Here is a 54689-nt window from a genome sequence, read left to right on the forward strand (position 1 = left end):
GGAGCGCGTGAGAAGGGCGGGTGGGTGGGGGCAATCCGCGCGGAGCGCGGGCCCCTGCGGGGCCTGTTCGCGCTTCGCGCGGGTGGCCCCGCTTGCCCTGTCGCGCGCGGAGCGCGGGCCCCTGCGGGGCCTGTTCGCGCTTCGCGCGGGTGGCCCCGCTTGCCCTGTCGCGCGCGGAGCGCGCGCTGGCGGCCCCCTGCGTAAGCGCCGCGCCGCGGAGGCGTACCGTGGCGTGGGGGTGTGAGAGCGAGAGGGTGTCGTGAGCGGATTTCCGACGGTGCGGGCGCGACGGTTGCGTGGGACGGCGGCGATGCGGCGGATGGTGGCCGAGGTCAGGCCGCATCCGGCGGACCTGATCCTGCCGGCGTTCGTCAGGGAGGGCGTCGCCGAGCCGGTGCCCGTCGGTTCCATGCCGGGGGTCGTCCAGCACAGCCGGGACTCGCTCCGCAAGGCCGCCGTGGCGGCGGCCGAGGCGGGGGTGAGCGGGATCATGCTGTTCGGGGTGCCCGAGGAGGGCAAGAAGGACGCGGTCGGCACGCCGGGGACGGACCCCGACGGGATCCTGCAGGTCGCGCTGCGCGACGTGCGGGCCGAGGTCGGGGACGCGTTGGTGGTGATGTCGGACCTGTGCCTGGACGAGGTCACCGACCACGGCCACTGCGGCGTGCTGGACGCCGCGGGCAACGTGGACAACGACGCCACCCTGGAGCGGTACGCGGAGATGGCCGTCGTCCAGGCGTCCGCCGGCGCACACATGCTCGGGCCGAGCGGGATGATGGACGGCCAGGTGGGCCACGTCAGGGCGGCGCTCGACGCCGCCGGGTTCCAGGACGTGGGTCTGATGGCGTACACCGCGAAGTACGCGTCGGCGTTCTACGGCCCGTTCCGCGAGGCGGTGAACTCGTCGCTCGTCGGCGACCGCAGGACCTACCAGCAGGACGCGCCCAACGCCCGTGAGGCGCTGCGCGAGCTGGAGCTCGACCTGGCCGAGGGCGCGGACATCGTGATGGTGAAGCCGGGCCTGCCGTACCTGGACGTGCTGCGGGCGATCGCGGACGCGTCGCCGGTGCCGGTGGCGGCGTACCAGATCTCCGGCGAGTACGCGATGGTCGAGGCGGCCGCCGAGCGCGGCTGGATCGACCGGGAGCGGGCCATCGAGGAGACGCTGACCGCGTTCAGGCGGGCCGGGGCCGACCTGGTCCTGACCTACTGGGCGACGGAGTTCGCGGAGCGGCTGCGCTCCGGCACCTGACTCCGGCGTCGAAGACGGCGCCGGTCATCATGGAGGTGCCGCGTAGCGGCCAGAACGTGAGTGCACGAAACGCAGGAGGCGACGCACGTGTCCACCCCCAAGCCCACCGCCGTAGTCACCGGGGCGAGCAGCGGCATCGGGGCCGCCACCGCCCGGCAGCTGGCCGAGGCCGGCTACCGGGTGATCCTGGTGGCCCGCCGGCTCGACCGGATAGCGGCGCTGGCCGAGGAGCTCTCCAAGGCCGGCCACGAGGGCGTCGAGGCGCACCAGGTCGACGTCACGGACCGGGAGGCCGTCGATGCCTTCGCCGGCCTGCTCGACCGGTGTGACGTGCTGATCAACAACGCGGGCGGCGCGCTGGGCATGGACACGGTCGCGGAGGGCGACCCGGCCGACTGGCGGACGATGTACGAGGTCAACGTGCTGGGCGTGCTCAACATGACCCAGGCGCTGCTGCCCGCGCTCACCGCCTCCGGCGCCGGCACGGTGCTCGTGGTGTCCTCGACCGCCGGGCACGGCACCTACGAGCGCGGCGCAGGCTACGTGGCTGCCAAGCACGGCGCGCACGTGCTGGCCGAGACGCTGCGCCTGGAGATCGTCGGCACGCCGGTGCGGGTGATCGAGATCGCCCCCGGCATGGTGCGGACCGACGAGTTCTCGCTGACCCGCTTCCGGGGCGACGCGGCCGCCGCCGACAAGGTGTACGCGGGCGTCGCCGAGCCGCTGACCGCCGAGGACGTGGCCGACACCATCACCTGGGCGGTGACCAGGCCGCAGCACGTGAACATCGACCTGCTGGTGGTGCGGCCGCGCGCTCAGGCGTCCAACACCAAGGTCCACCGGGAGCTGTAGGGGTGGGTCGGCTGCGGTTCGGGAGCCCGGCGGAGGCCGACCTCGACGCGGCGCTCGCGGCGCGGATCGTGCCGGCGGCCGAGGCGTTCCTCGACGGCCCCGACACGGCCTACCCCGGCTTCGTGCTGCTCGCGGCCCGGCACGGGGTGGTCGTGGCGCACGAGGCGCGCGGCTTCGCGGTGCGGCACGGCGGGGAGTCGGTGCCGATGCGGCGGGACACGGTGTTCGACCTGGCGTCGCTGTCCAAGCTGTACACGGCCGTGGTGGTGGTGCGGCTCGCCGAGCGTGGGCTGCTCGACCTCGACGATCCGGTGGGGCGCTGGCTGCCGGTGTTCCGGGGCGCCGAGCCGACGGTGCGGCGGTTGCTCACCCACACGAGCGGGCTGCCGGCGTGGCTCGACCTGGAGCCGTACCAGGACGACGCGGCGCGGCTCGCGGTGATCGCGGCGCTCGATCCGGTGGGCCGGGGCGGGTACCGGTACTCGGACCTCGGCCTCATCGTGCTCGGCGCGCTCGCGGAGCGGGTGGCCGGGCGTGGACTCGACGCGCTGGTCGCGGAGTTGGTGACGGACCCGCTGGGGCTCGCCGACACCCGCTACAACCCGCCGGCGGCGTGGCGGGACCGGATCGCGGCCACCGAGTACCAGCCGTGGACCGGGCGGGGCATGGTGCGGGGCTCGGTGCACGACGAGAACGCCTACCGGATGGGCGGGGTGGCCGGGCACGCGGGCGTCTTCGCGACGGCGTGGGACGTGGCCGTACTGGCCCAGGCGGTGCTGGACGGCGGCGGGTACGGCGGGGCGCGGCTGCTGGGCGAGCGGTGGGTGCGGGAGATGCTGACCGACCACAACCGGGGGTTGGGCGACGGCGCCGCGCGGGGGCTCGGGTGGCAGCTGAACCAGCCGGGCTACATGGGGCGGTTGGCGTCGCCGACGGCGTTCGGCCACACGGGCTTCACGGGCACCAGCGTGGTCGCCGACGCGGCGACGGGGGTGCTGCTCGTGCTGCTCACCAACCGGGTGCACCCCGCGCGTGACCGGGGGCGGGACGGGGCGTACCGGCTGGCGCCGGCCGCCGCGTTGGCCGCGGCGGCCGGCCTGTAGCCGCGCGGCGGCCCGTGTTTCCGGCGCGTGGGCTGCTGCCCGAGCACTGGCGGGAGCGCGAGCGCCCTCCCCGCCCGAGGGGCGGGGAGGGCGATTGGGTGGGGGAGCCGTCAGCCGACCTGGAGGAGGGTCGTCGTCGTGCTCGTGCCCGCGTTGGTCACGGTGTTCGGCTCACCGGCCGCCACCAGCGCGTTCCGCACCTGCGCCGGCGTGGCCGACGGGTTCTCGGCCAGGTAGAGCGCCGCCGCGCCCGCGACGTGCGGCGTGGCCATCGAGGTGCCGGAGATGGTGTTGGTGGCGGTGTCGCTGGTGCGCCACGCCGAGGTGATGCTGGTGCCCGGGGCGTAGATGTCCACGACCGCGCCGATGTTGCTGAAGCTGGACCGGGCGTCGTTGCTGGCGCTGGACGCCACGGTGATGGCCTCGCTCACCCGCGCCGGCGAGTAGTTGCTGGCGTTGGCGCCGGAGTTGTTGCCGGCCGCGATGGCGTACGTGACGCCGGAGGCGATGGAGGCGCGGACCGCCGCGTCCAGGGTGGTGTCGACGCCGCCGCCGAGGCTCATGTTGGCGACGGACGGGCCGCTGTGGTTGGCGGTGACCCACTCGATGCCGCCGACGACCGAGGCGGTGGTGCCGCCGCCGGAGTTGTTCAGGACGCGGACGTTGACGATGCGCGCGTTCTTGGCGACGCCGTGGAGCGCGCCGGCCACCGTGCCGGCCACGTGGGTGCCGTGGCCGTGGCCGTCCGCGCCACCCTGGTTGAAGTAGTCGTAGCCGAAGGAGGCGCGGCCGCCGAAGGCGGTGTGCGTGGTGCGCACGCCGGTGTCGAGGATGTACGCGGTGACGCCCTGCCCGCCGTGGTCGGGGTAGGTGTACGAGTTGTTGAGCGGCAGGTCGGGCTGGTCGATCCGGTCGATACCCCAGGACGGCGGGTTCGGCTGGGTGGCGTTGATGCTGAACTTCTGGTTCTGCGTGATGGCCGCCACCGCCGGGTCGGCGGCGAGTTCGAGGGCCTCCTCCAGGGTGGCCTCGATGGCGTAGCCGTTGAGCGTCTCGGGGAACTCGTCGACGATCTCGGCGCCGTACGTGTCGACGAGGCGCTCGCCGCCGGCCGACTCCGCCTGCACGACGTTGTCCCGGAGCTGGACGATGTAGCTGTCGGCGACCGTGTTCGCGGCCTCCGCGTTGGGTATCAGCTCACGGATCTCGGCCAGGCTGGGTGCGCTGGGCGCCGCCTGGGCGGCGGTGGGCAGCAGCGTGCCGAGGCCGAGCGCCAGGCCCGCGGTGGCGGCCAGGACGACGGTGCGCCGGGAGCGGGTGGTGGGGGTCTTACGCGCCATCGAGGGGTCTCCTCCTCATTGGTGGTGCGCCGGTGTGGGGTGCGAAGGACGTCACGTGGCGTGCCCATGACATCTCGCACGCCGCGTCACACCCGTCAGTCCGAAAGATTCACCGATGCAGAGGAATCCGGCAAGGGCGCGTCCCCGCCGGACACCTGTTTGTCATGAGAATGTCACGCCGCCCGGGGGCGGCGTGACATCAGGACACGCGGCGACAAGTTGCCAGTTACAGGCGCTCGGGCGTGTGGATGCCCAGCAGCCCCATGCCCTCCCGCAGCGTGCGCGCCGTCAGCTCGCACAGGAAGAGCCGGTTGGCCACGATCGCCTGCTCGGGCGCGGCGAGCACCGGACACTGGTCGTAGAAGGTGGTGAACTGCGAGGCCAGACCGTAGAGATAGGCCGCCAGCTTGTGCGGCTCATAGCTCTCGGCCGCCGCGTCCACCGTCTCCCCGAACGCGTCCAGCTGGAGCCCGAGCGCCCGCTCGGCCGGCGCCAGCGACAGCTCCGGGTGGGCCGCCGCCGCCGGGGCGCCGCGCTCGGCCCCCCGGCGCAGGATGGACTGGATACGGGCGAAGGCGTACTGCAGGTAGACGCTGGTGTCGCCGTTGAGCGAGACCATCCGGTCCAGGTCGAAGACGTAGTCCCGGCTCCTGGAGGTCGACAGGTCCGCGTACTTGACGGCCCCGATGCCCACCTCCGTGGCCCGCTCGGCGACCTCGGCCGGCGACAGGTCGGGCGCCTTGGACGCCACCACCTCGGCCGCCCGCTCGACCGCCTCGTCCAGCAGGTCCATCAGCCGCACCGTCTCGCCGGACCGGGTCTTGAACGGCTTGCCGTCCTTGCCGAGCACCGTGCCGAACGGCAGGTGGTGCGCCACCCCGTCCGGCAGCCAGCCCGCCCGCCGCGCCGTCTCGAAGACCATCCTGAAGTGCAGCGCCTGCCGCGCGTCCACCACGTAGAGCAGGGTGTCCGCGTGCAGCGAGCCCACCCGGTTCCGGATCGCCGCCAGGTCGGTGGCCGCGTAGCCGAAGCCGCCGTCCGCCTTGCGCACGATCAGCGGCACCGGCCGGTCGTCCGGGCCCTTGATGTCGTCGAAGAACACGCACAGCGCGCCGTCCGACCTGACCGCGACCCCGGACTCCTCCAACTCCCGCGACAGCGCCTCGAGGTCGTCGTTGTAGGCGGACTCGCCCACCAGGTCGTCATCGGTCAGCAGCACGTCGAGCCGCGCGTAGATCGCGTTGAAGTAGATCTTGGACTCGTCCACGATCCGCTGCCACAGCGCCAGCGTCTCGGGGCCGCCGGCCTGCAGCTCGACCACCCGGCGCCGCGCCCGCTCCTTGAACTCCGGGTCGGAGTCGAAGACCGCCCGCGAGTCCCGGTAGAGCCGGTTGAGCCGCGACATGGCGGCGCCGCCGCTCTCCTCGCCGTCCTGGTGGTCCAACTCGTGCGGGTGCTCGATCAGGTACTGGGTCAGCATCCCGAACTGGGTGCCCCAGTCGCCCACGTGGTTGCGCCGGATCACCTTCTCGCCGCGGAACTCCAGGATCCGCGTCAGCGCGTCCCCGATCACCGTGGACCGCAGGTGGCCGACGTGCATCTCCTTGGCCACGTTCGGCTGCGAGTAGTCGATGACGACGGTGCCCGGCCGCTCGGCGACCGGCACCCCGAGCCGCTCGTCGGCGGCGCGCGCCGCCAGCGTCCGCACGATGGCCTCGTCGGAGACCGTGATGTTGAGGAAGCCGGGACCCGACACCTCGACGTCGGCGATCAGCCCCTCCGTCGCGACCTCGCCCACCACCCGGCCGGCGAGCTCCCGCGGGTTGCCCTTGAGCCGCTTCGCCAGCGCCAGCATCCCGTTGGCCTGGAGGTCGGCCCGATCACTGCGTCGCAGCAGCGGGTCCGCGCCGGCGGCCTCGGGGAGGGCGGCGGCGAGGGCGTCGGAGATGCGCTGCCTGACGGCTTCGGTGATGGAGGGAACCGGGCTCATGCTGGCCAGTATTTCACGGGGGCGCCACCCGTTTTCCGGGTGGAACAATGGGGCGAGACACCGATCCACACCCCACATCAGAGGAAGTGCGCAGCCGTGGCCCAGACCACCCAGGAGACCGCCGACTGGGTCTCCCGACTCGCGGACGACGTCATCGCCGAGGCGGAGCGCCGTGCCCCGGGGAAACCGGTCGTCTGCGCCTCCGGGATCAGCCCCTCGGGCCCCATCCACCTGGGCAACCTGCGCGAGATCATGGTGCCGCACCTGGTCGCCGACGAGATCAAGCGGCGCGGCGTCGAATGCGTCCACCTGCTGTCGTTCGACGACTACGACCGCTTCCGCCGGGTGCCGGGCGGCATCGGCGTCCCCGAGTCGTGGAGCGAACACATCGGCAAGCCGCTGACCTCCGTGCCGCCGCCGCCCGGCAGCCCGTACGCCAGCTGGGCCGAGCACTTCAAGGCGCCGCTGCTGGCCGCCATGGCCGAGCTCGGCGTCGAGGTGCGCGCCATCTCCCAGACCGAGCAGTACACGGCGGGCGTCTACCGCGACCAGATCCTCTTCGCGATGCGGGAGCGCCGCCGGATCGACGCCGTCCTCGGCAGGTACCGCACCAAGCAGGCCGAGTCCGAGGTCGTGGATGGGGCCGTCGACGAGGGCGTCGAGCAGAGCTCGGGCGCCGCCACCGAGGACGACGGCAGCGAGGGCAGCGGCGACTACTACCCGTACAAGCCGTACTGCGTGGTGTGCGAGCGCGACACCACCACGGTGACGGCGTACGACGACGAGACCACCGAGCTCGCCTACACCTGCGCGTGCGGCCACGCCGAGACCGTGAAGCTGACCGAGCACCGGCGCGGCAAGCTGGTGTGGAAGGTCGACTGGCCGATGCGGTGGGCCTACGAGGGCGTGATCTTCGAGCCGTCCGGCGTGGACCACCACTCGCCGGGATCCTCGTGGGTGGTCGGCGGGCAGCTGGTGAAGGAGATCTTCGGCGGCGTCCAGCCGATCGGCCCGATGTACGCCTTCGTCGGCATCACCGGCATGTCGAAGATGTCCAGCTCGCGCGGCGGCGTGCCGATCGCGGCCGACGCGCTGGAGATCATGGAGGCGCCGCTGCTGCGCTGGCTGTACGCGCGGCGCAAGCCCAACCAGTCGTTCAAGATCGCCTTCGACGCGGAGATCCTGCGCACCTACGACGAGTGGGACGCGTTGGCCCGCAAGGTCGCCTCCGGCGCCGCCCAGCCGGCGGACGCCGCGGCCTACCTGCGCGCCACCACCACCGCCACCGGTGAACTGCCGGCCACGCCGCGCCCGCTCCCGTACCGCACGCTGACCTCGGTCCTCGACATCACCACCGGGGACGAGGAGCAGACGCTCCGCATCCTGACCGACCTCGACCCGGAGCAGCCGGTCCGCTCGCTCGACGAGACCCGGCCCCGCCTCGACAAGGCGGCCAGCTGGGTGGCCACCCAGATGCCGGCCGAGAGCCGCACCCGGGTCCGCACCGAGCCGGACGCCGAGCTGCTGGCCTCGCTCGACGAGCGGCAGCGCGAGTCGCTCGCCCTGCTGCGGGACGGCCTGGCCGACCACTGGTCGCTGGAAGGGCTGACGACGCTGGTGTACGGCGTCCCGAAGCTCCAGGCGGGGCTGCCGGCCGACGCCAAGCCCACGCCAGAACTGAAGCTGGCCCAGCGGGAGTTCTTCGTCCTCGTCTACCGCCTGCTGGTGAGCGGCGACACCGGGCCGCGGCTCCCCACGCTGCTCCTCGCGGTCGGCGCTGACCGGGTGCGGGCGCTGCTGGGCGGCTGACGGCGGCCGGCCGCCGGCCGGGCACGCCGTCCCGACGTGCCCGGCCGGCGGGCGGTGGGCCGGCGGTGTCGGGACGGGGGCCGGAGGCGGCCGTGGAGCCGCGACCGCCCGCGGAGTGACTACCCGGCGGCGAGCCGGGTGGTGAGGCGGGCCCGGGCCTCCGGCCACTCCTCGGCGACGATCGAGAAGTACACGGTGTCCCGCCAACTCCCGTCCGGCCGCTGGACGTGCCGGCGCAGCACGCCCTCCCTTCGCGCGCCGAGCCGCGCTATCGCCGCCTGCGAGCGGTGGTTGAGGTGGTCGGTCTTCAACTGCACCCGGCCCATGCCGAGTTCGTCGAAGGCGTGGCTGAGCAGCAGCAGCTTGGTCTCGGTGTTGACGGCGGTGCGCCAGTAGCCCGGGCCGTACCAGGTGTAGCCGATCTCCAGCCGCTCGTTGTCGGCGTCGATGTCCATGAACGCGGTCCAGCCGACCGCCCGGCCGTCGGTCCTGTGGACGACGGCGAACGGCACCCGCCGGCCGCGCTCGCCCTCCGCCAGCAGGTCGGCGAGCGCCCGACCGAGCTCCTCACGGGTGCGGGGGGCCGGCCTCGGCACCCAGCGCCAGACCTCCTCGGCGCAGCCGCCGGCCGCGAAGAGGTCGTCCAGGTGGTCGGGGGCAAGCGGCTCTAGGCGGACGTGCTTGCCGGTGAGGACGGTGGGGCGCGGCATCAGGGCGGACATGGCGGTGACGCTAACCCGGTACTGCACTAGAAGCAACCCCTCTTTGCGCTAGTGCGAACCTGGACGGGGGGTTGCCAGATGCGGGATACTGGGCGGTGCGGGGCGAAGAAGAAGGAGTCGTAGTGGAGTTCGTGCTCTTCATGACGCTGCCCGGGCTGGTGATCGGGCTGATCGCCCTGGCCTTCGTCGACCGCTTCGTGATGGTCAGGCTCGGCAGGTCACGCGGCCGCGTCTCGGCGACCGGCTTCGAGATGCTGCACGCCAGCCTGCTGCCGGGCAAGGAGCACGAGCTCGCGCAGCGCGAGGTGATGACCCTGCTGCGGGACGAGGAGGGCGACGCCGCGCCGCCCCGCTCCCGGGTCGACCTGACCGGCGGCACGGCGGTGATCCGGCTGCCGGACGACGGCGCCTGACGCTCAGACCCCGGTGCCCATCTCGGCGCCGTAGCGCTCCCGGAAGCCGCGGGTGAACTCGCGGAGGTAGGGCTCGCTGAGCAGCGCGCCGTCCGCGTCCGTGATGCCCTGGCGCTCGTGCAGGAACCTGGAGAGCTGGCGGGCGTTGGGGAACACGCCCTGCTCCTGGACGTACAGGCGGTAGGCGGCGTAGAAGGTCTCGCTGCGCGCCGCGCCCTCGGGATCGTCGGCGGGCGAGGGGGCCGGCTCCTCGGGGACCGTCGAGCCGCCGAGCGGGCGGCGACGGTCGCCGGCCCCGACCGGCACCGACACCCCGGACGAAGGCTCGATGTCGATCTCAACCTCGGGCTCGACGTCGGGGGTCGGCTGGTTGGCCACCCACCAGGCCTCCTCCTCCGCGAACCGGTCCCGCGGGCCGGCGTTCGCCGCCGCGGCGGCGGGGGTGGCCGGGGCGCCGGCTGGCTGTCCGATCCGTGCGTCGTTCGGGCTGGCGGGTCGTCCGTCGCCGAGGGGGGCGGCGTCGGCACCGACGTTGGGCGGCTGCCCGCCCCACGCGCCATTGGCACCCTCGGGTTGTCCGTTGCCGGCCGGACCGGCACTGGCCGGCTGTCCGGCCCACGGGCCGTTGGCGGCGTCCGGCTGGCCGTTGCCGGCTGGGCCGGCGTTCACGGTGGCCCGCCCGGCTGTGCCGGTGGGTGGCTGTCCGGCCCACGCGCCGTTCATGCCCTCGGGCCGTCCGTCGCCGGTGGGGCCGGCGTTCGCGACCGCCGGCCCGGCCGCACCGACCTCGGCTGGCCGTCCGGCCCAGGGGCCGTTCGCGCCGTTCGCGCCGTTCACACCGGGCCGTTGTCCGTTGCCGGCCGGGCCGGCGTTCCCACCGGCCGAGGTCGCCGGTCCGCCGGGCCAACCACCGTTGACCACCGCCACGCCGCCGCCGGCGACCGGCAGGGCGGTCGCCGGCTCGGCCCCCTGCAAAGGGACCCCGTACCGCGCCAGCTTCAGCGGCATCAGCGCCTCGACCGGCGCCCTGCGCCGCCAGGCGCGCCCGTAGTCGGCGCGCAGTCGCGTCTGGTAGACGAGGCGATCCCGCTCCATGGCGATGACCTCCTCGTACGACCGCAGCTCCCACAGCTTCATCCGCCGCCACAGCCGGAAGGTGGGGATGGGGGACAGCACCCACCGCCACATCCGCACCCCTTCCATGTGCTTGTCGGCGGTGATGTCGGCCACCCGGCCGATCGCGTGGCGCGCGGCCTCGATCGTGATGATGAACAGCACCGGGATGATGCCGTGCATGCCGACCGCGAGCGGGTCACCCCAGGCCGAGGCGGCGTTGAAGGCGATCGTGGCGGCCGTCAGCAGCCAGGCGGTCTGCCGCAGCAGCGGGAAGGGGATGCGCAGCCAGGTCAGCAGCAGGTCGAGGGCGAGCAGCACCACGATGCCGGCGTCCACGCCGATCGGGAAGAAGGGGGAGAAGGCGCCGAAGCCCTTCTCCTCGGCCAGCTCCTTCACCGCCGTGTACGAGCCGACGAAGCCGATGGCCGCGATGAGCACGGCCCCGGTCAGGATGATGCCGACCAGTATGCGGTGCGGGCGTGTCAGCTTGATCGCGGCCACGCGAGAACCCTCCCCCGGTCATGACAAGGTCAGGGGACAGACTCGCACACGCGTCAAGTCACGTGTTCGATCAGGGGTTGGCGTCCGAACGTCACTCGTCGGCCGGGGCGTCCTCGGCCGGCGCGTCCTCCTCGGCCTCGCCGCCGGCGGCCTCCGCCGAGGCGTCGACGGCGGCCGCGGCCTCGCGGGCCGCGGTCTCGGCGGCCTCCCGGACCGAGTCGGCGGACGGCATGTCGTCGCCCTCGAAGCCGGCGCCCGAGTAGTCGAGGGTGAGGACCACGTTGCCGACGCGGGAGACGACCCGCTGCTGGCGGTAGTCCTGCTCGTCGTCCTCGCCGTCGCCGGTCTTGGTGACGGAGTAGGCGACGGAGGTGGCGGCGTCGCCCGTCTCGGCCAGTTCGGCGGACTCGACGTCGCGGTTGGCGTCGTCGCCGGTGATCTCGTCGACCATCTGCTGGAGGTACTCGGTGGCGCGCTCGTCGCCGCTGCCGAGGGAGAGGTCGGAGTCGAAGCGGCGCAGCGCGACCGTCAGGGAGCGGAACTGGAAGTCGTCGAGGCCGCTCCACAGGCAGGCGGCCGAGGTGGAGGTGTCGGAGGAGCTGAGGGTCTCGCCGGTCTCGGGGTCGGCCTGCGGGACCACCTCGCCGACGGTGTCCTGGCTGATCGTCTCGCACGGCTCGGGCAGGCCCTCGAAGCGGACCGGCTCGGGGGTGGGGGCGACGCTCTGCGGCTCGTTGTCCTGCGTGGCGTCGTCGGAGGAGTCGGACGACGAGGAACAACCGGTGACCAGCAGCACGGGCAGTGCGGCCAGCGCCAGCGCGCGAACGGCGAGTCGCGAGGCGGGTCGTCGCGAGGCGGTACGGTCCATGGTTACTTCGCTCCAGTTGTCTCGGCCGAGCCGTTGCGAGCACACGGTACGCCGAGGCGTCCGCGGCGCGCCCGAAACGCGCTCAGCCGTCGAAACCACCCGCGAGCCGCTGGGCCACGCCCTGCGCCTGCTGCTGGAGCAGCGCGTTGTCCGGCGCGCCGCCCGCGCCGGTGGTCGACACGGTGTAGTTCACGGTGACGATAACGTTCGCGGTCCGAAACGCCACCTCCACATCCCGACGGTTCTCCGCGTTGTCGCTGGTCAGCGTGGAATCGATGAACGCGACGTGACCAATGCCATCGAGCAGCCGGGCCGCGAGGGGGTCGGCGGGGGACTGTGGGCTGGTCACGGAGACGCCGGCGTCGGCAGCGTGGGCCTCGAAGTCGATCTCGGCCTGGTCGTCGTCGCTGATGTCCGGGGTGTAGGAGACGATGCGCCGGAAGTCGATGTCGAGTCGTTGCGAATCGTTCGCGGTCGCGTGGTGCCAGACGCAGCCGACCCGGCGCCCGGTGTCGAAGGTGGGCTGGGGCTGGCCGGCGTAGACCTCGTCGTCGGCCTCGGGCAGCAGCTCGCGCAGGGTCTCGACGGGCACCGAGCCGCAGGGCTCGGGCAGCACGGAGAACCGGCCGGGCTGCGGCTGCCGCGCGCCGACGGTGCCGGCGGTGTCGCCGGGGCCCGAGGCGTCGTCCGTGCCGAGGCCGGCCTCGCACGCGCCGGCGATGCCGAGGACGGCCACGGCCGCCAGCGTGGCGGCGACGGCTCGCCTGATCTTCGCGGTGCGGATTGTCGCGGCGCGCTGCACCGGGTCGCCCTCCCTCTGTCGAACCGGCCACCATCCGGCCGGTCAACCTCATGTGGACCGGCGGGGGGAACATGTCTACCCCATGGGTGGCGTGAAAGGCCAGGTGAGCCAGTCGCTGGCCGCGGGGCCGCCGCCTTCCGAACGGTCTCGTCTACCTGACGCGCGCGGGGGCGCCAGGGTTCCGGACGGCCGCACGCCGGAAGGTGGCACACCCGCCGCCCTGGGTGAGCGGTGAGCCCGGTGGCCGCCGTGGCGGGACGCCGGCCGGCCGTGCCGCACCCACGGACGTGGATGAGGCACGGCCGTCCGGCGCGGTTCCGCCGCCGGGCCCCGGCTCACCCGGTGGTGAGCTCGGGCGACGGCTCGGGTGCCCGCGTGGCGGCGGCGGCCGAAGCGCCAGCGCTACGGCGGGGAAGGAAGCCGGCGAGGACGAAGGCCAGCAGGGCCGCGCCCGCGCCGATGCCCATGACGACCCGGAAGCCGTTCTCGGACGGCAGCGGGAAGCCGCCGAAGCTGGTGGTCAGCTGAGCCAGGACGACGCCGGCGACCGCGCTGGCGACCGAGGTGCCGATGGACCGCATCAGCGTGTTGAGGCTGTTGGCGGCGGCCGTCTCGGAGGCCGGCACGGCGCCCATGATCAGCGCGGGCATCGCGCCGTAGGCGAAGCCGACGCCGGCGCCGATGACGCAGGAGGCCAGGACGAGGTGCCAGATCTCGGACATCAGCAGGATGTTCAGGCCGTAGCCGGCGGCGACGATCACCGCGCCGACCATCAGGGTCACCTTCGGCCCCCTGGCCTTGGAGATGGCGGCGGACAGCGGCGCCATGGCCATCATCACCAGGCCCTGCGGGGCCATGACCAGGCCGACGGTCAGCATCGAGCGGCCGAGGCCGTAGCCGGTCTCCTCGGGCAGCTGGATGAGCCGGGGCAGCACCAGGGACATGGCGAACATCGAGAAGCCGAAGGCGACCGAGGCGAGGTTGGTGAACAGCACCTGGCGGCGCGCGGTGGCGCGCAGGTCGACCAGCGGCTGCTCGGTCCGCAGCTCCCACCAGCCCCAGGCCAGCACGAAGACGACGGCCGCGGCGCCGAGGCCGAGGGTGGTGGCGCTGGTCCAGCCCCAGTCGGCGCCCTTGGAGACGGCCAGCAGCAGCGAGACGAGCGCGGCCGACAGGCCCAGGGAGCCGACCAGGTCGAACCGGCCGCCGGTGCGGGCCGGTGAGGCGGGCACGATCAGCGGGACGAGCACGAGGGCGACGGCGCCGAGCGCGGCGGAGGTCCAGAAGAGGACGTGCCAGTCGAAGTTGTCGGCGATGAAGGCGGCGGCGGGCAGGCCGAGGGCGCCGCCGACGCCGAGCGAGGCGCTCATCAGCGCGGTGGCGCCGGCGAGCCGGTCGCCGGGGAGCTCGTCCCGCATGACGCTGATGCCGAGCGGGACGACGGCGGCCGCGAGGCCCTGGAGGACGCGGCCGGCGATCATCGGCACCAGGGAGTCGCTGAGGGCGCAGACGACCGAGCCGGCCACCAGCAGGACGAGGCTGGTCAGCAGCATCCTGCGCTTGCCGTACATGTCGCCGAGCCGGCCGACCACCGGGGTGGCGACGGCGGCGGCGAGGAGGGTGGCGGTGACCGCCCAGGCGGCGTCGGAGGCCGAGGCGTCGAGGAGCCGGGGGAGCTCGGGGACGATCGGGATGACCAGGGTCTGCATCGTGGACACCACGATCCCGGCGAGGGCCAGGACCGCCACGACGGCGTTCGAGGACCTCGGCCGTGCGGAGGCTCCTGCTCCGGTGGCCGGGGCGGGGGAGTGGGACATGGGAGGGGGCCTCCGTCGGGGGCGAGGGGTGGGACTACCCACAGGATCACCGCAGGGTTACTTAACTTACGCAACCATAATCCTGTTGTTTGACTCAGGCAAGTTCCTCTGGTGGGGTGGTCAGCTGTGAGTCCCGTCACACGACGCCCAGGAGGCCAGAGCCCATGACCACCACCGTGCGCGGCACGTCCGTCGACGTGCCCACCCCCGACGGTGCCGCCGACGCCTATCTCGCCCACCCCGACGACGACGCCCCGCACCCCGCGGTGCTTCTCTACATGGACGCCTTCGGGCTGCGCCCGCACCTGCGGGCGATGGCCGACCGGCTCGCCGCCGCCGGGCACACCGTGCTGGTGCCCAACGTCTTCCACCGCGCCGGGCGGGCACCGGTCGTCGACCTGCCCGAGTTCATCGACCCGGCCGCCCGTCCCGGGATCCTGGAGGCCATCGGGCCGGCCGCGCGGACCCTGACCCCCGAGGCGGCCGTGCGGGACGCCGGCGCCTACCTGGACTGGCTGGCCGGCTCACCGCTGACCACCGGCGGGCCCGCGGGTGTTGTCGGCTACTGCATGGGCGCGGGGCTCGCCCTGCGCACCGCGGGCAGTCACCCCGAGCGGGTCGCCGCCGCGGCCGGCTTCCACGGCGCGCATCTGGCGACCGAGGCCCCCGACAGCCCTCACCTGCTGGCGGGCCGGATCACCGCCGAGCTCTACTTCGGCCACGCCGACCAGGACGCGACCAACCCCCCGGAGATGATCGACCGCCTCGACCAGGCGCTCACCGCCGCCGGCGTGCGCCACCGCGCCGAGGTCTACGCCGGCGCGCACCACGGATTCACCCAGGCCGACACCGCCGCGTACGACGCGGCAGCGGCCGAGCGCCACTGGGCGGCGCTGCTCGACCTGTTCGCCCGCACCCTCCGCTGAGGGGCCGGGTCCGGGCCCGGCCTACGGCCAGACCAGGCAGTACGGCTGGTGGCCCGCCTCGTGGAGCCGGCGGGAGAAGTCCTGCCACTCGCTGAGCAGCCGGTAGACGCCGAAGGCGTCGCTCGGGCCGCTGCGGTCGGGCACGGTGGACCAGATGAACGCGGCGGCGCCCACCGTCTCGTCGCCGACGCCGCGCAGCGGGTCGACCACGGTCGTGGGCAGCTTGACCACCGCGTAGTCGGGGTGGAGGACCACCAGTTCGAGCGGCGGCACCCGGTGCAGGGGTATGCCCTCGATGCCGGTGAGGACCATGGCGGCCATCGTCTCCGGCTTGATCCTGGTGAACATGCCCTGGCCGAGCTCGTCCCCGCCGAGTTCCTCGGGCCGCATCGACAGCGGCACCCGGGCCGCCGTGGCGCCGTCGGGGGCGCCGAAGTACTTGTAGGTTACGGCCATCCGGTTGCCCCGGTCGCCGAGCTCGAAGTCGGCGCCGGCCCCGCCCTCCAGATCGCGGCGGTGACGCCCGCGCCGGGCGCGGGCACGCGGACCCGCGGCCTCCGGCCCCAGATCCCCGGTTCCCTCGCCCACTCCGCCACCGCGCTGCATGTCACCACCTGCACTTATCGCGACCCCCGCCGCGCAACCCGATCATCGTTTCAGAGACCTCCCCCGTCAGGCGTCGGCGAAACGCCCCGACACCGAGCTGAAAGGGCTCTGTCACCATGTACACCATGGATCGCGTGACCTCATCCTATTCAGCGGAATCCGCGCAATCGGTGGCGCCAGTCTCCCAGACGCTGTTCACTCGTGCCGCCGCGGTGACCCCAGGCGGCGTGAACTCGCCCGTGCGCGCCTTCGGCGCGGTCGGCGGCACCCCCCGCTTCATGGTGTCGGGCGCCGGTCCGTACCTCACCGACGCCGACGGCCGGGAGTACGTGGACCTCGTCTGCTCCTGGGGCCCGGTGATCCTCGGCCACTCCCACCCGGGGGTGCTCGAGGCCGTGCGGGCCGCCGTCGAGCGTGGCACCTCCTTCGGCACGCCCACGCCGGGCGAGGTCGAGCTGGCCGAGGAGATCGTCTCCCGGGTGGCGCCCGTGGAGCGGGTGCGTCTCGTCTCCTCCGGCACCGAGGCGACGATGTCCGCGATCCGGCTGGCCCGCGGCTTCACCGGGCGCGCCAAGGTGATCAAGTTCGCCGGCTGCTACCACGGGCACGTGGACGCCCTGTTGGCCGCGGCCGGCTCCGGCGTCGCCACCTTCGGGCTGCCCGACACCCCGGGCGTCACCGGCGCCCAGGCCGGCGAGACCGTGGTCCTGCCCTACAACGACCTGGCCGCCGTGCGCGCCGCGTTCGAGGCGAACCCCGGCGAGATCGCCTGCGTCATCACCGAGGCCGTGCCCGGCAACATGGGCGTCGTGCCGCCCCGCCCCGGCTTCAACCAGGGCCTGAAGGACCTGTGCGCCGAGCACGGGGCGCTGCTGATCTCCGACGAGGTCATGACCGGGTTCCGGATCAGCGGCGCCGGCTGGTTCGGCGTCGAGGGCGTGGTGCCCGACCTGATCACCTTCGGCAAGGTGATGGGCGGCGGCTTCCCGGCCGCGGCCTTCGGCGGCCGGGCCGACGTGATGGACCGGCTCGCCCCCGCCGGGCCCGTCTACCAGGCCGGCACGCTCTCGGGCAACCCGGTGGCCACCGCCGCCGGCCTCGCCCAGCTGCGGCTGCTCGACGCCGCCGCCTACGCCAGGCTCGACGCCACCTCGGCCGAGCTGCGCGGCCTGGCCAGCGAGGCGCTGGCCAAGGAGGGCGTGGCACACACCGTCTCGGCCGCCGGCAACATGTTCTCGATCTTCTTCACGGCCGACGAGGTCACCGACTTCGCCGGCGCCAAGCGGCAGGACACCTTCCGCTACACCGCCTTCTTCCACGCCATGCTGGAGCGCGGCGTCTACCTGCCGCCCTCCGCGTTCGAGGCGTGGTTCGTGTCCACCGCGCACGACGAGCGCGCCCTGGAGCGGATCGCCGCCGCGCTGCCGGAGGCGGCCCGCGCCGCCGCGGCGGCGGAGGCGACGACGGCCTAGCGGCCCGCCGGCGGCACCGGGCGCGGACCCCGACAAGACCACCGAGTAGGCCAGAAGCGAAGAGAGAGCGATGAGTGACAGCAGCGAGCGGACCGTCGTCCACGTGATGCGGCACGGCGAGGTGGACAACCCCACCGGCGTGCTCTACGGGCGGCTGCCGGACTTCCATCTCTCGCCGCTCGGCCGTGAGATGGCCGAGCGGGTCGCCGCGCACCTCGGCGGCAACGACGTCGTCCACGTCGTCGCCTCGCCGCTGGAGCGCGCCCAGGAGACCGCCGCCCCCATCGCCAAGGCGCACGGACTCGACGTGGCCACCGACGGCCGGCTGATCGAGGCGGCCAACGTCTTCCAGGGCCGCGCCTTCGGCGTCGGCGACGGCGCGCTGCGCCGGCCGGGCAACTGGCGGCACCTGCGCAACCCCTTCCGGCCCTCCTGGGGCGAGCCGTACGTGGACCAGGTCGTGCGGATGAAGGGCGCGATCGACGCGGCGCGCGACGCGGCCCGCGGCCACGAGGCGGTCGTCGTCAGCCACCAGCTGCCGATCTGGATCCTGCGCAGCTACGTCGAGCGCCGCAGGCTGTGGCACGACCCGCGCAGCCGGCAGTGCACGCTGGCCTCGTTGACCAGCTTCACCTACCGGGGTGACGAGATCGTCGCCGTCACCTACACCGAGCCGGCCCGCGACCTGCTCCCCGAGCATCTCCGTGCCGGAGCCAGGCCGGTCAAGGGCAAGTCCCCCGGATTCGGCGCGTAGTCGCTCCTGGGCCGAGAGCCGGCGGCGCGCGCCTGAACTGGCGTTTCGCCGCAGCTGGGGGGCGCCGAAGATCCTCAAAAGGCGCATGGGAAACTTTTCACATGATCCAGAACCGGGCTTTCGGCAGGGTCGCCAGAGGGGCCGCGGCCGCGCTCGCCGGGGTGCTGTTCCTCGGCGCCTGCGGCGGCGAGGAGAACGGCGGCTCCACCTCTGGGGACGGTACCAACTACGTCGAGGGCACCGGGGAGATCACCCAGGTCGCGGTCGCGGAGCGGGACCAGGCGCCCGACCTGGTCGGCGAGAACCTGGAGGGCGAGGAGCTGCGCCTGGCCGACTACCGCGGCCAGGTCGTGGTGCTCAACGTGTGGGGCTCCTGGTGCGCGCCGTGCCGGGCCGAGGCCCCGCACCTGGTCGCCGCCGCCGAGGAGACCGCCGACCAGGGGGTGGCGTTCCTCGGCCTCAACACCCGGGACCTGACCACGGACAACGCGCTGGCCTTCGAGCGCAGGTACGAGGTCGACTACCCCAGCTTCTACGACCCCAACGGCCGGCTGATCGGCGAGTTCCCCAACGGCACGCTGAACCCGCAGTTCATCCCGAGCACGTTGATCATCGACCGGGAGGGCCGGATCGCCGCCCGGGCGCTCACCGCCCTCAGCAAGGACCAGCTGCTCGCGGCGCTCGAACCCGTGATCGCCGAAGAGTGAGCCGAGTGATCAGCACATGAACGCAAACGAGACGGTACTGAACGGCGCGCTGCTGCTGGCCCTGCCGGTGGCGGTGTTCGGCGGTCTTGTGTCGTTCTTCTCGCCCTGCGTGCTGCCCCTGGTGCCCGGCTACCTCTCCTACGTCACCGGGGTCGGCGGCGCCGACCTCAAGGACGCCCGGCGCGGCCGGATGTTCCTCGGCGCGCTGTTCTTCGTCCTCGGTTTCGCCGCCGTCTTCGTCTCCGGCGGCGCGCTCTTCGGCAGCGTCGGGGCCAACCTGATCACCCACCGCGAGGTCCTGAACAAGGTCTTCGGGGCGCTGATCGTGCTGTTCGGCCTCGTCTTCCTCGGCTTCATGCCCAGGCTCACCCAGCGGGAGTTCCGGCTGCACACCAGGCCGGGCGTCGGCCTCGCCGGCGCGCCGCTGCTCGGCGTGGTCTTCGGTATCGGCTGGACGCCCTGCCTCGGCCCCACGCTGGCCGCCGTGCAGACCCTCGCGATGGGCCAGGCCACCGCGGCCCGTGGCGCGCTGCTGACCTTCGCCTACTGTCTCGGCCTCGGCCTGCCGTTCATCGTCGCGGCGCTCGCCTTCCGGCGGGCGCTCGGCGCCTTCGGCTGGGTCAAGCGCCACTACGCCTGGGTGATGCGGCTCGGCGGGGCCATGCTCATCGTCACCGGCGTGCTGCTGTTCACCGGCGTCTGGGACCGCATGATCTACGAGATGCAGGTCTGGTCCGCCGACTTCGAGGTTTGGATCTGACACCCCATGGCCAAAGAGACAGCCAACGAGGCGGCCGACGAGACGGCCGACGAGGCCGCCGCCACCGGCGGGCTCTCCACCGCGCCCGTCGAGGAACGGGAGGCCACCGCCGTCACCGGCTCGTTCGGCGGCGTCCGCGAGCCGGGCGCGCGCGGCCACCTCGCCTGGCTCGGGCGGGAACTGCTCGGCTGGGCGCGGTGGTTCTGGCGCCAGCTGACGTCCATGCGGGTCGCGCTCATCCTGCTGTTCCTGCTGGCGCTCGCCGCGATCCCCGGCTCGATGATCCCGCAGAACAACGCCAGCCCGACGACCGTGCAGGACTTCCAGGAGCGCAACCCGGGGCTCTCGTCGTTCTACGACCGGCTCCAGCTCTTCGACGTCTACTCCTCGGTCTGGTTCTCGGCGATCTACCTGCTGCTGTTCGTCTCGCTGGTCGGCTGCATCATCCCGCGCTCCTGGCAGTTCGTCGGCCAGCTGCGCGGCCGCCCGCCGCGCGCCCCGCGCCGGCTCGACCGGATGCCGGCGTACACCACCTGGCGCACCGAGACCGAGCCGGCCGAGGTGCTGGACGCGGCGCACCGGCAGCTGCGGCGCCGCCGCTTCCGCGTCGACCGGCGCGAGGACGTCCAGCCTGGCCGGGCCCACGTGGCGGCCGAGAAGGGCTATCTGCGGGAGGTCGGCAACCTGGTCTTCCACCTCTCGCTCGTCGTACTGCTGATCGCCTTCGCCGCCGGCCGCCTCTACTACGCCGAGGGCGGCAAGCTGGTCGTCGAGGGCTACGACTTCACCAACAACCTCACCCAGTACGACGACTTCTCCTCAGGACCGTTCTACGACACCGACAACCTGGGGAACTTCAGCTTCACGCTGGACGAGTTCCACGCCGAGTTCACCCGTTCGGGACCCGACCTCGGCACCCCGTCCCGCTTCGACGCCGACGTCACCTACCGCACCGAGGACGGCACCGAGCGCTCCACCACGATCCAGGTCAACGAGCCGCTCGGCATCGGCGACGAGCGGGTGCGGCTGCTCGGCCACGGCTTCGCGCCGGTCGTGCGGATCACCGACGGCGAGGGCAACACGGCGTTCAGCGGCCCGGTGCCGTTCATCCCGCAGGACCAGGCGCTCACCTCGGTCGGCGTCATCAAGGTCACCGACTACGTGGGTCCTGACGGCCAGCCGACCCAGCTGGGCTTCCAGGGCTTCTTCAGCCCCACGTACAACATCGACGAGGTCCGCGGCCCGCACTCGACCTTCCCCGACCCGGACGACCCGGTGCTCACCCTCACCGGCTACCGCGGCGACCTGGGCATCGACTCGGGGCTGCCGCAGAACGTCTACCAGCTCGACACCACCGACATGGAGCAGATGGTCGACGCGGAGACCGGCGACGTCTTCCGGTTCGACCTGCGGCCCGGCGAGTCCGTCGAACTCCCCGACGACGGCGGCACCCTGGAGTTCCAGGGCTTCGAGCGGTGGGCCACCTTCCAGATCTCCACCCGCGCCGGGAACGGCTGGGCGCTCGGCGGCTCGCTCGCCGCCATCGCGGGGCTCGCCGCCTCGCTGATGCTCCAGCGCCGCCGGGTCTGGGTGCGCGCCTACCGTCACGAGGGCGGTCACACCGTCGTCGAGATGGCCTCCCTCGGCCGCACCGAGTCGGGCCGGATCCCCGAGGAGCTGGCCTCCCTCGCCGCGGCCCTGGAGCCGGCGGCGCCGATGCTGCCCGCCGAGCCCGAAGAGGGCCCCGGGTCTGATAGCCCTGACCCATCCGCTGAAGAGTCCGCTGCCGAAGGAGCACGCTCATGACGCTCGCCGCAGACGAGGGCCTGGCCGATTTCAGCAACCTGCTGATCTACACGGCGATGGCCGTCTACGCGCTGACGTTCGTCGCCTACACCGCCGAGTGGATCTTCGGCAGCCGCAGCAGGGTGGCCCGGACGGCCGCCGCGCTCGCCGGCGACGAGGCCGCCGAGCGGGCCCCGGTGCCGGCCCAGCGGCCCGCCGTCACGGTCCGCAAGGGCGGCACCACCTCCGTCCTGGAGCGGCCCACGGTCGTCACCCGCTCGTCCTCGCCCGAGCGTGACGCCGTCCCGGACGGCCCGGGCGCCGCCGGCGACGACGAGCGCGGTGACACGTTCGGGCGGATCGCGGTCTCGCTCACCACGCTCGCGTTCCTGCTGCACCTCGGCGGCGTCGTGGCCCGCACCATCGCCGTCGGGCGTGGGCCGTGGGGCAACATGTACGAGTTCTCCACCGCCTTCTCGATGGTCGCGGTCGCCAGCTACCTCGGCTTCCTGGTCTTCGGCAAGAACATCCGCTGGCTCGGCCTGCCGCTGGTCACCACCGTGCTGCTCGACCTCGGCCTCGCGGTGACCGTGCTCTACAACGACTCGACGCAGCTGGTGCCGGCGCTCGACTCGATCTGGATGTGGATCCACGTGCCGCTGGCGATCATCTGCGGCGCGCTGATGTACGTCGGCGCGGTGGCGTCCGTGCTCTTCCTGTTCCGCGACCGCTACGAGGCCAAGCTCCTCGCCGGCGGGCAGCCGGGCCGCTTCGCCACCTCGGTGCTGGAGCGGCTGCCGTCCTCCACCACGCTGGACCGCTTCTCCTACCGGATCAACGCGGCGGTCTTCCCGTTCTGGACCTTCACCATCGTGGCCGGCGCCATCTGGGCCGAGAACGCGTGGGGCCGCTACTGGGGGTGGGACCCGAAGGAGACCTGGGCGTTCATCACCTGGCTCGTGTACGCCATCTACCTGCACGCCCGCTCCACGGCCGGCTGGAAGGGCCGCAGGACCGCCTACCTGTGCATCGCGGGCCTGGTCTGCTTCCTGATCAACTACTACGGCGTCAACATCTTCTTCGACAGCCTGCACGGCTACGGCGGCGTCTGAGCCGTCCACCTCGGACACGGAAACGGCCCCCGCCGGCAGCGGCGGGGGCCGTTCGTCATGTCGGGTGGACTCAGCGGTCCTTGGGGCCGCCGGACGGCGGGTTGTCGTCGTCGCCGTCCTTCTGCCGCAGCTCCTGCTCGCGGCGGCGCAGGTCCTCTTCCCAGCTCTCCAGGAGCTCGCGGTCCTTCTCGTTGTCCTCGCGGCGCCGCTCGTCACCCAGCGAACGCAGGAACTCCGGGTTGTCGTCGGGGGCGACCCAGGGGGTCCCGCCGCCACGCCGGCCGCCGGCCGCCGCCCCGCGCTTGCGGCCGATCAGGATCCACGTGATCGGCCCGATGATCCAGGCGATCACGATCAGCAGGATCCAGACGAGCTTCGGCAGATGCCTGACGTCCTCGTCCTTGGAGCTGATGCAGTCCACCAGGGCGTAGATGGTCAACGCCAGCGGCACCAGAAACAGCAGCACCCTCAGCATGGTAGTCCCCCTGGACGGAACGGGCCGGGCCCGGATCACGGGCCCCTGACTAAGGCCAGGGTAATGCGTCGGCAATACTGAGCGGCATGGCATTCGACGACCTCCGCGGCCTGCTGAAGGCCCTCGAAAAGGACGGGGACCTCAAGCGGGTCAAGGCCGAGGTCGACCCGCACCTCGAAGTGGGGGAGATCACCGACCGGGTGAACAAGGCCGGCGGCCCCGCCCTGCTCTTCGAGAACGTCAAGGGCTCGAAGCTCCCGCTCGCGATGAACGTGTACGGCACCGACCGGCGGCTGCTCAAGGCGCTCGGCCTCGACTCCTACGCGGAGATCGGCGAGCGGATCGGCGCCCTCCTCAAGCCGGAGCTGCCGCACGGCTTCGTCGGGGTGCGCGAGGCGTTCGGCAAGCTCGCCTCGGTCGCGCACGTGCCGCCGAAGAAGGTGAAGAGCGCGCCGGTGCAGGAGGTCGTCCTCAGGGGCGACGACGTCGACCTCGGCCAGCTGCCGGCGCTCTTCACCTGGCCTAGGGACGGCGGCTCGTTCTTCAACCTGGGCCTCACCCACACCAGGCACCCCGAGACCGGGATCCGGAACCTGGGCCTCTACCGGCTCCAGCGCCACGACCGGCGCACCATCGGCATGCACTGGCAGATCCACAAGGACAGCCGCAACCACTACCAGGTCGCCGCCCGGCGCGGCGAGCGGCTGCCCGTCGCCATCGCCTTCGGCTGCCCGCCGGCCGTCACCTACGCCTCCACGGCGCCGCTGCCCGCCGACATCGACGAGTACCTGTTCGCCGGCTACCTCCAGGGCAGGCGGGTCGAGCTGACCGACTGCGTCACCGTGCCGCTCCAGGTGCCGGCCCGCGCCGAGGTGGTCGTGGAGGGCTGGCTGGAGCCGGGCCGGATGCTGCCGGAGGGCCCCTTCGGCGACCACACCGGCTTCTACACGCCGCAGGAGCCGTTCCCGGCGCTCGACGTCGAGTGCGTGACGATGCGCCGCGACCCGGTCTTCCAGTCGATCGTGGTCGGCCGGCCGCCCACCGAGGACGGCCCGCTGGGCCGCGCGACCGAGCGGTTCTTCCTCCCGCTGCTCAAGATCATCATCCCGGACATCGTCGACTACCACCTGCCGGAGGCCGGCGGCTTCCACAACTGCGCGATCATCTCGATCGACAAGAAGTACCCGAAGCACGCGCAGAAGGTGATGTCGGCCGTGTGGGGAGCGCACATGATGTCGCTCACCAAGCTGATCATCGTGGTGGACTCCGACTGTGACGTGCACGACCTGCACGAGGTGGCGTGGCGGGCGCTCGGCAACGTGGACTACGCCCGCGACCTGCTGCTGACCGAGGGCCCGGTCGACCACCTGGACCACGCCTCCTACCAGCAGTTCTGGGGCGGCAAGGCCGGCATCGACGCCACCGCCAAGTGGCCCGAGGAGGGCTACACCAGGGACGGCGGCTGGCCCGAGATGGTCCGCTCCGACCCGGCCGTCGCCGAACGCGTCACCGGCCGCTGGAAGGAGTACGGCCTGTGACCGCCGCCGTCGCCCCCCAGCCGGCGGCCGGCCGCGCGCGGGCGTTCCTGCGCGTGGTGATGATCGAACACTCGGTCTTCGCCCTGCCGTTCGCGTACATCGCGACGCTGACCGCGATGCTGCTCGACGGCCCGGACGAGACCGTGGAGTGGGACACCCTGCTGTGGGTCACCGTCTGCATGGTCGGCCTGCGGACCTTCGCGATGGCGGCCAACCGGATCATCGACCGCGAGATCGACGCCCGCAACCCGCGCACCGCGCGCCGCGAACTGGTCACCGGCGCCGTCTCGGTGCGCACCGCGTGGACCGGCGCGCTGATCGCGCTCGCCGTCTTCCTCGGCTCGGCGGCCCTGCTCAACCCGCTCTGCCTGGCCCTGGCGCCGGTCGCCGTGGTGCCGATGATCGTCTACCCCTACGGCAAACGGTTCACCGACTTCCCGCACGCCATCCTGGGCCTCGCCCAGGCCGCGGGACCGGTCGGCGGCTGGCTCGCCGTCACCGGCTCCTGGTCCTGGGACGCGGTGGTGCTCGGCCTGGCCGTCGGCCTGTGGATCGGCGGCTTCGACCTGATCTACGCCTGCCAGGACGTGGCGGCCGACCGGGAGAACGGCGTCCGCTCCGTGCCGGCGCGCTTCGGCGTCGCCGGCTCGCTGTACGGCGCCCGCGTCAGCCACGTGCTCACCCTGGGGCTCCTCGCCCTCTACGCCGTCCGCACCGACGCCGGCCCGCTCTTCTGGACCGGCCTCGCCGTGGTCGCCGGCGCCTTCGCCTACGAACACTCGCTGGTGAAGCCGACCGACCTCTCCCGCCTCAACCGCGCCTTCTTCACCGTCAACGGCTTCGTCGGCATCTCGCTGTTCGCCTTCACGCTGGCGGACCTGGCGGTACGGGGGTTGGGCCTGTAGGGCAGGCGGCCTCAGAGATCCGACGGATACCGGCGGAACCGGTCGGTGGCGACGACGATCCCGTCCAGCGGGGCAGGCAGTTCCACGGGATCCCCGAAGTCACCCTTGCGGAGCGTGCGGTACTCGCCCTTCTCCGGTGACGGCTCGGTGTGCAGCAGCCAGGTGCCGTCGTTGGGGTCGACCAACAGGTAGACCGGGATGCCGCCCTGGGCGTAGATCGGGGGCTTCTCCTGGTAGTCGCGGATCTTGGCTCCTCTTGTGGTGGAGACGACCTCCAGCACGAAGAGCACCAGCTCGGAAGGGACGGCCTTGAAGTAGTCGTCGGCGTGGTCGGCGTGGGTGACGGTGAGGTCCGGATCGGGACGGTCGTTCGAGCCGGTGATGGCGACGGCCTGGTCATTCCACGGCTGGAATTCCGATCGTGGTAGGGACTCTCGGATCAGGTCCACGATCCGGTTGTGGATGGTGTTGGGTGTGGCCATCATGACCAGCGCTCCACCTAGGTATTCCATGGTGAAGCCATCGATCGGTTCCATGCGCTCGTACAGCTCCAGGCCGGGGTCGCGTTCTTCGGTGACGCCGCTCACTGGAACCTCCAACACGGTTGCTGGCATCGGCATGCTCCTATGGTCGATTCCGACAGGGCGCTGCCGTGTCAACGACACATGGATCTGATAGTCACTCCGCCGGCTACGCGCCCGGCGGTGGCACGTCCTCGACGAAGTGGTCGAACTCGTTGTTCTGGACGCCGAGGACGAAGGCGTGCCACTTGGCGCGCGTCGTGGTGACGATCTTGGCCGGATCGTCCGTCTGACGGATGTGGATCAGGTCACCTTCGCCGGCCGCCACCTCGAAGCAGTGCTCGTCGCTGCCGTCCTCCACCGGGGCCTGGATCCACTCCAGCTTCTCGGCCTCTTCCAGGGTGATTCGCGACACGCGTCCGCTCCTTCCGGGGTCGTCCCGGCTCAGGTTATGTCGATCCGCAGCACACTCGCGCCGCTCGCTCCGCCCGCCCCGTCCAGCACGCCGAGCCCTGGCCCGCCCACGGCGGGGACGACGGCCCGGGGGCCGCTCAGCTCGCCGTCGGCGAGCAGCGGAGCCGGCTCCGCCGTCAGCTCCGTGCCGTTGAGCGGGATCCGCCACAGGCGCGGCCGCGCCGTGTCCGGCGCCCAGAGCGAGCCGTCGCTGAACGCGAGGCCGCGCGGCGCCGCCTCGCCCGCCGGCCAGGTGAAGACGGGCTCCAGCCCGCCCTGCTCCTCGTATCCCCCGCCCGGCGCTGTCGAGTTCAGCTCGACGCCGGCGTCCGCCGTAGCGTCCAGCGACCACAGCCGGCCGGCCGTGTCCCACGCCAGGCCGGCGACGTCGGCGTGCCCGGACGCGTAGACCGGGGAGCCCTGGAGCGGGTTGTCGACCGGCACGCCGCCGTCCGGCTCGAGGCGGAGGATCTTGCCGCCCAGCGACTCGGGATCGGTGGCCAGCCCCGGCTGACCGGCGTCCGAGGTGCCGACATACAGCATCCCGTCGGGGCCGAAGGCCAGCACCCCGCCGCCCGGGATGTCCTCCAGCAACCGGTGCGAGGCGCTGCCAAGGCGGTCGCCGTCGTAGGGATAGCGCGCCACGCGGGTGGTGCCGGATTCGGTGGCGTACGAGAGGTAGACCCAGCCGTCCTCGCCGGTGAAGCCCGGCTCGACGGCGATGCCGAGCAGGCCGCTCACCCCGGGCGCCGCACCGGCCTCCGTGATCGCGCCGTCCGGCGCGACCCGGTGGATGGTGCCGCTCTCCGCCTCGCCGACCAGCAGCCCGCCGTCCGGCAGGGTGACGGCGCAACAGGCGTCCGGCAGGCCCTCGGCCACGGTGCCGGCGATCTCCGCCGTGCCGGTGGCCGGCGCCGGCTCCACCACGACGGGCGGCTCGGTGCTCGGCTCCTCACCGGGGCTCGGCAGCTCGCCGTCCGGGGCCTGTGACTCCTCCGGGACGTCCCGCGAACTCAAGACCTGCTCGGCCCGGTTGGCGGCAGGCCCGAACGCGCACCCCCCGCACAGCGCCGCGACGGCCAGCGCCGCCGCCACCCCCCGAGCCCGCGTGCGACCGCGCATCCGCTAGATGGCCATCCCGTAGATGATGGTGAACAGCGTGCCGAGGGAACCGATGATGAAGATCCCGGTGAGCCCGGCGACGATCAGCCCCTTGCCCTGCTCGGCGCTGAAGCTGTCCCGCAGCGCCGTCGACCCGATCCGCTGCTTGGCCGCGCCCCAGATGGCGATCGCCATGCAGATCAGGATGGCCAGCGCCATGATCACCTGAATCATCGTCCGCGCCTGGTCACCGACCTGCGCGAACGGGCCCCAGTTCGGGGCGATGCCGCCGATGATCTCGTTGATGTCATCTTGTTCCGCTGCCAGGAGCATCCGACCTCACCGCCCAACTGCCGTTCAAACCACTCCTTCTCGGATTGTGCCACGCGTGGGTGACAGAAGGGCAGCCGAGACGGGGCGGATTCAGGCCAGGCGAGGATCGACGCGCCGTCAGTGCGGGTTGTCCTGCCGGACGAGGCCGAGCAGCGCGCGCAGCCGCGCGGGGTTGGTACGGAGGACGGTGCCTGGCTCGTCGGACTCGCGGAGGAGCAGCGTGTCGCCGGGCGGCGCGAAGGCCAACTCCAGGCAGGCGCTGCCTTCGCTGCTGAACGATGATTTCTGCCATGAGACGGGCCGCATCGGGCCTCCTCAGGGGGTGTCGATGATCGCGAGGATGAGATCGCGGGATGCGTTCGGTTCCAGGGCGATGGCTTCGAACCGCTCCATGAACCTTCGATAGCTGGCGAGTTGGGCGTCAGAGCAAGGAAATACGGATCCATGTTCGGTGTCGACGGACACGGAGTCCAGCTGTGCAACCGGTCCCTCGGCGAGCTCGACCGTGTGGCCCGCTCCCGGAAAGGTGCCGGCGATGAACGGGATCACACGCACGGTGATGTGCGGGAGTTCGCTCATCGCGACGATGTGCCGCAACTGGTCGTGCGTCACCTCCGGTCCGCCGAACCGCATCCGGAGCGCCGCCTCGTGAATGGTGGCGTGGAACGGCGTAGGCGAGTCGCCGTAGAGGATCTTCTGCCGCTTGATCCGGTGGCTGACGCGGAACTCGACCTCGGGTGGCGAAAGTTCGTAGCTGCTCTGCTGGAAGACCTGACGGGAGTAGTCGACCGTCTGGAGCAGGCCAGGCAGATGTACGACCTGCGCCACCCGGATCATCCTGGCGTGATGTTCCATCTCCGCGAGGTCCAGCAGCCCGGCAGGTAGCAGGTCTCGGTATTCGTCCCACCAGTTGCGCCCGCGTCCACCGCACATGTCGGCCAGCGCGGAGATCAACGCCTCGTCGTCGCAGCCGTAGTTGACGGCGAACGCGCGGACCTTGTCGCGGCTGATTCCGAAGCGCCCGGACTCGATGTTGTTGATGCGCGTCGGGGCCGTGCTGAGCAGGTCGCCTGCCTCTCTGGCAGTCAGCCCGGCGCGCTCTCGGAGTTTGCGCAGCTCGGCGCCAAGCCGTTGCTGACGCACGGTGGGTGTACTCCTCGGCGGCATGAGCGGAAGGCTAACAGCGACCCCGAAGAACATTAGTTTGTGCGCTGACTAGGTAGCAGATTAATACTTTACGGCGTTACGTTGAGTGCTGAATCGAGTACCGTTCGCGGCAAGGGAGTCTTGTGCCGATGACTGCTGTCATGCCCCGCCAGGGCCGCTGCCTCCATGACTGGGAGATCAGCGTCCACCTCCACCCCGACAGCCGCGCGCCCCGGCTCTGTCGGGCCTCTGCCGTCAGTGCCGTGCGGGCCTACGGGCCTGCCGGGGCTGGCCGAGCCGGCGGAGCTGGTCGTCAGCGAGCTGGTCACCAATGCCGTCCAACACGGCCGGGGGCCGCCCGCGTTCCGTGTCGCGTGGTTCGCCGTCCGAGCGCGGCTGCGGCTCACGGTGTGGGACGACGGGCCGGGGCTGGCGCCGCTGCGCCCGAGTCGGCCGGCGGACGACGCGCCCTCGGGGCGTGGCCTGCTGATCGTGTGCGGCGCTGGCCGTCGACTGGGGGCAGTATCCGAGGCCCGGCAGCGGCAAGGCCCTCTGGGCGGAGCTTGGGTGAACCAAGCACCTGTTCATGACGTGATCGTGGCGACCACCAACCAGGCCACCGCGAGCGCCGCCATCGCGGCGGCCCAGAGCGCGAGGCCCCAGTCGTGCTGCTTCCGGCCGCTCATGCCGAGCCCTGCCAGGCCGACGACCAGCGCCACGGGAGCGGTGATCAACGGGGTGAACGCCACGGTCCGCTGGCCGCCGACCGTGCAGATGAAGCGCGGGTCGCCGTCGGAGCAACCGTCGCTGGCCATGACGCCGATCGGGCCGACGAGGAACGTGAAGCCGGCGAACGCGATCAACACCAGCGCGAGCACCGCGCGTACCACGTTCTCGCTGGTGGACTCGTACCCGGGAGCAGACATGGAGCCGAAGCTAGTCGGCACGGACCGCCGCTGACATCGGCGAACCTACTCAGGGCGGGTACTCGGATCGTCTCCCGGGCTTACGCTCCCGCGCATGATGGATGACACCCGCATCACCGAGGCCCTGGTCGGGCGTGAACGAGTTCCCTATCCGGGCAGCTGGCTGACCGCGCCGTTCGCCGAGCGTGCGGTCGGTGGGCGGACGTACGCCGTGGTCGCCGACGACCCCGGCCTCTCCGCCCTCGCCGTCGACCGGGCCACCGGCCAGGTGTGGCTGCTCGCCGAGGAGGACGAGCCCGAACTGGTCAACTCCAGTCTCCCGGCGCTCGTCGCCTGCTCGCGCGCCTATGCCGAGGCGGCCCTCGACGCGGCGCACCTCGATGACGAGGACGAGGACGCCGGTGACGAGCTGACGGACGCGCTGCTCGCCCGCCTGGCGGCGTTGGACGAGGCGGCGACGGACGACGAGAACGCCTTCTGGCCGGTCGCGGCCGAGGAGCTCGGCTACGGGATCACCGTCTGAGGGTTGTCGAAGCGCTGCCAGATGTAGTACTACTTATACATGAGCGATAAGGTCCACAACAGACTCTCGGTGGTGCGCGCCGAGCGGAGCGTCACGCGTCGGGCGTTGGCGGACGCCGTCGGCGCGCACTACCAGACGATCGGGCACATCGAGCGCGGGCAGTACAACCCGAGCCTCGACCTGGCCCTGCGGATCGCGGCGTACTTCTCCCTTCCGGTGGAGGCGCTGTTCTCGCTCGAGCCGTTCCAGCCGCTCACCGACGCGGTCTACGGCGGCGGAGGCACGAAACCGGCAGAGAGGCAAGGGGGAAGCTCGTGAGCGCCAAGACGACGACCAGGTACGACCAGACCATGCTGCGCGTCATGAACCGGGAGGAGGCCAGGAACTGGCACGCCAGCCGCGGGCAGCGGCGCGCGTGGACGGCGGCGCACGTCGCGCTGACGGCCGCGACGCCGCTGGCGTTCCCGCTCGCCGGCGACAACGGCGGGCTGCTGATCGGCCTCGTCATCCCGCTCGTCCTGCTGTGGTGCGTGTGCACCGGCGTGCTCAACTCCACCACCCGCGGCCTGCTCGAACTCCGCGCCCGGGCCCTCGACGAGCGGCAACTGACCGAGCGCGGCGAGGCCTTCACCGTCGCGCACCGGGTGCAGCTGTCACTGACGCTGGCCGCCATCGGCGGACTCGGCCTGGCCCACCTGCTCTCGGACGGCGGCGTGCCGGCCGAGGCCGCGGTGCTCGCCCTGTTCGGCCTCGGCCTGACGCAGTGGCTGCTGCCGCTGTGGACGGCCGCGCTGCGCGCCGAGGACGAGCCGGCCGACGACGAGGTCGAGGCGGCGCCCTCGGCCTGAGCGGCCCGATGCGGCAGAGTGGCCCCTCGTGGAAGCGTTGCGGGCCCAGGATCCGGCCGCCATAGGGGAGTTCACGCTGCTGGCCCGCCTCGGGGCCGGCGGGATGGGACGGGTCTACCTCGGCCGGTCGCCCGGCGGCACGCGGGCGGCGGTCAAGGTGATCAGGGAGGACATCGCCGACGAGCCGGGCGCGTTGGCCCGGTTCCGGCGCGAGGTGGCCACGGTGCGGGCGGTGCGCAGCCCGTTCACCGCCAACCTGATCGGCGCCTCGCTCGACGCGCCGCCGTACTGGCTGGCCACCGAGTACGTGCCGGGGCCGACGCTGCTGCGGGCGCTGCGGGACGGGCCGTTGCCGCCCGAGCTGTGCACGGGGCTGCTCGCCGCGCTCGCCGAGGGACTTGCCGCCGTGCACGCACAGGGCGTGGTGCACCGCGACCTCAAGCCGCACAACGTCATCCTCGCGCCGAACGGCCCGCGCCTGATCGACTTCGGGATCGCGCGGGCGGCCGACCAGACCCAGCTCACCAGGACCGGACAGGCGCCCGGCACCCCCGGGTACACGGCCCCCGAGGTGCTGCTCGGCGCCGAGGCCGGGCCGGCGGCCGACGTCTTCGCGCTGGGCGCGACGCTGGCCGCCGCGGCCACCGGCCGGCCGCCGTACGGCGGCGGGGAGTGGCCGGCCGTCAGCTACCGGGTGGTGCACGGCGAGGTCGACGTGGCCGGCGTCCATCCCGGGCTCGCGGCGCTGATCCGCGCCTGCGTGGCCCGCGAGCCGGCCGACCGCCCGACGCCGGCGGACATCGTCCGCCGCTGTGCGGTCAGTCGGGCGCTGCCGGACCTGCCGGCGTACCAGGCGCTCCAGGCGCTGGCCGAGCAGGCGCCGTACGACCTGCCGACGGCCACGGCGGCCGGCCTGGTCCCGGCCGGACCCACCCACGGCCGCCGCGCCCGGATCGCGACGGCCGCCCTGGCGGTGACGGCCGTCATCGCGGCCACCACCGTCTGGCTCGGCAGCCGCGACGACGGCGAAGCCGCGCGCGACGACACCGTCACCGGCCCGACCGAGAGCGGCGACGGCCAGGAGACCACCGCCTCCGGCGTCCAGGGCGGTGAGGGCGCCGACGACGACTCGGCGGCCACGGGCGATCCGCTGGATTTCGGGCCCGAGTTCTACGCCACCGACCTCTGGGATCCCGCCATCGATTCCTGCCGGCAACCTCCGGAGGAGCGGGTGGAACAGTGGCAGTGGAGCGTCGACACCGAGACGGTGCCCGGCGAGGCCGAGATCGGCTGGCGGCTGAAGCTGGACCTCGGCGAGGTGTCGGCCCCCTATCCCGTGGCGGCGGCTGTGCGGCCACCAGCGCCCGTAGAGGGCAACGCGGGCATCGGCACCTTCCATGTCTCCGAGGTCTTCGACCTGTTCGAGGGCGGCCCGGAGGAATGGCGGTACGTCACGTACCCCGACGACTTCCCCGGCGCCCCGCCGCTCGTCGACGCGTCCGGGGACTGGACCGTGGTCTGGCTCCACGTCACCTCGGACGAGGACGCCGCGAGCGTCGCGTGTGACGGGTTCAGCACCCCATAGGCTCGTCAGGAGCCCTGAAAACGGGGAGAGTTGGGGTATGCGGAGGATCGTGCTGTGGGCCGGCGCCGGTGTCGGGGCGTTGGCGTTGTTCATGGCGCTGCTCGTCGTGGGCGTGTACGGCGCCGCCGCCGGACTGCTCGGCGGATCAGGCGGGGGACGAGGAAGCGGTCAACTGGCCCGCAACGCGGTGCCGGCCGAGTACGCGGCCCTGGTGCAGGAGTGGGGCAACCTCTGCCCGACGCTCTCCCCGGCGCTGCTCGCCGCGCAGCTCAACCAGGAGAGCGGCTTCCGCACGGACCGCACCAGCCCGGCCAACGCCCAGGGCATAGCGCAGTTCATCCCCAGCACCTGGGCGACGCACGGCCTCGACGCCAACGACGACGGCGTCGCCGACGTCTGGGACCCGGAGGACGCGATCCCGTCCGCCGCCAGTTACGACTGCTCCCTCGCGGGCTACGTGGAGGACGTGCCGGGCGATCCGGTGGACAACATGCTGGCGGCGTACAACGCGGGACCGTACGCGGTGATCCAGTACAACGGGGTCCCGCCGTACACGGAGACGCAGAACTACGTCCGCATCATCCGCGACGCCGAGGCCAGTTTCGCCGCGCCCGTCGAGGAGGCCGGTGGTGGGGGTGGGCTGCCGCCGCTTGAGCAGGCCGCGGGGGCGGTGAACTTCGCGCAGGAGCACCTCGGGACGCCGTACCTGTGGGGCGGCAACGGGACGCCGGAGCACGACGGGCGGTTCGACTGTTCGGGGTTGACGAAGGCGGCGTACGAGTCCGTCGGGATAGAGCTGCCGCGCGTCGCCAACGACCAGTGGAACGCCGGGCCGCACCCGGACCGGTCCGAACTGCTGCCGGGGGACCTGGTGTTCTTCGCGTATGATCTTCAGGATCCGCGGAGCATCCACCATGTCGGCATCTATGTCGGCGGCGGGTACATGATCAACGCCCCCTACACCGGTGCCACGATCCGTTTTGACCCGATTGATTCCCAGGATTATTTTGGGGCGACCCGCCCCACGGCAGGGTGACGCCACCGTCGCGCCGGGTGATGCCCCGGGCCGAACTGGGCAGTCCGTTGCTGTTCGATAACGCTGTGGTGATCTTTCGATGGACACCGGCACTCTGGGGGATGTAGTTGGCGTTACCTGTACCGGAACAGGGGCTCCTCAGCCCTGTCAGCCTTGACAGGGTCCCCCCACAGCACGAAGGGGCCGCAACGGCACATGGTTGGACTCGATAACCCCGATGTCGAGTTGGACATCCTCTACGAGATCAACGGGCTCGCCGGTCGGTTGCCGGAGTGGGTTCGGAGCTTCGTCTCGTTCGTCGGCGAGTACGGCATCCCGGTGGGCCTGGTCGTGCTCGTGGGGATCGGCTGGCTGCTGGTGCGGCGGCGGCCCGACGCGCCGGCCGCCGTGGCGGGCGTGCTGTGGGCCGGTGGCGCGGCCGCGGTGGCGCGGCTCGTCAACATCCCGATCAGCGAGTTCGTGGCCCGTCCCAGACCCTTCGTCGACCACCCCGACCTCGACGTGCTGGTGGAGGGCAAGCACGGCTGGTCCTTCGTCAGCGACCACGCCAGCGCGGCCATGGCCATCGCCGTCGCGCTCTTCCTCGTGCACCGGGTCCTCGGCCTGATCGCCTTCGCGCTGGCGCTCACCCAGGGCTTCGCCCGGGTCTTCGTCGCCGTCCACTACCCGACCGACGTCGTCGGCGGCTTCGCCCTCGGCATGGCGGTGGCGCTGCTGCTCGCGCCGCTGGCGATGGCGGCGCTGACGCCGCTGGTGCGGCTGCTGTCGAACACCCGTGGCCTCGGCTGGCTGGCCGTCGCGCCCGCGCCGGCGGTGGCGAGCGTGGCGGGTCAGCCGGCGGCGCCCGCCGCCGGCACCGGCGGTGCCGGGGGCACCGGCCGGCCCGAGCCGCATCCGGCGCCGTCGGGCTCCGGGCTCGCGGCCTGAGTCGCGAGGGCGCTAGCCGTCAGGCGGCGTCGTCTCGTGCGCCGCGGCCTCGTCCCTGGCCAGTGGCCGGGAGCGGCGGGCGGGGCCGTACCAGCCGCAGCTGCAGCGTGGTGCCACGAACGGGCCGCGCTCGGAGAGCGTGACCTGGTGCACCACCAGCCCCGCGCGTTCCGCCGAGGGTTCCTCGACTTCACCTTCGGTCTGCACGACACCACCGTAACGGCCGTCCCCGGGTCTCGTTAGGCGATACGACTCCGAGGCGACCAGGTGCTGGGGGTGTCGGCTGACCATGGGGCAGACCAGGGAGACCACCACGGGAATCGCGGCGCGCACCAGGCGCGCCGGTTGTGCCGGGCTCATCTCCGCCGTGCTCGCCGGCGCGGCCTCCGGGTGTTCCGGTACGGGCGCCGCGGCGGACGGCGCGGCGCGGCGGCAGGCCGCCGAGGTGGTGCGGCTGGTGCCGGACCTCCTCGCGGAGAGCGGGAGTTCGCAGGCCACCACGGACATGCGGATGGCCTCGGGCGGCACCTGGATCACGATTCACGGGGAAGGCGGGTTCGACTACGCCGAACGGCAGGGGGAGCTGGTGATCACCCTGCCGGAGGGCGAGCCGGTCACCGAGGTGTTCGTCGCCGGCGAGCTGTACATGAAGAACCGGGGCGCCGGGGTGCCGCCCGACAAGTGGGTGCGGATCGAGGTCACCGCCGTCCCGGACGGCAACGTGGTGACGGGCGGCGCCACCGATCCGCAGACGGCCGCCGAGCTGCTGCGCGGCGTCTCCTACGCGGCCGACCTCGGGTACACCGAGGTGGACGGGCAGACCCTGCGGCACTACCGGGGCGTGACGGACATCGCGGCCGCCGCCGAGGCGGCGCCCGGCGCGTCGGGCGAGCAGCTCGCGGCCGCGGTGGACGGCTTCACGGACACCGAGGTGCCGTTCGACGCCTATCTCGACGACCAGGGGCTGCCGCGGAAGATCCGGCACCAGTTCAGCTTCGCCAGGGGCGGCGAGTCGGTGGACGTGGCGTCCACGGTGCTGCTCCACGACTTCGGGGCGCCGGTGCGGGTGGAGCTGCCGGAGCCGGAGCAGGTCTACACCGGCACCGTCGAGTAGCCCACGGAGGGGGAGGTCAGGTCCGCAGCAGGCGGGCGATGGCCGCGGTGGCCTCCTGGACCTTGGCGTCGATCTCCGGGCCGCCCTCCTGCGCCGCGTGCGCCACGCAGTGCCGCAGGTGCTCCTCGAGCAGCTGGAGCGCGAAGGACTGGAGGGCCTTGGTCGACGCCGACACCTGGGTGAGTATGTCGATGCAGTAGACGTCCTCGTCGACCATCCGCTGGAGGCCGCGGATCTGGCCCTCGATCCGGCGCAGCCGCTTGAGGTGGCTGTCCTTGTCCTTGCTGTAGCCGTGCGGGCCGTCCGGGTGCGCGGCCGGCGCGCCGGCCTCGGCCGCCTCGGCCTCCCGCGTTTCGGCCGCCGTCGCGTCGATGGTGGTCATAGTGTTGCCTTCCGGCTCTTATACCCCTGATGGGTATAGCGTAACGAATGGGCGACGGACCAGGCGAGGACCGGGCAGTATGGTACGAGCGGCCACGGGAAGGGACTGAAGGAGAGTGAAGCTACGCCTCGGCGCCGTCGCGCTGACCGGTGCGCTGGCCCTCACCGGCTGCGGTTCCGATGACAACTCCCGCCTCCCCGGCGCCCTCGACTTCTCGCTCGACCAGCTCCGCTGCGGACCTGGCGGCACGCTGCTCGCCTCCGGTTCCTCCGCCCAGGCAAACGCCATGGAGGTCTGGGTGAACACCTACCAGACCAATTGTGCGGGCAGCCAGGTCAACTACAAGGCCACGGGCTCAGGCGCCGGCGTCCAGGAGTTCCTCCAGGGGAACACGGCCTTCGCCGGCTCCGACACCCCGCTGAGCGTGGCGGAGATCGAGGAGTCGCGCTCCGTGTGCGGGGACGGCGGGCGGGCGGTCAACCTGCCGATGGTCGCCGGGCCGATCGCCGTCGGGTACAACCTGCCGGGCGTCGACGACCTGGTGCTCGACGCCGAGACCCTGGCCCTGGTCTTCGACTCCCGGATCACCCGCTGGAACGATTCGGCGATCCAGCGGCTCAACCCGGACACCGAGCTGCCCGACCGGCCGATCACCCCCTTCCACCGCTCGGACGGCTCGGGCACCACGGAGAACTTCACCGGCTTCCTGCACGCCGCCGCGCCCGACGCCTGGCCGCACGAACCGGACAAGGCGTGGCGTGGCCGGGGCGGCCAGGCCGCCGACGGCTCGTCCGGGCTCGTCGGGCAGGTGCAGCAGAGCCCGGGATCGATCGCCTACTTCGAGCTGTCCTACGCGCACCGTAACGACATCGCCACCGCCCGGCTCGACACCGGCGCCGGGCGGCCGGTGGCGGCCACCGTGGAGCACGCCGAGCGCGCCGTCGCCGAGGCCCGGGTGGTCGGGCGCGGCGGCGACCTGGCGCTCGAGCTCGACTACACCGCGACCGCCGACGACGCGTACCCGATCGTCCTGGTCACCTACGAGATCGTCTGCGACCGTGGGAACGAGCCGGAGACCCTGGCGCTGACCAGGGCGTTCCTGCGGTACACCGCGAGCGACGAGGGCCAGCGGGCGCTCGCCGAGATCGACTACGCGCCGATCGCCGACCGGATCATCGACCAGGTGCGCGAGCGCGTCGACGCCCTGGCCTGACGGCTCTCGGAAGGACTGAGGGGAGTGGACACCGCGAACACGGGCAACGGCAACGGCAACGACGACAGGCGGCACGGGCGCGGCGACGTCGTCCGGCTCGGCGACCGCGTGTTCAGCGGGCTCGCCAGGGGCTCCGGCATCGTGCTGCTCCTGGTGATGGCCGCGATCGCGGTCTTCCTCAGCACCCGCGCGGTCATCGCGATCAGCCGCGACGAGGGGAACTTCCTGACGACCTTCGAGTGGGACGCCAACGCCCACCCACCGGTCTTCGGCATCGCCGTGCTGCTGTTCGGCACGGTCGTCAGCTCGGTGATCGCGATGGCGCTCGCCATGCCGGTGGCGGTCGGCATCGCCCTGTTCATCTCGCACTACGCGCCGCGCCGGCTCGCCACCCCCATCGGCTACCTGGTCGACCTGCTGGCCGCCGTGCCCAGCATCGTCTACGGCCTGTGGGGCGCGCTCTACCTGGTGCCGCGACTGACCGGCTTCTACGAGTGGCTCGACCACCTCTTCGGCTGGACCAGGGTGCTCTCCTACGACGGCACGCCGGCCCGCTCGCTGATGACCGTGGGCATCCTGCTGGCGATCATGATCCTGCCGATCATCACCAGCGTCGCCCGGGAGATCTTCCGGCAGACCCCACGCGCCCACCAGGAGGCGGCGCTGGCGCTCGGCGCCACCCGCTGGGAGGTGATCACCACCACGGTGCTGCCGTTCGGCCGCTCCGGCGTGGTCAGCGCCACGATGCTGGGCCTCGGGCGGGCGCTCGGTGAGACGATGGCGGTGGCGACGGTCCTGTCGCCGAGCTTCCTGATCAACGCCAGCCTGCTGGAGTCCGGCGGCGGCACCTTCGCGCAGAACATCGCCAGCCAGTTCAAGGAGGCCACCTCGATGGGCCGGGACGCGCTGATCGCCTCGGGGCTCGTGCTCTTCCTGCTCACGCTGCTGGTCAACGGCGTGGCCCGGCTGATCATCGCCAGGCGCCGGGAGTACGCGGGGAGGGTCGTGTGAGCGAGCGCCTCGTGGCGACGGCGGCCGCGCCCCGGCCGGTGGCCAGGGCGGTGCTGCGGCCGGCCAGGCTGCCGGGGTGGGCGCTGGGCGCCCTGCTGGTCGGCGCGCTGTCCTTCGGCGTCGGGATCGGCCTGGTGGCCGGGCTCACCAGCCGGGTGCAGTGGGGCCTCATCGCGGGTGTGGTGTTCGTCACGGCCACGTTCTGGCTGACCCTGCGGATAGAGGGCCGGCGCCGGGCCGTCGACCGTCTCGCGGCGCTGCTGGTGTGGGCCTGCTTCGCGGTCGCCGTGTTGCCGCTCGCGGCGCTGGTCTGGGAGACCGTCTCGCGCGGCGTGCCCGGCGTCAGCTGGTACTTCCTCACCCACTCGATGAACGGGGTGCTCAGCTGGCAGTCCGGCGGCGGCGTCTACCACGCTCTGCTCGGCACGGTCCAGCAGGTGCTGCTGGCGTCGCTGCTCGCCATCCCGATAGGGCTGATGACCGCGGTCTACCTGGTCGAGTACGGGCGGGGCCGGCTGGCGCGGGCGATCACCTTCTTCGTGGACGTGATGACGGGCATCCCGTCGATCGTGGCCGGCCTCTTCGTCCTCAGCCTGTGGATCATGACGCTGGGCTTCGGCTACTCGGGCTTCGCGGGCGCCCTGGCGCTGGCCGTGCTGATGCTGCCGATCGTGGTGCGGTCCACCGAGGAGATGCTGAAGCTGGTGCCCGACGAGCTGCGCGAGGCGTCGCTCGCCCTCGGAGTGCCGAAGTGGCGCACTATCGTGAAGGTGGTGCTGCCGACCGCGCTGGGCGGGATCACCACCGGGGTGATGCTGGCGCTGGCCAGGATCGCCGGCGAGACGGCGCCCGTCATCCTGCTGGTCTTCGGCAACGCGATGATCAACGCGAACCCGTTCGACGGCGCCCAGTCCTCGCTGCCGCTCTACGTCTACGAGCAGTGGGGCGCCGGCACCGAGTCGTCCTACGACCGGGCGTGGGCGGCGGCGCTGGTGCTGATCGCGTTCGTCATGGTCCTCAACCTGGCGGCCCGCGCGGTGGCACGGTGGAAGGCACCGAAGACCGATCGGTGACGGAGGACGGAAGGGAGTCGTGCCGCACATGGCCAAGCGCATCGACGTCAGCGGGCTGACCGCGTACTACGGCGCCCACAAGGCGATCGAGGGCATCTCGCTGCACGTCGAACCCCAGGCCGTCACGGCCTTCATCGGCCCCTCGGGCTGCGGCAAGTCGACGTTCCTGCGCACCCTCAACCGGATGCACGAGGTGACGCCGGGCGGCCGGGTGGAGGGGAAGGTGCTGCTGGACAACGAGGACCTGTACGGACCTGGCGTCGACCCGGTGGCCGTGCGCCGCACGGTCGGCATGGTCTTCCAGCGGCCCAACCCGTTCCCCACGATGTCGATCTACGACAACGTGGCGGCCGGTCTCCGGCTCAACGCCGGCCGGCGGATGCGGAAGTCGGAGCTCGACGACGTGGTGGAGCGCGAGCTGCGCGGCGCCAACCTGTGGAACGAGGTCAAGGACCGGCTCCAGCGGCCCGGCTCCAGCCTCTCCGGCGGGCAGCAGCAGCGGCTCTGCATCGCCAGGGCCACGGCGGTGGCGCCCGACGTGCTGCTGATGGACGAGCCGTGCTCGGCGCTCGACCCGGTCTCCACGCTGGCGATCGAGGACCTGATCGACAAGCTCAAGACCGAGTACACGATCGTCATCGTCACCCACAACATGCAACAGGCGGCGCGGGTCTCGGACCGGACCGCGTTCTTCAACCTGGCGGCGGTGGGGGAGCCAGGGCGGCTCGTCGAGGTGGACTCGACGGCGAAGATATTCTCCAACCCCTCCGTGCCGGCGACCGAGGACTACATCTCGGGCCGCTTCGGCTAGGGCCTGGCCGTCGGCCGGCGCTGTCCGGCCGTAGGCCGGACGCGGGCCGCCGGGCCCGTCGTGGTGGTGTGCCACGACGAACCCGGCGGTGTCGATCGGTCGACCGGCGGAGCCGTTATGTCGTGCGGTAGGCGTCGATGATGGTCTGGGTGGTGGTGTTGCCCTGGGTGTCGACGGCGACGGCGTGGAAGGAGACGGTGCCGCCGGCCTCCGGGTTGGTGACGGTCAGGGTGCCGTCGTCGACCGGGGTCTCGGTCCAGGTCTCGCCGCCGTCGTGGGAGACGGAGACGGTCAGCGACTCCAGGTTGCCGTCCGCGCCGGTGCCCTGGATGGTGACCGGCACCTGGACGGTCTCGCCGGCGGGTCCGGTGCTGTCCAGTGCCAGCTCCGGGGTGTACCTGACGGCGGTGGCCGGGACGTCGATGATGTCCTCCTCGCCGCCGGGCGCCGCGGTGAACGTGTAGGAGGCGGTGACCTCCGTGCTCACGTTGCCCCCGGTCTCGCTCCGGCTGGCGGTGGTGACCAGCTCGTACGCGGCCTCGCCCGCCGGCAGCTCGAAGCTCACCCAGTCCAGGTAGTTGCCGTCCTCGGTGGCGTACTCCTCGCCGTTCCGGTAGAGCGTGGTGGAGGCGGAGTCGAAGACGCTGTCGCCGGTGTGGCTGGCGCCGTCGGCGTACGGGTTGACGATGCCGGCCAGCGTGCTGCCCCAGAGGAACAGGCCCTGGCCCTCGTTGATGGCGGGGCCGAAGACGCCGACGTTGAACGTCGTCTCGTAGCTCTCGCCCGGCTCGTAGGTCTCGAAGTCGCTCCAGTGGTCCGTCTCGAGGTTGCCCTCGGCGTCGAACTGGACGAACTCCTGGTACCACGCGCCGGCCGCCGCCTGCACGTACACCTCGGTGGTGGTCGGGATCGACCGCGAGATGGCGCCGCCGCCACCACCGGCGTCGGACGCGGTGAGCAGGACACCCTCACGGTCGGGCAGCGAGGCGCCCTGGCGGGTGGTGATCCGGGCGAGCTCGTAGGCGCTGACCCGCTTGCGCAGGCCGGTGTAGAAGGAGCCCTCCCTGGTGTCCAGCAGGTGGTACTCGCGGTCGTCGTTCACCAGGTCCGAGCTGGCGCTCGACGAGAGCTCCCAGCCGTCCGCCACGTCCCCGACCTGCGCGGTGTGCAGGCCGCCCGACAGACCGCCGAAGCCCATCCCGACGCCGAAGCCGGCGTCCTCGGAGAGCAGGTCGAAGCCGGCACTGACGCCGACCTCCTCGGCCGAGTAGTCCGGCCCGGTCAGCGAGATGCGGCGGGCGTCCGCCGCGTCGACGGTGAGGGTGGTGTCCTCGGTCAGCTCGAGCGACGGCTGCAGCAGCCAGTCGGCGGCCGTCAGCTCCTCCGAGTCGGGCTCGAAGTAGTAGACGGTGGTGTCCAGCTGGTAGCGGCCCGCGGGCAGCCGCGTCGAGGCCGAGCCCTCCTCACCGGGGGCGAGGTAGGCGCCCTCGGTGAAGTCGTCCAGGCCCTGGACGTAGGTCTCCCACGCCTCGGCCGGCTGGCCGGAACGGTCGCTGACCTCGATGGTCAGGTCGAACTTCTCCTCCTCGCGGAGGACGGAGCCCGAGGTGCGCACGGTCTGGCCCGGCTCGTCGCCGGTCGCGGTGACCCACAGGGTGTAGGCGCCGTACTGGTCGCCGGCCGCGGTGCTCGCGGTGACGGGGACGGTGGCGGTGGAGCCGGCGGGGACGGTGACCTGGTCGGCGCCGAGGGTGAAGACGCCCTCGGGGGCCGTGCTGCCGTCGGGAGCGAGGGCCTCGGTGGTCAGGTCGAGGGTGACGTCCGCGTCGCCGAGGTTGCGGTAGGTCAGCTCGCGGGTGATCGGTTCGGCGTCGTCGTGCGGGAACGGCACGACGCCGAAGGTCAGCGACGGGGTCTCGGCGATCACGCTCTGGGCGAGGGCGGCCGGGACGTCCACGCGGCCCGTGCCCTGCTGCATCGGCGTGTAGTCGCCGGTCGAGACGGCCGAGCCGACGAGCGCGGCCTTGAGCTGCTCGCCGGTCCAGTCGGGGTGGGCCTGGGCGAGGATCGCGGCGGCGCCCGCCACGTGCGGGGTGGCCATCGAGGTGCCGGAGATCGCCACATAGCCGTCGGCGACCGGGGTGCCCTCGGCCTCGATGAGGCTGCCGGGGGACGCGGCGGCGCCGATGTCCACGCCGGGGGCGGTCAGGTCGGGCTTGACGGCGGCGTCCCGGAGCCGGCCGCCGACCGAGGAGAAGTCGGCGAGCTGGTCCTGCTTGTCGACCGCGCCCACGGTCAGCGCCGCGTCGGCGGTGGCGGGGGTGCCCAGGCTGTTCTCATCGGGCCCCGAGTTGCCGGCCGCGATGACGAACAGCGTGTCCGACTCGGCGGAGAGGGTGTTGACCGCCTCCTCCATCGGGTCGACCTCGGTGGTGGCCGGACCGCCGAGGGACATGTTGATGATGTCGGCGCCCTGGTCGACGGCCCACTGCATGCCCTCGATGATGCCGGAGTCGAAGCCGAAGCCCCCGTCGTCGAGCACCTTGCCGTCGAGCAGCCGCGCCCCGGGCGCGACGCCGGTGTAGGTGCCGCCGGAGTGGGCGCCGGTGCCGGCGGCGGTGGAGGCGACGTGCGTGCCGTGGCCGTGCCGGTCCTCGGTGTCGGGCGACTCCGAGAAGTTCTGTTCGGCGACGACCTGCGGGGTGACGTCCTCGTGGTCGTTGGAGATGCCGGTGTCGAGGACGGCGATGGTGACGCCCTCGCCGTCGTAGCCGGCCTGCCACGCCTCGGGCGCGCCGATCTGCGGGACGCTGGTGTCGAGCGACGCCTGGACCAGGCCGTCCAGCGCGATGGACTCGATCTCGGGCGCGGCCGCCAGCGTCACCTCGCCCTCGGCCGGCGTGGTCAGCTCGTTCCACAGCCCGGCGAGCTGGTCGTCGGCGACGACCAGCGCCTCGCCGTTGACGGCCTCCAGGGTGGTGGCGACCTCGTCCTGGGCGCTGAGCAGGCCGGCCTGCCGCTCGCCGGCATAGGTGACGATCACGCCGAGGCCGTCGCGTTGCCGGTACTGCTCGCGGCTGAGTTCGGTGACATTGAAGAGCCGGCGGTCGAGCGTGCCGTCGGCTATCAGCGGCGCCACGTCGGCCGGGAGGACGTGGGTGGCGCCGTCGATCTCCAGCACCCGGACCGGGACGTCCTCCCGGCCCTCGGCGCGGATCAGACCGGTGACGGCGCCGTCGGCGTCGAGCACGACCTGGTCACCCGTGATCAGTGCGATCGGCTCGCGACCTTGTTCGGCGCGGCCGAACGTGTCACCGGCCGGTCCCTCGGCCGCGGTGGCTAAGCCTCCGGTCAGGGTCGCGACGACCGCCGCGCACGCCACGACCACCGTCGCGCGCGAGCGCTGTGTGCGCTTTCTCAACTGGCCCCCTTGGTAGGAGAGTTCGGGGTCGAAAGTGCCCCATGGAATAAGAGATGCCCGGGAGGCCAGGGCGCTGCCTGTCACGGGTGTGAAAACGGTGACGATTCGGTGTACGGCTGCGCGACACCGCCGCGCGGGGGGCCGCGGGCCCCGCCGGCCGCCGGCGCCTGGCGGCGCCGGCGGCGCGCTGTGCGGCTGCCTTGCGGCGGGCGGTCGGCCGTGGCGGAGGCCGTTGGTTTGCTGCGTGGGGGCCTGTGTCCGGGCCGGCCGCCCGCTTGGCAGCGCAGGCGGCCCCTGTGGGGCCCGTGCCTGGCCGCCGGGGTGTCGTGGGAGCGGGCCGGCTGGCTGCCGGGTGTGCTGGCCCAGGGCGGCTCCCCGTGCGGAGGCCGGTGGCTCGCTGTACGCGGGCCGGCTGCCGGTGTTCCGCGCGGAACGGTGCTGGTCCCAGGGTCCTGGTGGGTCCGGTGCGCGGGTGTCGTGGGAGCGGGCCGGCCGGGCGCCGGCCGGTGGTTCGCTGTGCGGGGGCCCGCGTCCGGGCCGGCCGCGTGCTTGGCAGCGTGGGAGGCCTGGGGCCTGTCCCTGGCCGCGCGGGGAGCGTGGGTACGGGCGCTGGCCGCCTGGTGTGCTGGCCCGGAGCGGCCGGTGGTTCACTGTGCGGGTGTTGCGGGTGCGCGCCGAGCGCCTGGCGGCGCCGGCCCGGGGCGGGCGGCCGTGGTGGGTTCGGTGGCAGCCGGCTGGCTGCCGGTGTTCGCACGGAACGGTGCCTGGTCCCACGGTCCTGGTGGGTCCGGTGTGCGGGTGTCGTGGGAGCGGCCCGGCGGCGCCGGCTTTGGGTGGCCGCCAGGGACCCGCGGCCCTCACCCGGCCGGTGGCTCGTCGGGGCGGAGGTGCCTTCGGGGCCTTGCCCCCGCCAGGGGGGCTAGCGGAGGAGGTCGGTCAGCCAGTACGTCACCGCGGCCACCGCGGCGGCGGCCGGCATGGTGATGAACCAGCCGGCCACGATGTTCTGCGCCACTCGCCACCGGACGGCGCTGACCCTGCGGGTGGCGCCCACGCCCATGATCGCCGAGGTGATGACGTGGGTCGTCGAGATGGGCGCGTTGAAGACGTAGGAGGCGGAGTAGAGCACGGAGGCCGCCGTCGTCTCGGCGGCGAAGCCACGCGGCGGGTCGAGTTCGATGATGCCCCGGCCGAGGGTGCGCATGATCCGCCAGCCGCCGGCGTACGTGCCGAGCGACAGCATGCCGGCGCAGGCCAGCTTCACCCACACCGGGATGGCGTCCGCCTCGTCCTGTACGTCCGCGATCACCAGCGCGAGCACCACCACGCCCATCGTCTTCTGCGCGTCCTGCAGGCCGTGGCCGAGGGCCATGCCGGCCGCCGAGACCGTCTGTGCCATGCGGAAGCCGCGCTGTGCCCGGCGTGGGTTGGCCCGGCGGAACAGCCACAGGATGCCGACCATCACCAGGTAGCCGAGCACGAGGCCGATCAGCGGCGAGACGAACATCGGGATGACGATCTTGGTGAGCACCCCGTCCCAGTGCACGGCGGACGCGGCGGCGAGCGCGGCGCCGATCATGCCGCCGAACAGCGCGTTCGAGGAGGACGACGGCAGCCCGAAGTACCAGGTGATCATGTTCCACACGATCGCCCCGAGCAGCGCGGCGAACAGGATGACCATCCCGTCGTCGCCGCTGGGCGTCTCGATGATGCCCTCGCTGACGGTCTTGGCCACGCCGCTGCCGAGGAAGGCGCCGGCCAGGTTCATCAGGGCGGCCATGCCGAGCGCCACCCGGGGGGTCAGCGCCCGGGTCGAGATGGAGGTGGCGATGGCGTTCGCCGAGTCGTGGAAGCCGTTGGTGTAGGTGAAGAACAGCGCGGTGGCGATGACGACTATCAGGCCGAGGGTGTCCACGGTGGGCTCAGGACTCCTTGACCACGATGGTCTCCACCGTGTTGGCGACGGTCTCGAAGGCGTCGGCCGCCTCCTCGAGCACGTCCACGACCTGCTTGAGCTTCATCACCTCTATGGCCTCGTAGGTGCCGTTGAAGAGGTGGGCGAGCAGCTTGCGGTGGATCCGGTCGGCCTGGTTCTCGAGGCGGTTGACCTCGATCCAGTACTCGCTGAGCTGCTCCATGGTGCGCAGCCTCGGCATCGCCTCGGCGGTGAGCTCGGCGGCCCGGCAGAGCACCTCGATCTGCTGGTCGACCCCCTTGGGCAGCTCGTCGATCTCGTAGAGGACGACCAGGTCGACGGCCTCCTCCATGAAGTCCATGATGTCGTCCATGGTGGAGGCGAGCCGGTAGATGTCCTCCCGGTCGAAGGGTGTGATGAACGACGAGTTCAGCCGGTGGAAGATGGCGTGCGTCGTGTCGTCGCCGGCGTGCTCGGCGGCACGCATCCGCTCGGCGATCTCCACGCGCGTAGCGGCGTCGGACCCCAGCAGCTCCATGAGCAGCTTCGAGCCGCTGAGCACGTTGTCGGCGGCCGTGGCGAACAGTTCGTAGAAACTGGTCTCCCTGGGGGTCAGGCGAAATCGCACTGGGGTTCCTCTGACGTTCATCGGCGGGTGTCCCCGCTGATGCTAGAGGCAGAATCAGGCCAGGGCCATGTGTGGGGGTGCGGGGTGGTCTGTCACCGGTTGCCGTTGTACGGGCCGTAGGGCCCGTCGCTGCTGCTCCAGCCGCCGCCGCTGCCTCGGCCGCGGCCGGTGACCGCCTGGAGCGCCGGCCGCACGTCCACCAGGTAGACGATCGTGGCCACGGTGCCGGCGAGGACCAGCAGCATCATGGGGAGGACCAGCTGCACGGCGACGGTGATGCCGAGGATGATCAGCCAGAACGGCTTGGTCTGCTTGTCCGCCGCCCGGTAGGCGTCCTCCCGCTGCAGCGCGGCGTGCACCAGCGCGAAGATGCTGAGCAGCAGCAGCCCGAGGAAGACGAAGCTGATCAGTGAGCTGAAGCCTGACAGGAGCATGCTGTCCACCACCAATTGGTCAACGCGAGGGTCACATCCACGGTACTGGGCCGACCCCCCGCCCGGTAATGGTCGCGTTCACCTGTCGGGACCGGGCGGGGGGAGCGGGGATCAGGACTGCGGCGGCGTCTTCTTCGCGGTCGTCTTGCGCGCCGTGGTCTTGCGCGGCTTCGGCGCCTCGTCCTGGGCGGCGGCCTCGGCCTCGGCAGCGGCCGGCTCCGGCTCGCGCACCGGCTCGGCCTCGGCGGCGGTCGCCCGCTCCACGACCACCACCGGCTCCTCGCCGGACTCGGCGCGGCGCCGCTCGACGACGGAGCGGCCGCGCTCGGCGAGGCCGTCGTACGTCTCGCGGGCCTTCACGGCGTACTCGAGGGCGAGGCCGACGCCCTGCATGGCCACCTGCTGGGCCTGCTCCCGCAGCTTCGGCAGCCGCTCGGGCGCCTGCTCGCGCAGCCGCTCGAAGGTGGCCGGCAGCTCGCGCAGCTTCTGCGCGGCGAGGTCGGCGGTGCCGGCGGCCACGTAGACGGGCGTGGACTCGGTCAGGGTCTTCCGGAGGTCGTCCGTGATGGTCATCGAGGGTTCTCCCTGTGGTGCGTGTGTTCCTGCTGGTGCTCCCGGCGGAACGAGTCGTAGATCTGGAGCAGCGCCTGCTTCTGCTGCTCGGTGAGGTGCGGGTCGGCCCGCACCGCGTCCGGCACGCCGCCGACGGTGGCGGCCCGCTCGCCGTCCGCGCCGGCCTCGGCGCGCTCGTCGAGGATGCCGGCCTGGACGTACAGCGTCTCGGCGGAGATCCGCAGCCCCTTGGCGATCTGCTGCAGGATCTCGGCGCTCGGCTTGCGCAGCCCGCGCTCGATCTGGCTCAGGTAGGGGTTCGACACCCCGGCCGCGTCGGCCAGCTGCCGCAGCGACAGCCGCGCCTGGCGGCGCTGCTCCCGCAGGAACTCGCCGAGATTGCCGACGCCGAGTGAAGCCATGCCGTCCAGCGTGCCGCACTCTGCTAACTATTGCAAGCGCCCTGCTTGCGGCAGTAATCGGCTAGCGTCGGGTCGGTGATCGTATGGCTCAACGGCACCCACGGCGCGGGCAAGACGACGACCAGCGCGCTCGTGCAGCAGCTGCTACCCGACTCCCGGGTGTTCAACGCCGAGAAGGTCGGCGAGACGCTCATGGACATCACGCCGGGGCTGCCGGGGACGGACAACTTCCAGCACTGGCCGCCGTGGCGGCCACTCGTGGTCGAGACCGCCCGCCGCGTGCTCGACTACGCCGGCGGCACGCTGGTGATGCCCATGACCGTCCTGGTCGAGGAGTACTGGCGCGAGATCAGCGCGGGCCTCGCCCGGCACGCCATCCCGGTCCGGCACTTCGTCCTCCACGCCGACCAGGACACCCTCCGCGCGCGCATCGCGGGCGACACCGTGCTCGGCCCCGACTCCCCGTTCCGCCTCCAGTACCTCGAGCCCTACGCCGAGGCGGCCCGCACCTGGCTGCACGCCGAGGCCGAGGTCGTCGACACCACGCACCTCACACCGGCCGAGGCGGCCCAGCGGATCGCGGAGGCCGTCACGTCCCGAGCCGCGCCCGTCGCTCAGTCGAGGTCGGACATGTCGAGCACGAAGCGGTAGCGGACGTCGTTGCGTCGGAGGCGGTCGAGCGCCTCGTTCACCCGCGCCGAGGGGAGCAGCTCGATGTCGGCGGTGATGCCGTGCTCGGCGCAGAAGTCCAGCATGGCGGTGGTCGCGGGCCGGCCGCCGCTGCCCGCGGAGCTCAACCTCTTGCGTCCCACGAGCAGGTCCATGGTCTCCACGGTGACGGGTCCCAGGTGCCCGAGGTGGCTGAGGGTCCCGTCCACGGCGACCAGGCGCAGGTAGGGGCCGAGGTCGTGCGGGGCGGAGATGGTGTCGATGACGACGTCGAACCGGTCGCGGGCGGCGGCCAGTTGCTCCGGGTCCGTGGCGACGACGAGCCCGCGGGCGCCGAGCCGGCGGGCGTCGTCCGCCTTGTCGGGTGAGCGGCTGACCACCCAGGTCTGGGCGCCGAGCGCCACGGCGAACCTGACCGCGAGGTGGCCGAGGCCGCCGAGGCCCGCCACCGCTACGCGGGTCCCGGGACCGGCGCCGAGGGCGCGCAGCGGCTCCCAGACGGTGATCCCGGCGCAGAGCAGGGGAGCGGCGGCGGCCGGATCGAGACCCGCGGGCAGGTGGTACGCGAAGCGGTCGCGGACGACGTACTCGCGGGAGTAGCCCCCCAGCGTGACCGACCCGTCGTGCCGGTCGACGCCGTCGTAGGTCAGGGTCGGGAAGGCGTGGCAGAAGTTCTCCTGGCCGGCCCGGCACATGGCGCACTCGCCGCACGAGTCGACGATGTTGCCCACCGCGACCCGGTCCCCGACGGTGAAGCCGGTGACCGCGGGCCCGGTCTCGGCCACCACGCCCGTGAACTCGTGCCCCGGGACCAGGGGCCGGCCGCCTTCGCCGCCCGGGGCGCCGACGGCGTGCAGATCGGAGTGGCAGACGCCGCAGTAGTCCACCCGGACCGCGAGGTCGTCGGGGCGCAGGTCGCGCCGCTTCAGGGGCGCCCGCCGCAGGGTCGACGACGGACCTTCCAGTTGCCAGCCGACGGTGCTCCGCATGACGCCTCCTCATAGACAGACTGTTCGGTCTGTTTCAGCGTAGGCGGGCGAGGGCCGGCAGGCAAACCAACCGTTCTGTTCGCTACCGTGGGGGCATGCCCGATCAGCCCGTCACCTCCCGTGGGGCCGCCACGTACCAGCGCATCATCGACGTGGCGACCAGGGAGTTCGCCGAGTACGGGATCGCCGGCGCCCGCGTCGAGCGGATCGTGGCCGCGGCGCGCACCAACAAGGCGCAGCTCTACGCGTACTTCGGCAGCAAGGAGGGGCTCTTCGACGCCATCTTCTTCGGCTCGCTGGAACGGATCGTGAACGTCGTCCCGATCGACGCCGCCGACCTCGCGGACTGGGCCGTCCGCCTCTACGACGAGTACCTCCGCCGCCCCGACCTCATCCGACTGGCCACGTGGGCGCGGCTGGAGCGCCGCCCGGCCGGCCACCTGGTCGACGAGCCCGACCGGCTCGACGACCGCAAGCTGGCCGCCATCGCCGAGGCCCAGGCCGCCGGCCTGGTGCGGCAGGGGGACCCGTTCGACGTGATGGCCATGGTGATCGCGATGTCCATGGCCTGGTCACCGGTCAGCAATGTCTACGCGGCCACCGCGCAGGAGCCGCCGGAGCTCCACGAGCGCCGTCGCGCCCTGCTCCGCGAGAGCGTCCACCGCGCCATGACGCCCACCTGAGGCTCACCCTCCGGGCGCACCGCGCCGGCGCGGTGCCCGGTCAGGCGTCGAGCGCCCGGAGCGCGGTGTCGACGGTGGTGGTCAGACGGTCGAGGTCGTGGCCGGCGCGTTCCCTGACCCGGAGGCCGAGCACCATGGTGAACAGCAGCTCCACGGCGGCGTCGACGTCGAGCGCGGCGGGGAACTCGCCCCGGTCCCGGCCCTCGTGCAGTACTGATCGCAGTGCCTCGCGGGTCACCTCGAAGGCGGCCTCGGTCCGCCGGCTGACCTCCGGGTCGGTGGTGCCGAGCTCGGTGGCGGTGTTGACCACGAGGCAGCCCCGGGCCGCCACCCCGTCGTCCGTGGGGCAGGTGACCAGCCACAGCAGCCAGTCCCGCAGCGCGGCCCGGCTCGGGCGGTCGCCGGCGCCCAGCCGCTCCTCGGCCTGGGTGGACTCGGTGGCCCGGTAGTGGTCGAGCGCGCGCAGGAACAGCGTGTGTTTGTCCTTGAAGGTCCGGTACATGCTGCTGGGCGTGAGTTCGAGCTCCTCACCCAGGTCGCGCACCGAGGTGGCGTGGTAGCCGCGGCGCCAGAACAGGTCGGTGGCCCTGGCGACCACGTCCTGCTCGTCGAACTGTCGGGGGCGTGCCATGGGGCCACCCTACCCAACTTGTGGAGCGATCGTTCCCGTACTAGGGTCCGCCAAGGTATGGGAGCGATCGCTCCCGAAAGGTGAGCCCGAGGAGGCATCGGTGACGAGCACGGAAGAGGCCGCGGTTCTGGCGGCCGGCGAGCGGGAGCCGCGGTGGAGCCGCTGGCCGGCGGTCGCCGCGGTGGCCCTGGGAACGTTCCTGCTGGTGACGGCCGAGCAACTGCCGATCGGCCTGCTGACCTCCGTGGGGTCGGCGCTCTCGGTGTCCGAGGGGACGGCCGGACTGATGGTGACCGTGCCCAGCCTGGTCGCCGCGGTCTCGGCGCCCCTGGTCCCGGTGCTCGTCGGCGGCCTCGACCGACGGCTCCTGCTGCTCGGGCTGATGGGCCTCATGACCCTGGCCAACGTGGCCTCGGCGCTGGCGCCGAACTTCGCCGTGCTGGTGGCGTCCCGGGTGCTGGTCGGGGTGGCGGTCGGCGGTTTCTGGGCCATCGCCAGCGGCTTGGCCGTCCGGCTCGTGAGCCCCGCGAACGTGCCGCGGGCCACCGCGATCGTCTTCGGCGGCGTCGGGGCCGCGAACGTGTTCGGCGTCCCGATCGGCACCCTGGTCGGCGAGTTCGCCGGCTGGCGCGTCGCCTTCGTGACGCTCAGCGCCCTGGCGCTCGTCGCGCTGCTCGCCCTGCTGGCCGTGCTGCCGCCGTTGGCCGCCACCCGGCCGGTCCGGCCGCGGCTGCTGGCCGAACAGTTCCGCAACCCCGGCGTCCGCGCCGGCATCCTCGCGACGTTGCTCCTCGTGACCGGCCACTTCTCGGCCTACACCTTCGTGAGCCCGGTGCTCCAGGAGCTGTCCGGGATCGACGAACGGCTCGTCGGCCCGCTGCTCTTCGGGTTCGGCCTGGCGGGCATGGTGGGCAACTTCGTCGCCGGTGCCGCGCTGGCCCGCGCCCCGCACCGGACCGTGCTGGTCATCGCCGTGGCCCTGGCGGCCGCCATGCCGCTCCACGTGCTGTTCGGCCGGGGACCGGTCGGCGGCGTGGTGCTGCTGGTCGCCTGGGGCCTGGCCTTCGGCGGCGTGTCGGTGGGGCTCCAGACCTGGATGATCAGGACCGCGCCCCGGGCCGTGGAGGCGGCCTCCGCCCTGTGGGTGGCGGTGTTCAACCTGTCGATCGGCCTCGGCGCGCTGACCGGTGGCCTCATCGTCGACGCGCTCTCCCTCCGGGGCGTGCTGTGGCTCGGCGGCGCCTGCGCCCTGGCGGCGGCGTTCGCCGTCCGGGGTGCCCGCGGCGCGGAGGGCCTGCGGTGACGAGGCGCGCGGGGTGGGCCGGGCCGGGCCCCAGTAGGTGTCTGAGAACCCTGGCTGTGGGGTCTGGCCTGGTCGGATGATCGGTGTGTGGCATCGAGCGGGGCGGCGGTACTGCCGAGAGTGTGGTGATCCGTTGCCGGCGGTTGCAGACCACGAAGCGGCGGGTGGCGGCGTTGCAGCGGGATGAACGGGCGGAGTGCCCGGTGTGCGGGCAGTGCTGGACGGTGGGCGTGGAGCGGTCGCGGTCGGCTGTGTACTGCTCGACGCGGTGCCGGGTGCGGGCGTGCCGGCAGCGGCGGGCGTCGCGGGAGAGCGTTACGGAAACGCCGCAGCCGAACGCCTCGATCGGCCCATCGGCCCCGGACGTCGTGCACGCGCAGGTGAGCACGCGGGGCCGGGGCTTCTCCCCCTTCTCGTTTGCGCCTGCCGCCGGGGCTCGCGCCCGCGTCCCCGTGGAGGGTGGCGCGGGCTGGTGTCGTGTGGAGGGCCATGCCGGGTGGCCGCCCGCTGGTCCGCTTCGAGGTGGTGGTCGGTCATGACGGAGCGGGTTGGCAACGTCTCCCGGGAGCGTTACGAGCAGCTGGTCGCCGAGGTGCGGGAGCTGACCCGGGATGACGAGGTCGCTATCCAGGTGACCAGCGACCTGCTGCGTCGCCCGCAGGTGGCTCGGGAGGCGATGCGGGACGACACCGCCAGGTTTCTGGTGAAACGGGCTCAGTTCGACAACTCGCACCGCACCCGCGAGGAGATCCGGGAACGCACGCCCGCCGTGCGGCGGATTGAGCACAGCATGGAGTACGTGGACCTGGTCGGTTCCTGCCACCAGTTCGTCGCCGCCCTCGGCCGCCTGGTCCCACGGCTTCGCGGGCAGGAGTTCAGCGAGGACGAGCGTGAGACCGTCCGCCGTGGCGTCGCGAAGGGCCGCGCCGCGGCCGACTGGCTGGAAGGCGCGATCGACGCTGGCGAGTTCACCCTGGACGAGCAGCTCGCGCGGCTGTTGAAGGGCGAGTGAGACCGGTGGCCCGCCGCGAGGCGGGGCCGGTGGCCGTGCGCTACGGCGACCTGGTGCGGGCCGTGCTGATGGGGGCCCGCCCGGCCGGGTTGCATACCCGCCAGCTCATCCTGGCCACTCGCCTCACCAGGTCGCAGGTCGAGCGCGGAATCCGACACCTGCGAGACGTCGGGGCTGCCGAACACCTCAGCCCGATCATCTGGCGCCGGCGGGACGGCTACCTGTTCTCCGACAAACCGGCGGACTGGATCGAGTACGAGAAGCGCCAGTTCCTGGAGATCCTCCACCGCCTCACCCGGATGATCACGGGTACGCTCGACCCGCACTTCGCCCGCCACCCCGACGACGAACGGGCCCAGCTGGCCATCGCCCAGCTCACCGGCGTGCGCGCCACGCTGGCCCAACTCACCCGATAACCGATCCGGGGGACTGAAACGATGCCCGCGCCCCGCCGACGCCGCTACCCCTCCGATATCACGACCGCGGAGTGGGCCCTGATCGAGCCGCTGCTGCCGGTGCTGGCCTGCCAGACGAAGACCGGCGGCCGGCCGGAGAAGTGGCCACGCCGGACCGTGGTCGACGCCATCCGCTACATCGTGGACAACGGCGCGAAGTGGCGGGCCCTGCCGGCAGACTTTCCGCCCTGGCAGACCGTCTCCGCCGTCTTCGCCCGCTGGAACCGGGCCGGGGTCGTGCCGACGCCGCCCGAGAACTCCTCTGGCGCCTACGCCTCACCCACCCCCAGCTCACCCAGGTCTGGGCCGACTCCGCCTACGCCGGCCACCTCACCACCTGGGCCCAAGAACGCCTCTGGCTCACCCTACGAACCGTCGCCCGCCCCCGCAGCGCGAAAGGCTTCGTGGTCCTCCTCCGGCGCTGGCGCGTCGAGCGCACCATCAGTTGGCTGATGAACGCCCGCCGCAACGTCCGCGACTATGAACGCCTCCCCCCAACATGCCGAAGCACACCTCACCCGGGCCCTCGTCACCCTCATGACCAGACGCCTCACCCGAAAGGGAAACCGCCACCGCCTGGGCGAGGAAGCCGGCGCCTCACCACGGTGCCGCAAGTACCTGATGAGCCGAAGGGTGACGCGGTCGCTGCCGGCCCTGCTGATTCTGAGAAGCAGCAGATGGCGAGGGTGATTCGCGTTTCAACGTTGGTAGGAGCGGCGGGACGTGTGATCCGTGGTCCTGGTAATATCCTCAGCATGTCCTATATGTTCGTTCGTCTCCGCGCCGCCTGAGACCGTCTGCCGCCGCAGTCGCTCAGCGACCGGCGCCAGCCGAGGAGCCCGCAGAAGACCATCGTGTCCCACGGCACAGCCCTGCGGGTGCCGCTCGGCCCTGACTGTCGACGCGCACCATGCCGGTGAGCGCATCCACGTTGCGTGCCGCCCCTG

The 54689-nt window shown here is 72.3% G+C and carries 56 protein-coding genes and 2 pseudogenes; 32 read left to right on the forward strand and 26 right to left on the reverse strand.

All coding sequences use genetic code 11. The features are described from left to right. The first annotated feature begins 259 nt into the window (after window positions 1-259). The 3 genes from hemB to ACFWI8_RS25940 all read left to right on the forward strand — a co-directional run bounded on the left by hemB (window position 260) and on the right by ACFWI8_RS25940 (window position 3207). The gene (gene hemB, locus ACFWI8_RS25930) at window positions 260-1252 is read left to right on the forward strand and encodes a porphobilinogen synthase (protein ID WP_387095973.1); all 993 of its coding nucleotides are present in this window, start codon (window positions 260-262) and stop codon (window positions 1250-1252) included. Window positions 1253-1339: 87 nt separating this feature from the next. Next, window positions 1340-2104 (forward strand): SDR family NAD(P)-dependent oxidoreductase, encoded by a 765-nt coding sequence (locus ACFWI8_RS25935; protein WP_387095976.1) that lies wholly within the window; start codon window positions 1340-1342, stop codon window positions 2102-2104. Window positions 2105-2106: 2 nt separating this feature from the next. Further along, window positions 2107-3207, forward strand: a complete 1101-nt coding sequence (locus ACFWI8_RS25940; protein ID WP_387095979.1) for a serine hydrolase domain-containing protein — start codon at window positions 2107-2109, stop codon at window positions 3205-3207. A gap of 110 nt (window positions 3208-3317) precedes the next feature. Here the strand turns inward: ACFWI8_RS25940 and ACFWI8_RS25945 are convergent, their stop codons facing one another. After that, entirely contained in the window at window positions 3318-4547 is a 1230-nt protein-coding gene (locus ACFWI8_RS25945; RefSeq protein WP_387095982.1) for a S8 family peptidase, read from the reverse strand. A gap of 226 nt (window positions 4548-4773) precedes the next feature. Continuing rightward, on the reverse strand, window positions 4774-6537 hold the full coding sequence (gene argS / locus ACFWI8_RS25950; RefSeq protein ID WP_387095985.1) for an arginine--tRNA ligase: 1764 nt from the start codon (window positions 6535-6537) through the stop codon (window positions 4774-4776). 96 nt (window positions 6538-6633) lie between these two features. Here argS and lysS point away from each other — a divergent pair, with 96 nt between their 5' ends. Then, window positions 6634-8346: a lysine--tRNA ligase gene (gene lysS / locus ACFWI8_RS25955; protein ID WP_387095987.1), complete on the forward strand. Its 1713-nt coding sequence runs from the start codon at window positions 6634-6636 to the stop codon at window positions 8344-8346. Between the two features lie 119 nt (window positions 8347-8465). Here lysS and ACFWI8_RS25960 read toward each other — a convergent pair whose 3' ends face one another. Next, window positions 8466-9068: a GNAT family N-acetyltransferase gene (locus ACFWI8_RS25960; RefSeq protein ID WP_387095990.1), complete on the reverse strand. Its 603-nt coding sequence runs from the start codon at window positions 9066-9068 to the stop codon at window positions 8466-8468. 122 nt (window positions 9069-9190) lie between these two features. On the opposite strand from ACFWI8_RS25960, the gene ACFWI8_RS25965 reads away from it, so the two are divergent. Continuing rightward, entirely contained in the window at window positions 9191-9481 is a 291-nt protein-coding gene (locus ACFWI8_RS25965) for a DUF6191 domain-containing protein (RefSeq protein WP_387095993.1), read from the forward strand. A gap of 3 nt (window positions 9482-9484) precedes the next feature. Here the strand turns inward: ACFWI8_RS25965 and ACFWI8_RS25970 are convergent, their stop codons facing one another. From ACFWI8_RS25970 to ACFWI8_RS25985, 4 genes are all read right to left on the reverse strand, one after another. After that, complete coding sequence (locus ACFWI8_RS25970; protein WP_387095996.1) at window positions 9485-11098, reverse strand: DUF2637 domain-containing protein; 1614 nt, start codon at window positions 11096-11098, stop codon at window positions 9485-9487. A 91-nt stretch (window positions 11099-11189) separates the two neighbouring features. After that, window positions 11190-11966 (reverse strand): DUF3558 domain-containing protein, encoded by a 777-nt coding sequence (locus ACFWI8_RS25975; RefSeq protein WP_387095999.1) that lies wholly within the window; start codon window positions 11964-11966, stop codon window positions 11190-11192. Between the two features lie 82 nt (window positions 11967-12048). Continuing rightward, window positions 12049-12768 (reverse strand): hypothetical protein, encoded by a 720-nt coding sequence (locus ACFWI8_RS25980; protein ID WP_387096002.1) that lies wholly within the window; start codon window positions 12766-12768, stop codon window positions 12049-12051. Window positions 12769-13103: 335 nt separating this feature from the next. Then, window positions 13104-14585 (reverse strand): MFS transporter, encoded by a 1482-nt coding sequence (locus tag ACFWI8_RS25985; protein WP_387096005.1) that lies wholly within the window; start codon window positions 14583-14585, stop codon window positions 13104-13106. A gap of 164 nt (window positions 14586-14749) precedes the next feature. On the opposite strand from ACFWI8_RS25985, the gene ACFWI8_RS25990 reads away from it, so the two are divergent. Next, window positions 14750-15511, forward strand: a complete 762-nt coding sequence (locus ACFWI8_RS25990; protein ID WP_387096007.1) for a dienelactone hydrolase family protein — start codon at window positions 14750-14752, stop codon at window positions 15509-15511. A gap of 21 nt (window positions 15512-15532) precedes the next feature. Here the strand turns inward: ACFWI8_RS25990 and ACFWI8_RS25995 are convergent, their stop codons facing one another. Next, window positions 15533-16117, reverse strand: a complete 585-nt coding sequence (locus tag ACFWI8_RS25995) for a hypothetical protein (protein ID WP_387096009.1) — start codon at window positions 16115-16117, stop codon at window positions 15533-15535. Window positions 16118-16242: 125 nt separating this feature from the next. Here ACFWI8_RS25995 and hemL point away from each other — a divergent pair, with 125 nt between their 5' ends. The 6 genes from hemL to ccsB all read left to right on the forward strand — a co-directional run bounded on the left by hemL (window position 16243) and on the right by ccsB (window position 22707). After that, window positions 16243-17589, forward strand: coding sequence for a glutamate-1-semialdehyde 2,1-aminomutase (gene hemL, locus ACFWI8_RS26000; RefSeq protein ID WP_387096011.1), 1347 nt, complete (start codon window positions 16243-16245; stop codon window positions 17587-17589). Window positions 17590-17659: 70 nt separating this feature from the next. Then, window positions 17660-18343: a histidine phosphatase family protein gene (locus tag ACFWI8_RS26005; protein WP_387096013.1), complete on the forward strand. Its 684-nt coding sequence runs from the start codon at window positions 17660-17662 to the stop codon at window positions 18341-18343. 101 nt (window positions 18344-18444) lie between these two features. Next, the gene (locus tag ACFWI8_RS26010; RefSeq protein ID WP_387096016.1) at window positions 18445-19050 is read left to right on the forward strand and encodes a TlpA family protein disulfide reductase; all 606 of its coding nucleotides are present in this window, start codon (window positions 18445-18447) and stop codon (window positions 19048-19050) included. 16 nt (window positions 19051-19066) lie between these two features. Then, window positions 19067-19810: a cytochrome c biogenesis CcdA family protein gene (locus ACFWI8_RS26015; RefSeq protein ID WP_387096019.1), complete on the forward strand. Its 744-nt coding sequence runs from the start codon at window positions 19067-19069 to the stop codon at window positions 19808-19810. 6 nt (window positions 19811-19816) lie between these two features. Continuing rightward, entirely contained in the window at window positions 19817-21616 is a 1800-nt protein-coding gene (locus ACFWI8_RS26020; protein ID WP_387096022.1) for a cytochrome c biogenesis protein ResB, read from the forward strand. Then, window positions 21613-22707, forward strand: coding sequence for a c-type cytochrome biogenesis protein CcsB (gene ccsB, locus ACFWI8_RS26025; RefSeq protein WP_387096024.1), 1095 nt, complete (start codon window positions 21613-21615; stop codon window positions 22705-22707). The genes ACFWI8_RS26020 and ccsB overlap by 4 nt, the downstream gene beginning before the upstream one ends. A gap of 70 nt (window positions 22708-22777) precedes the next feature. Here the strand turns inward: ccsB and ACFWI8_RS26030 are convergent, their stop codons facing one another. Then, window positions 22778-23182, reverse strand: coding sequence for a PLD nuclease N-terminal domain-containing protein (locus ACFWI8_RS26030; RefSeq protein ID WP_387096027.1), 405 nt, complete (start codon window positions 23180-23182; stop codon window positions 22778-22780). Window positions 23183-23268: 86 nt separating this feature from the next. Between ACFWI8_RS26030 and ACFWI8_RS26035 the strand changes: the two genes are divergently transcribed. Beyond that, window positions 23269-24720, forward strand: coding sequence for a menaquinone biosynthesis decarboxylase (locus ACFWI8_RS26035; RefSeq protein WP_387096029.1), 1452 nt, complete (start codon window positions 23269-23271; stop codon window positions 24718-24720). Then, window positions 24717-25625, forward strand: a complete 909-nt coding sequence (gene mqnP, locus ACFWI8_RS26040) for a menaquinone biosynthesis prenyltransferase MqnP (RefSeq protein WP_387096032.1) — start codon at window positions 24717-24719, stop codon at window positions 25623-25625. The genes ACFWI8_RS26035 and mqnP overlap by 4 nt, the downstream gene beginning before the upstream one ends. An 11-nt stretch (window positions 25626-25636) precedes the next feature. Here mqnP and ACFWI8_RS26045 read toward each other — a convergent pair whose 3' ends face one another. The 6 genes from ACFWI8_RS26045 to ACFWI8_RS26070 form a co-directional block, all read right to left on the reverse strand. Next, a complete protein-coding gene (locus tag ACFWI8_RS26045) occupies window positions 25637-26245 on the reverse strand; it encodes a Uma2 family endonuclease (RefSeq protein WP_387096035.1) in 609 nt (202 codons plus the stop codon). A gap of 70 nt (window positions 26246-26315) precedes the next feature. Then, the gene (locus ACFWI8_RS26050; RefSeq protein WP_387096038.1) at window positions 26316-26561 is read right to left on the reverse strand and encodes a DUF397 domain-containing protein; all 246 of its coding nucleotides are present in this window, start codon (window positions 26559-26561) and stop codon (window positions 26316-26318) included. Window positions 26562-26590: 29 nt separating this feature from the next. After that, window positions 26591-27721, reverse strand: coding sequence for a PQQ-dependent sugar dehydrogenase (locus ACFWI8_RS26055; RefSeq protein ID WP_387096041.1), 1131 nt, complete (start codon window positions 27719-27721; stop codon window positions 26591-26593). Window positions 27722-27724: 3 nt separating this feature from the next. Further along, window positions 27725-28033 (reverse strand): hypothetical protein, encoded by a 309-nt coding sequence (locus ACFWI8_RS26060; protein ID WP_132931632.1) that lies wholly within the window; start codon window positions 28031-28033, stop codon window positions 27725-27727. A gap of 117 nt (window positions 28034-28150) precedes the next feature. Beyond that, the gene (locus ACFWI8_RS26065; protein WP_387096044.1) at window positions 28151-28339 is read right to left on the reverse strand and encodes a DUF397 domain-containing protein; all 189 of its coding nucleotides are present in this window, start codon (window positions 28337-28339) and stop codon (window positions 28151-28153) included. Window positions 28340-28348: 9 nt separating this feature from the next. Next, window positions 28349-29176 (reverse strand): helix-turn-helix domain-containing protein, encoded by an 828-nt coding sequence (locus ACFWI8_RS26070; RefSeq protein ID WP_387096047.1) that lies wholly within the window; start codon window positions 29174-29176, stop codon window positions 28349-28351. A 189-nt stretch (window positions 29177-29365) separates the two neighbouring features. Between ACFWI8_RS26070 and ACFWI8_RS26075 the strand changes: the two are divergent. Beyond that, a pseudogene (locus ACFWI8_RS26075) lies at window positions 29366-29662 on the forward strand (ATP-binding protein); the annotation flags it as partial. A gap of 101 nt (window positions 29663-29763) precedes the next feature. On the opposite strand, the gene ACFWI8_RS26080 reads toward ACFWI8_RS26075, so the two are convergent. Beyond that, window positions 29764-30105: a hypothetical protein gene (locus ACFWI8_RS26080; protein ID WP_387096119.1), complete on the reverse strand. Its 342-nt coding sequence runs from the start codon at window positions 30103-30105 to the stop codon at window positions 29764-29766. Between the two features lie 94 nt (window positions 30106-30199). On the opposite strand from ACFWI8_RS26080, the gene ACFWI8_RS26085 reads away from it, so the two are divergent. From ACFWI8_RS26085 to ACFWI8_RS26110, 6 genes are all read left to right on the forward strand, one after another. Next, window positions 30200-30628 (forward strand): SUKH-4 family immunity protein, encoded by a 429-nt coding sequence (locus ACFWI8_RS26085; protein ID WP_387096050.1) that lies wholly within the window; start codon window positions 30200-30202, stop codon window positions 30626-30628. Window positions 30629-30667: 39 nt separating this feature from the next. After that, window positions 30668-30946 (forward strand): helix-turn-helix transcriptional regulator, encoded by a 279-nt coding sequence (locus ACFWI8_RS26090; RefSeq protein ID WP_387096053.1) that lies wholly within the window; start codon window positions 30668-30670, stop codon window positions 30944-30946. Next, a complete protein-coding gene (locus ACFWI8_RS26095; protein ID WP_387096055.1) occupies window positions 30943-31476 on the forward strand; it encodes a hypothetical protein in 534 nt (177 codons plus the stop codon). Before ACFWI8_RS26090 ends, ACFWI8_RS26095 begins: the two co-directional genes overlap by 4 nt. Window positions 31477-31504: 28 nt before the next feature. After that, entirely contained in the window at window positions 31505-33061 is a 1557-nt protein-coding gene (locus tag ACFWI8_RS26100) for a serine/threonine-protein kinase (RefSeq protein WP_387096057.1), read from the forward strand. A gap of 37 nt (window positions 33062-33098) precedes the next feature. Then, window positions 33099-34097, forward strand: a complete 999-nt coding sequence (locus tag ACFWI8_RS26105; RefSeq protein WP_387096060.1) for an NlpC/P60 family protein — start codon at window positions 33099-33101, stop codon at window positions 34095-34097. 195 nt (window positions 34098-34292) lie between these two features. Continuing rightward, complete coding sequence (locus tag ACFWI8_RS26110; RefSeq protein WP_387096062.1) at window positions 34293-35024, forward strand: phosphatase PAP2 family protein; 732 nt, start codon at window positions 34293-34295, stop codon at window positions 35022-35024. Window positions 35025-35036: 12 nt separating this feature from the next. On the opposite strand, the gene ACFWI8_RS26115 is transcribed toward ACFWI8_RS26110, so the two are convergent. Further along, on the reverse strand, window positions 35037-35231 hold the full coding sequence (locus tag ACFWI8_RS26115; RefSeq protein WP_387096065.1) for a hypothetical protein: 195 nt from the start codon (window positions 35229-35231) through the stop codon (window positions 35037-35039). Window positions 35232-35313: 82 nt separating this feature from the next. On the opposite strand from ACFWI8_RS26115, the gene ACFWI8_RS26120 reads away from it, so the two are divergent. Further along, window positions 35314-36138: a hypothetical protein gene (locus ACFWI8_RS26120; RefSeq protein ID WP_387096068.1), complete on the forward strand. Its 825-nt coding sequence runs from the start codon at window positions 35314-35316 to the stop codon at window positions 36136-36138. 16 nt (window positions 36139-36154) lie between these two features. Here ACFWI8_RS26120 and ACFWI8_RS26125 read toward each other — a convergent pair whose 3' ends face one another. Beyond that, on the reverse strand, window positions 36155-36520 hold the full coding sequence (locus tag ACFWI8_RS26125) for a metal-sensitive transcriptional regulator (protein WP_387096071.1): 366 nt from the start codon (window positions 36518-36520) through the stop codon (window positions 36155-36157). A gap of 115 nt (window positions 36521-36635) precedes the next feature. On the opposite strand from ACFWI8_RS26125, the gene pstS reads away from it, so the two are divergent. Genes pstS through pstB form a run of 4 tightly spaced genes read left to right on the forward strand, consistent with a single transcriptional unit; the run spans window position 36636 to window position 40628 of the window. After that, on the forward strand, window positions 36636-37733 hold the full coding sequence (gene pstS / locus ACFWI8_RS26130) for a phosphate ABC transporter substrate-binding protein PstS (protein WP_387096074.1): 1098 nt from the start codon (window positions 36636-36638) through the stop codon (window positions 37731-37733). A 24-nt stretch (window positions 37734-37757) separates the two neighbouring features. Next, a complete protein-coding gene (gene pstC / locus ACFWI8_RS26135) occupies window positions 37758-38744 on the forward strand; it encodes a phosphate ABC transporter permease subunit PstC (RefSeq protein WP_387096077.1) in 987 nt (328 codons plus the stop codon). Beyond that, complete coding sequence (gene pstA / locus ACFWI8_RS26140) at window positions 38741-39817, forward strand: phosphate ABC transporter permease PstA (RefSeq protein WP_387096080.1); 1077 nt, start codon at window positions 38741-38743, stop codon at window positions 39815-39817. The genes pstC and pstA overlap by 4 nt, the downstream gene beginning before the upstream one ends. Before the next feature lie 28 nt (window positions 39818-39845). After that, complete coding sequence (gene pstB, locus ACFWI8_RS26145) at window positions 39846-40628, forward strand: phosphate ABC transporter ATP-binding protein PstB (protein ID WP_311601322.1); 783 nt, start codon at window positions 39846-39848, stop codon at window positions 40626-40628. 115 nt (window positions 40629-40743) lie between these two features. Here pstB and ACFWI8_RS26150 read toward each other — a convergent pair whose 3' ends face one another. The 6 genes from ACFWI8_RS26150 to ACFWI8_RS26175 form a co-directional block, all read right to left on the reverse strand. Beyond that, complete coding sequence (locus ACFWI8_RS26150; RefSeq protein WP_387096084.1) at window positions 40744-44049, reverse strand: S8 family serine peptidase; 3306 nt, start codon at window positions 44047-44049, stop codon at window positions 40744-40746. 919 nt (window positions 44050-44968) lie between these two features. Beyond that, on the reverse strand, window positions 44969-45964 hold the full coding sequence (locus tag ACFWI8_RS26155) for an anion permease (protein WP_387096086.1): 996 nt from the start codon (window positions 45962-45964) through the stop codon (window positions 44969-44971). A gap of 7 nt (window positions 45965-45971) precedes the next feature. Further along, a complete protein-coding gene (locus tag ACFWI8_RS26160) occupies window positions 45972-46592 on the reverse strand; it encodes a DUF47 domain-containing protein (protein ID WP_387096089.1) in 621 nt (206 codons plus the stop codon). 92 nt (window positions 46593-46684) lie between these two features. Continuing rightward, a complete protein-coding gene (locus ACFWI8_RS26165) occupies window positions 46685-47026 on the reverse strand; it encodes a DUF2516 family protein (RefSeq protein WP_387096092.1) in 342 nt (113 codons plus the stop codon). A 111-nt stretch (window positions 47027-47137) separates the two neighbouring features. Beyond that, window positions 47138-47599, reverse strand: coding sequence for a hypothetical protein (locus tag ACFWI8_RS26170; RefSeq protein WP_387096095.1), 462 nt, complete (start codon window positions 47597-47599; stop codon window positions 47138-47140). After that, entirely contained in the window at window positions 47596-48000 is a 405-nt protein-coding gene (locus ACFWI8_RS26175) for a helix-turn-helix domain-containing protein (RefSeq protein ID WP_311601328.1), read from the reverse strand. The genes ACFWI8_RS26170 and ACFWI8_RS26175 overlap by 4 nt, the downstream gene beginning before the upstream one ends. Window positions 48001-48075: 75 nt before the next feature. On the opposite strand from ACFWI8_RS26175, the gene ACFWI8_RS26180 reads away from it, so the two are divergent. Beyond that, window positions 48076-48651, forward strand: coding sequence for an AAA family ATPase (locus tag ACFWI8_RS26180; RefSeq protein ID WP_387096098.1), 576 nt, complete (start codon window positions 48076-48078; stop codon window positions 48649-48651). Here ACFWI8_RS26180 and ACFWI8_RS26185 read toward each other — a convergent pair. Then, a complete protein-coding gene (locus tag ACFWI8_RS26185) occupies window positions 48615-49658 on the reverse strand; it encodes an NAD(P)-dependent alcohol dehydrogenase (RefSeq protein ID WP_387096101.1) in 1044 nt (347 codons plus the stop codon). The two genes, ACFWI8_RS26180 and ACFWI8_RS26185, sit on opposite strands and share 37 nt — an antisense overlap. Before the next feature lie 95 nt (window positions 49659-49753). Between ACFWI8_RS26185 and ACFWI8_RS26190 the strand changes: the two genes are divergently transcribed. Further along, window positions 49754-50341, forward strand: a complete 588-nt coding sequence (locus ACFWI8_RS26190) for a TetR family transcriptional regulator (protein WP_387096103.1) — start codon at window positions 49754-49756, stop codon at window positions 50339-50341. Between the two features lie 40 nt (window positions 50342-50381). Here ACFWI8_RS26190 and ACFWI8_RS26195 read toward each other — a convergent pair whose 3' ends face one another. After that, the gene (locus tag ACFWI8_RS26195; RefSeq protein ID WP_387096106.1) at window positions 50382-50972 is read right to left on the reverse strand and encodes a TetR/AcrR family transcriptional regulator; all 591 of its coding nucleotides are present in this window, start codon (window positions 50970-50972) and stop codon (window positions 50382-50384) included. Between the two features lie 100 nt (window positions 50973-51072). On the opposite strand from ACFWI8_RS26195, the gene ACFWI8_RS26200 reads away from it, so the two are divergent. The 4 genes and pseudogenes from ACFWI8_RS26200 to ACFWI8_RS26215 all read left to right on the forward strand — a co-directional run. Next, window positions 51073-52275 carry an MFS transporter gene (locus ACFWI8_RS26200; RefSeq protein ID WP_387096109.1) on the forward strand — a complete coding sequence of 401 codons (1203 nt, stop codon included), beginning with the start codon at window positions 51073-51075 and terminating at the stop codon, window positions 52273-52275. A 535-nt stretch (window positions 52276-52810) separates the two neighbouring features. Further along, a complete protein-coding gene (locus ACFWI8_RS26205; protein WP_387096112.1) occupies window positions 52811-53287 on the forward strand; it encodes a DUF6192 family protein in 477 nt (158 codons plus the stop codon). A gap of 29 nt (window positions 53288-53316) precedes the next feature. Then, entirely contained in the window at window positions 53317-53703 is a 387-nt protein-coding gene (locus ACFWI8_RS26210) for a hypothetical protein (protein ID WP_387096114.1), read from the forward strand. A 21-nt stretch (window positions 53704-53724) separates the two neighbouring features. Next, window positions 53725-54306, forward strand: a pseudogene (locus ACFWI8_RS26215) (transposase); the annotation flags it as partial. Window positions 54307-54689 lie beyond the last annotated feature (383 nt).

Origin of the sequence: Streptomyces sp. NPDC127098 (assembly GCF_042722465.1) — a bacterium.
In the GTDB taxonomy this organism is placed as follows: Bacteria; Actinomycetota; Actinomycetes; order Streptomycetales; family Streptomycetaceae; genus Streptomyces; species Streptomyces millisiae.

Bases quoted from the DNA above. Each gene is read 5' to 3' on its own strand.
- ACFWI8_RS26035 (WP_387096029.1), top strand. From the start codon at position 23,269: ATGGCATTCGACGACCTCCGCGGCCTGCTGAAGGCCCTCGAAAAGGAC.
- ACFWI8_RS25975 (WP_387095999.1), bottom strand. From the start codon at position 11,966: ATGGACCGTACCGCCTCGCGACGACCCGCCTCGCGACTCGCCGTTCGC.
- pstB (WP_311601322.1), top strand. From the start codon at position 39,846: ATGGCCAAGCGCATCGACGTCAGCGGGCTGACCGCGTACTACGGCGCC.
- hemL (WP_387096011.1), top strand. From the start codon at position 16,243: ATGGATCGCGTGACCTCATCCTATTCAGCGGAATCCGCGCAATCGGTG.
- ACFWI8_RS25945 (WP_387095982.1), bottom strand. From the start codon at position 4,547: ATGGCGCGTAAGACCCCCACCACCCGCTCCCGGCGCACCGTCGTCCTG.
- ACFWI8_RS26170 (WP_387096095.1), bottom strand. From the start codon at position 47,599: ATGACCATCACGGACGACCTCCGGAAGACCCTGACCGAGTCCACGCCC.
- ACFWI8_RS26015 (WP_387096019.1), top strand. From the start codon at position 19,067: ATGAACGCAAACGAGACGGTACTGAACGGCGCGCTGCTGCTGGCCCTG.
- ACFWI8_RS26175 (WP_311601328.1), bottom strand. From the start codon at position 48,000: ATGGCTTCACTCGGCGTCGGCAATCTCGGCGAGTTCCTGCGGGAGCAG.
- ACFWI8_RS26055 (WP_387096041.1), bottom strand. From the start codon at position 27,721: ATGCGCGGTCGCACGCGGGCTCGGGGGGTGGCGGCGGCGCTGGCCGTC.
- ACFWI8_RS26105 (WP_387096060.1), top strand. From the start codon at position 33,099: ATGCGGAGGATCGTGCTGTGGGCCGGCGCCGGTGTCGGGGCGTTGGCG.
- ACFWI8_RS26085 (WP_387096050.1), top strand. From the start codon at position 30,200: ATGATGGATGACACCCGCATCACCGAGGCCCTGGTCGGGCGTGAACGA.
- ACFWI8_RS25960 (WP_387095990.1), bottom strand. From the start codon at position 9,068: ATGTCCGCCCTGATGCCGCGCCCCACCGTCCTCACCGGCAAGCACGTC.
- ACFWI8_RS26005 (WP_387096013.1), top strand. From the start codon at position 17,660: ATGAGTGACAGCAGCGAGCGGACCGTCGTCCACGTGATGCGGCACGGC.
- ACFWI8_RS25995 (WP_387096009.1), bottom strand. From the start codon at position 16,117: ATGCAGCGCGGTGGCGGAGTGGGCGAGGGAACCGGGGATCTGGGGCCG.
- ACFWI8_RS26080 (WP_387096119.1), bottom strand. From the start codon at position 30,105: ATGTCTGCTCCCGGGTACGAGTCCACCAGCGAGAACGTGGTACGCGCG.
- ACFWI8_RS26195 (WP_387096106.1), bottom strand. From the start codon at position 50,972: ATGGCACGCCCCCGACAGTTCGACGAGCAGGACGTGGTCGCCAGGGCC.
- ACFWI8_RS26165 (WP_387096092.1), bottom strand. From the start codon at position 47,026: ATGCTCCTGTCAGGCTTCAGCTCACTGATCAGCTTCGTCTTCCTCGGG.
- ACFWI8_RS25990 (WP_387096007.1), top strand. From the start codon at position 14,750: ATGACCACCACCGTGCGCGGCACGTCCGTCGACGTGCCCACCCCCGAC.
- ACFWI8_RS26205 (WP_387096112.1), top strand. From the start codon at position 52,811: ATGACGGAGCGGGTTGGCAACGTCTCCCGGGAGCGTTACGAGCAGCTG.
- ccsB (WP_387096024.1), top strand. From the start codon at position 21,613: ATGACGCTCGCCGCAGACGAGGGCCTGGCCGATTTCAGCAACCTGCTG.
- ACFWI8_RS26185 (WP_387096101.1), bottom strand. From the start codon at position 49,658: ATGCGGAGCACCGTCGGCTGGCAACTGGAAGGTCCGTCGTCGACCCTG.
- ACFWI8_RS26045 (WP_387096035.1), bottom strand. From the start codon at position 26,245: ATGCCGATGCCAGCAACCGTGTTGGAGGTTCCAGTGAGCGGCGTCACC.
- ACFWI8_RS26065 (WP_387096044.1), bottom strand. From the start codon at position 28,339: ATGCGGCCCGTCTCATGGCAGAAATCATCGTTCAGCAGCGAAGGCAGC.
- ACFWI8_RS26090 (WP_387096053.1), top strand. From the start codon at position 30,668: ATGAGCGATAAGGTCCACAACAGACTCTCGGTGGTGCGCGCCGAGCGG.
- ACFWI8_RS26020 (WP_387096022.1), top strand. From the start codon at position 19,817: ATGGCCAAAGAGACAGCCAACGAGGCGGCCGACGAGACGGCCGACGAG.
- ACFWI8_RS26120 (WP_387096068.1), top strand. From the start codon at position 35,314: ATGGGGCAGACCAGGGAGACCACCACGGGAATCGCGGCGCGCACCAGG.
- ACFWI8_RS26190 (WP_387096103.1), top strand. From the start codon at position 49,754: ATGCCCGATCAGCCCGTCACCTCCCGTGGGGCCGCCACGTACCAGCGC.
- ACFWI8_RS26030 (WP_387096027.1), bottom strand. From the start codon at position 23,182: ATGCTGAGGGTGCTGCTGTTTCTGGTGCCGCTGGCGTTGACCATCTAC.
- ACFWI8_RS25985 (WP_387096005.1), bottom strand. From the start codon at position 14,585: ATGTCCCACTCCCCCGCCCCGGCCACCGGAGCAGGAGCCTCCGCACGG.
- argS (WP_387095985.1), bottom strand. From the start codon at position 6,537: ATGAGCCCGGTTCCCTCCATCACCGAAGCCGTCAGGCAGCGCATCTCC.
- ACFWI8_RS26060 (WP_132931632.1), bottom strand. From the start codon at position 28,033: ATGCTCCTGGCAGCGGAACAAGATGACATCAACGAGATCATCGGCGGC.
- ACFWI8_RS26110 (WP_387096062.1), top strand. From the start codon at position 34,293: ATGGTTGGACTCGATAACCCCGATGTCGAGTTGGACATCCTCTACGAG.
- ACFWI8_RS26125 (WP_387096071.1), bottom strand. From the start codon at position 36,520: ATGACCACCATCGACGCGACGGCGGCCGAAACGCGGGAGGCCGAGGCG.
- ACFWI8_RS26010 (WP_387096016.1), top strand. From the start codon at position 18,445: ATGATCCAGAACCGGGCTTTCGGCAGGGTCGCCAGAGGGGCCGCGGCC.